Genomic DNA, 57671 nt, shown 5'->3' with positions numbered 1-57671 from the left:
TGTGATAGGGACAGTGGGAAGCGCTACGAAAAAAGAACTGGCCCTAAAGCGTGGCTTTGAGCATGTAGTCGATTTGCAGTCACAAGATTTTGCTGAAGTAGTAAACGAAGTAACGCAAGGCAAAGGCTTGGATGCAGTATATGACGGCACTGGCGAGGCGACTTTTCAAAAATCTATTGAATTGATCAAAGCCGGTGGTAGTGCGATATTATACGGTTGGCTTTCGGGTATGCCGATTATAAACGCAGAAGAAATGGAGCAAAGGAAGATTCAATATGTTAACCCCGCCCTTTACAAATACCTGGAAAACCGCGAAAAAATAGCCTTAGCCGTTACCGGGATATTCAATTTAGTGAGAGAAGGCATATTGGATGTCCAAAAACCAACGGTTTATGCATTAGCGGATGCTGCAAAAGCTCATGCAGATCTGGAGTCCCGCAAAACGACCGGTAGCATTATTCTTAAACCATAATTTTAGAACATCATGAGAACTCAAAAAACAACCTATTGGACATGCAAGGAATAAAAACACAAAAACCGCGTTTTTTGGCCCCCTAAAGGCCTTTTTTGAGTCGTCCTAAAATAGGTTGTATTGAAGTTCTAAAAAGAGTACAAATATTAGTAGTCATACACATGTTCAATAATAACTTTATCATCCAATAGTGTTTTGATAGTTGCACTTAGATTTTCCACCGTTGTCACTAAAGCAACCCTACTTAAGCCCTGCTTGGTAAAGACCGGCTGACTAAATAATACTTTATAATTGCCGGTGATATTTAAAGACTTGTAGGTTAAAATAGTAAGCATAATTGCACCTTTATTCCCGGCAATCTCAGTAAAGCCAACACCCATTGCCGCCAATTTGGTTGATAAGCGCATCACCCTAATGGGCAGCGACGTAGACGAAGCACCGATGGCTTATAAAGATATTCATGCCGTTATGGCCGCACAGAATGATTTGGTAGAAGTACTGGCGAAGTTTGAGCCGAGGATTGTGAGGATGGCGGATGCGAGGGAGAAGCCGGAGGATTAAGGTAGAATTTTCACATTTGATCTAGTCCTCTGTGAACTTAAACACTTTTGGAAAAAGGCAATGATTTTATGTAGTTTTCAATCAACCCCCAGTCGGGGCTTCCATTTGTATCTATCGGTAATTTAATAGTCGTATCCCTCATCCTTTCCATTTCCCACTTTCTTCCAAAATTAAATCTATATCTTTCTTTTCGAATTAGTGTTATAATGAACAAAGCACTGAATTTATTCATTTTGAATTTCGGATATAATACATTAACATCATCACTTGCCCAAAAAGGGTGTGGTTGATAAAATGCTTCTCCTACTGAGCCATTATAATTTACTGTAATAGTATTTGCTTTATGAATAGCGGGTTGCCCGATGTATTCTCTATAACCATTGTTTGAATCTATTGCACCAATAAAAGGAGTATCTCCGCTGATAAAATTTTCTTTTGTAAGTCTTTTACCTTTTTTAATTTCAAATAAGTTTTCGTATTTAAAATCTCCCCAGTCTGATTGGAAAATATTGATTTCTTCCTTTAAAAAACTATTTTTTGATATCTTGTTATATTCTTCAATATCAATCTTTAAGAAATTTTCTGGAACAGACAATGGCAATAAAAGTGTATCCAAAGTAGTATTTGCTTCTCGTCCATGAGATGTATATTTAAATCTATTAGCTTCTATCGCTTTACAATAAAACAGTTTCGCACTAAATGACATTTCATTTAGCGGTGTTAATACTTTTACATTTTGTGCGGTATAAAATGGGCTTGGTTGAACAAACGAACTTAATAAATAAGTTCCTCCAAGAGTCACTGTAATTAGCCCAGCTGCAAATGGTCTAACTTCTTTGAACTTTGAAACTTTAGCCACTACACCCAGATTTTGACTGCTTCTCGAAACAAAATTAATATTACTTGCCCCGTCAAACTGTAACTTATATAAGTCAAATTGATTTCCATATTGGATACTAAATAATTTATTTAATTCTATAAGTTCCATCAATTCAAAATATTAAAGGCTACGTATTTTTTGATTTCTTTTATAAAGTCATCTTCAGAAATTTTGGAAAAATCAGTATCCATATACGCTTCTGCGCACCATTCGTCATTAGCGGAAACTACTTTATTGGCACTTAGCCCAGCCTCTGATTTTCTATTTAAATAGGTTGCTAACCAATGTTTTTTGACTGAATCCCACCTACCGTAAGCATCTATTCTTCCGAGTGATTTTCTTTTTACAAATCCATCATCTTTGTAATAGCCAAAATATGTTTCTTTATATTCTGAATGGGGTTTATGGGCGGTAAAAATCATTATACATGAAACTACAGCTACATTAGAATTCGAAAACAATTCATTCGGCATAGATAGAACGGCTTCTAATGTATGCTTTTCTAAAAGCTTCTTTTTTAATTCATAAACCTTCCCAGATTGAGATAATGCACTTTGCATTGGAACAATAGCGATGCATGTTCCACCAGTTATTAAACATTCTAAATTGTTTAATATAAACTCTAATTCATCAGTGTCTGTTTTTTTATCTGCTTTATATGGCGGATTTAAAAAGCCAACTGTAGGTGAACGATCTTTAACTTGTTCAATAATTTCATCATCGAAACAGCTACCGTTAATGATATTGGTTTTGCCATCTTGATGAATATACATATTCGATACAGCAAGTGCAAAAATATGTGCTTGATATTCAATCCCGATCAGTTGAGTAGATTTAATTTGTTTAATCTTCTGCTCATCCCCTTTGGCATCTTCTATCATTTTTTTCATTGCTGAAATTAGAAAACCGCCTGTTCCAGTGCAATTATCAAATGCAATTGAATTTTTATTAACTTGGGCTAATTCAGCAAAAAAATCAGTAATGTGTGGCGGAGTTAATACTATTCCTAGCCCCTTATCACTATTAGCATAACGTAAAAATTCAATGTACAACTGCCCAAGAACATCAAAATATTCATGTGTTTTAATAAATTGATTAATATTTGCATCAATCTCATCTATTAGCTCTTTTAGAACATTAGCTTTAGTTGAAAGTGATGTATCTGTTTTTATGAATCCAAATTGAATATTTAAATTTTCTAATTTTTTCCCTAATATATTGGCGCTTTCTAATTCATTTGAAACGGTGTTAACTAAAAGATTTGCTAAGTTTTTAGGGATTTTGTGTGATTGGTAAGATCTTTTAAACCCTTCATTTTCTAAAGAAATTAAAATACAACTAATTAGCAAACTGCGCTGGCTTTCAAGAATTTTATACGTGTGAAGTTTTTCGTTTAGCTTCTTGGTGAATTCTAAAAGAGCATTATAATCTTGTCGAAACTTATCTGGACTTTTTAAATATCCATTTAAGTAATCTTCGGGTGTCAATAAGATATTCCCGAATATCTCTACTGCTTTTTTTTCATTTTTTAAATGCAAATAATGAGATATTTTTAAATTTTTATGAGAATCTCCACTAACTGCAATTGCTATAACATCAAAATCTTTTGATAAATAGGTTGCGTATAACAATGCTCCATCAACAGCATACTTGTCATATTTATCGTGATGAAGGCTTTCATGTTTAGAAATATCGTGCTTACACTCAATTACAATAATTAAATCCGAAGTTTCTTTATAAGAAATAATAAATTCTGGAAACCCTTTCCCTGTAGCTTTTTTAGAAGCTGTTTTTAATAGCTTATTTATTTTAAAATTATCTGAAATTTGTTCTTCAACTTCGATAGACAATTTATATTTATCAAAATGTGAACGAACAATCGCTTCGGTTTTTCTTTCGTTAGCCATAATTTATAGGTTCAAATTACCTTGTTTAACTTTTGTTGACTTATAATACTTGGCCTTCTCCTGTGCTAATTGAAAAACACTTTCCGGACATTGATATTTAAAACAATCCTCCGCAAATTTCTGACTTAAATATTCTATTGTCAATTCAGTTATATCAACTTCAAGAGCCTTGGCTAACGATTTTAGCTTATTCTCTTTTAATATCTTTCGTCCATTTTCCACTTTGCTTAATCCTCCACTATCTAAACCAACTTTTGCAGCTAATTCTGTTTGATTAAGACCGTGAATAATTCTTAAACGTTTAATATAACCACCAAAACTTTCCATTTTATACCTTGTTAAATTTAACTTGGTTTTTTTGACAAAAATACTTTTTCTAAGGGAGTATCAATTATTATTTTTTAAAAAAATGATTCTCACCTACGCAAATACACTGCGCAGCACCTCTATTTCTTTGTATCAACATTAAAGAAATAAAGGAGGTTCACAATGAAATTTAACCTGTTAAGCAAATTAAAAACCAGACCATTAACCATGCGGGCGCCAAAGCGTTTACGCTGTCGCCGGAAATGGAACTGTATACCGCCGTGGTTACCTGGAGCTTAAACGATTCCTTTTACGAAAAAGACGAGTCGCGTTTAGTGCGCCTGCAAAAACTGATTACCGCGTGCGACCCTGTGTTTGTGGGTAAGCTGGCTGTATATGCACGCACCAAAATGTATATGCGTTCGGTACCGCTGGTGCTGGTTACCGAATTGGCTAAGAACCAGCGCCCTCTCATTAACAGCGAGATTTAGAGTTGTGAATACCTAATAAATATTTTTTGTAGACTAATAAAATATTCAATGTTGGTTGAATTAGTGACACATTAAATAGTTAGTTAGACAGTTGCTTATTGAACCGGAGCATTCAATATAAATGTGCAAAGTAATTCATTACCTTTGTATCGAATGAAATACATCGCTTTCATATTCAGTATTTATTTTACCCTGCTGGCATTATTACCTTGCCAGGACAGGGAAGATATGATCGCGAGTGTGATTCATGTAACCTTACAAAAAAGTCATTCCACAAATGATGAAAGAGGACAGGAAACTTGCCCCCCGTTTTGTACCTGTCAATGCTGCTCTACAGCAAGACAATTAACGGCAACAATCACTACCGCCATTCATACACAACAAGTAGTACGTGAATATCCTGATTACGGCATTCCTGCCATACAAAAGCAGCCAATCAAAATCTGGCAACCCCCTCAAATAGGTTAATACGATTTTTTAAATGTTTCCGCCTGCAATAAACTTTGCATGGCTTTTTAGTATTCGTATTAATTTTTTATAATTTATGTTTGATAAGATTATCGCGTTCTCTATCCGGAACAAGGTAGCTATCGGGATCATGACACTGGTGTTAGTACTGGTGGGTATTTATTCAGCATACAACCTGCCGGTTGATGCGCAACCCGATATCACCAATAACCAGGTACAGATCATTACGCAAGCGCCCAGCCTGGGCGCACAGGAAGTAGAACAGTTCATTACCGCTCCTATAGAATTATCAATGGCTAATATCGCCGGTATCATTGAAAAACGTTCTATATCCCGTTCAGGCATATCCGTTATTACCATTGTTTTCAAAGACAACGTTGATATTTATTGGGCAAGGCAACAAGTGAATGCCCAATTAAAAGAGGCTGAAAACAGCATCCCCTCGGGCTTAGGCGAACCGACATTGGCACCCATTACCACCGGGCTTGGTGAAATTTACCAGTATGTAATCCACACCAAAAAGGGGTATGAAAATAAATACTCACCTACTGATCTGCGTACTATCCAAGACTGGATCGTAAGAACTCAATTAGCCGGAACTGTAGGCCTTGCAGAAGTAAGCGGCTGGGGCGGTTATGTAAAACAATATGAAATCGCTTTAGACAATGATAAGCTCAACTCGTTAGGGATTACGATACCGCAGGTGTATGAGGCCCTGCAAAAGAACAATGAAAATACCGGTGGTTCTTATATTGAACAACAACGCAATGCATACTTTATTCGCGGGCTGGGTCAGGTGCAGAACCTCGACGATATTCGCCGGATCGTAGTTGCCAATACCAAAGGCTCACCCATATTGGTCCGTGACATTGCCACTGTACAATTTGGGAGCGCAACCCGCTACGGTGCAGTAACCCGAAATGGTGAAGGCGAGGTAGTTGCGGGGGTTGCTCTGATGCTGAAGGGCGAAAACTTTGGCGAGGTTATTAAAAACGTCAAGGAGCGAATGGTGCAGATCCAAAAATCTTTACCGGAAGGCGTAGTCATCGAACCGTTCATTGACCGTACTGAACTGGTTAGCCGTGCTATCGGCACAGTACAACGCAACCTATTAGAAGGTGCATTGATCGTCGTATTTGTGTTAGTGTTGCTTTTAGGCAATCTAAGGGTAGGATTAGTGGTGGCATCTGTAATCCCATTGGCTATGCTGTTTGCTTTCTCCATGATGCGCTTATTCAGTGTATCAGGAAACCTGATGAGTTTAGGTGCTATAGATTTTGGACTGATCGTTGATGGTGCAGTTATTATCGTTGAAAGCGTAGTGCATCACATTACAACAGGCAGCTACAGGCAAAAAGGGGTTGAAAAACTAACGACCGAACAAATGGATGTTGAGGTTCGGGATAGTGCCGGTAAGCTGATGAAATCAGCGGCATTCGGACAGATCATCATTCTGATCGTGTACTTGCCTTTATTATCACTTGTAGGTATTGAAGGTAAAATGTTCCGCCCAATGGCGGAAACAGTAGCCTTCGCCATATTGGGCGCGTTCATCCTTTCACTCACCTACGTACCAATGGCAAGCGCCTTGTTTTTGAGTAAAAAAACTGTCCACAAGCGGAATATATCAGACCGTATCATTGAGTTTTTACAGCAAATCTACCAACGCGCTTTAATTACAGTACTAAAGGTTAAGTTAATTACCGTAACTGTTGTCTTCATCGTATTTGGTATTGCGATATGGGCATTTGGCCGGATGGGTGGCGAATTTATACCCACTTTGGAAGAAGGCGATCTTACCGTGGAAATATCGATGATGCAGGGTACTTCATTGACTGAAGTGGTTAAAACTTTCGGTAAAGCGGAGAAGCTTTTAAAAGACAAATTCCCGGAGATCAAACAAGTAGTTACCAGAATCGGCAGTTCGGAGATACCAACCGATCCCATGCCTATGGAAAAGGGCGATATGATGCTGGCCATGAAACCTAAAGGCGAATGGAAGTCAGCGTCTGGCAAAGAAAAAATGATCGAAAAGATGGAAGAAACGCTATCCGCTATTCCGGGTATCAACGTGGAAATCTCTCAGCCGATGCAAATGCGTTTTAATGAACTCATGACGGGCATTCGGCAGGATGTAGCGATTAAGATATATGGTGACGACCTTGATATACTGGCTGTCCAGGCAGAAAAGCTTGCGAAACTGCTTACACCTGTGAAAGGTGTAAGCGAACCTTATATCGAAAAAGTGAGCGGGCTGCCACAGATACAAGTCGCTTACAATCGTGATAAAATGGCGCAGTACGGCTTAAATATCAGTGATGTGAATATGATCCTTAAAACAGCCTTCGCCGGAAGTGTCACAGGAGTTGTGTTCGAGGGTGAAAAGCGTTTTGATATGGTCGTTCGTTTGAACCGTGACTTGCGGGAAAATATTTCGGGCGTTGAGAACCTGTTAGTGCCGCTACCATCAGGTAACAAAGTACCGTTAAGCCAGGTGGCCGATATATCTTTTAAAGATGCCCCTGCACAAGTTTCTCGTGAAAACGGCAAAAGACGTATCTATGTAGGTTTCAATGTACAGGGCCGCGATGTGGAAACAACTGTTAAAGAAATACAGGGGAAATTGTCCACCGCTTTAAAGCTTCCGGCGGGTTATTACCTGACCTACGGGGGGCAGTTTCAGAACCTGCAAGCTGCTAAAGCCAGGTTACTAAATGCAGTTCCCGCCGCTTTGCTTTTCATTCTGGTGCTGCTTTACGTTACGTTCCGCTCGGTTAAGGAAAGCTTACTCATATTTACTGCGGTTCCGCTGGCTTCAATGGGTGGTGTGGCTGCTTTGTTGCTACGGGGAATGCCATTCAGTATTTCCGCAGGTGTGGGCTTTATCGCCTTGTTCGGCGTTGCCGTACTAAATGGCATTGTGTTGATCGGATATTTCAACCAGTTAAAGGAAGAAGGGATGAGTAATATTTACGACCGCGTTTTAGAAGGTACGAAAACGAGGCTGCGCCCGGTATTGATGACGGCTTCCGTTGCCTCTTTAGGTTTCCTGCCAATGGCTTTATCATCCAGTGCAGGTGCAGAAGTTCAACGGCCTCTCGCAACAGTTGTAATTGGCGGTTTAATTACCGCTACATTCTTAACGCTATTTGTACTTCCATGCCTTTACCTCTTATTCAATCGCAAGGAAACTGAAAAGATCAAAGTGCCCAAAGCACTGGTTACGATACTGCTGATCATTGGATTTGGCCTCTGCCAGCAAGGAAACGCCAATGCACAAAGCCGAATACCGCTGACCTTAGACAGCGCGATAAGCAAAGCCTTGCAAAACAACCTGCAAATTCGGTCTGCGGGCTTATCCGTTGAACAGGCCAGGGCTTTGCAAAAATCAGGTGCGGACATTCCAAAAACCGAACTGATGGTCACACAAGACCCTACCAGCGGTGGCAATATGGATAATGCCATTGGCATTACGCAAACCATTGCCTGGCCTGGTTTATATAAAAACCAACGCAAACTGTTCAATCAGCAATCGTTGCTGGCAGAACGTTCCCGACACTTAACACGTACAGAGATCACACGACAGGTACGGAGCGCGTGGTATGCTTATGTGTTGAACAGGGAAACACTGCGCATCCTGGACTATCAGGATAGCGTTTACAGAGGATTTGTAAGAAAAGCGGAGATCAGGTTTAAAACTGGCGAAACCTCTAACCTTGAACTGATTAGCGCACGGAATAAGTACCAGGAAATTGTAGCCTTGAAGATAGCCGCACAAGCCGATCTGCAAAGTAATGAACTGGTTTTACAGCAATTATTGAATACTTCCGAACCCATAGTAATCGCTAAAAGCAAATTATCTATGTTGTTGCCAGTTACGCCGGATACGATAAACGTGGCTAATAACCCGCAGGTAAATATCGATCTGCAAAACATTGAAGTGGCTAACGCAAGAGTCGCTGTTGAAAAATCGAAGGGTTTACCGGATTTCACTTTAGGATATAATCAACAGCTGGTAATTTCCGGCTTTAACCCCGCTAATATCAACCGTGACTATTCGCCCGGTACACATATCGCAGGGATACAGGTCGGTGTTGCGCTTCCGCTATTCAATGGCGCGAACCGTGCAAGGGTAAAATCAGAACGACTGTCTGCCCAGGTTGCGCAAACCAATTTTCAAAACACCCAATCACAGGTACGTTTGCAATACGAACAAGAATTGCAGCAATACCTTAAATTCAAGCAATCAGTTGACTATTATTTGGCAAGCGGGTTAAAACAGGCTGATGAACAATTGCGGATCGCTCAGGTATCTTTCAATCTGGGCGAAATTGGCTACATCGAGTATATTCAGAATATGTCCGCAGCGGTACAGGTCAAATTAGCCTATATCGAAGCGGTTAGCCGTTTGAACCAATCAGCCATTCAGATAAAATTTATTAAAGGAGAATAATTATGAACATTAGAACATATAAACATTTTACGGCTGCCCTTTTAATAATGGTCGCCTTTGCATCCTGCTCGGGTGATTCCGGGAAAAAAGAAACGGACAAGAAAGAAAATGAAGGCAGCACGGAAGCCAAAAGGCCTGATGGTCTGGAATTGACAGCGGAACAAATGCAGACTGTTGGCATTGTAACCGGACCAATTGCGCAAAAGAACCTGGATTCGGTGATCAAGGCCAATGGCCAATTGGCCGTACCGCCTCAAAACAAAGCGGACGTAAGTATCCTTTCGGGTGGTATCATCAATCACATCAGCGTTATTGAAGGACAACAGGTTAAGCGCGGGCAGTTATTGGCTACTATTAAGAACCAGGACCTGATTAAAATACAGCAAGACTACCTGGCAGCCAAAAACAATTTCACCTATGTACAGGCAGAATACAACCGACAAAAGCAGCTACAGGAGGCTGGTGCAGGTACAGGCAAATCTTTCCAGTCGTCCGAAGCTACTTATAATGCCGAGCGTTCCCGTATCACCGCTTATGAAAGCCAGCTAAGTCAGTTAGGGATTTCGCCGGGCAGGATTGACAACGGAAATATCGTTTCGCAGTTCCCTGTATTGTCACCTATCGGCGGTACGGTCGGCCAAATCACCGCTAATACCGGTGCTTTTGTTCAGCCAGGTACTTCCATAATGGAGGTGGTAGATAATTCTAAAATACACTGCGACCTTACAGTATTTGAAAAAGACCTGATGCATGTCAAAGTAGGACAGAAAGTAAGTTTCCAGTTAACAAACCAGGAAAACCAACTCATTACCGGAACAATCAACGGCATCAATAAATCTTTTGAAAATGAAAGCAAAGGTGTTACTGTACATGCCGTCATCAATAATAAGGAGCAAAAGAACCTAATCCCAGGCATGTATGTTACAGCCTTGATCAGTACGGGCAGCCGCCTGACGGCGGCGGTACCTGTTGATGCGGTGGTGCGGTCGGAAGGTAAGCAATTCATATTCGTAGTTGTTTCAGAAGCAGATAAAGGCAATTTGTTGAAATTTAAAAAAGCCGAAGTAACAACCGGTGTAACTGAGTTGGGTTATGTACAGATTAAAAACCTTGAAGACCTGCCTGCATCCACAAAGGTTGCCCTGAAAGGCGCATTCTATTTACAGTCAAAAGCATCGGGTGGTGCAGAGGAGGAATAATTGATGAAAGAACTGGAAAATAGCTTACTGGAAAAGCTAATGCGGTAAGTCTTACTGATATGGAGTTAAGCCTCGAAAAAACAGATTGGGTTACACTATACCGCATTATAAAGACTTTTGAAGAACATGGGTTGGTGCATCGTATAGATGATGGTATCAGCATTACGAAGTTTACGATCTGCCAGCCATCGTGCACCACTGAAGGACACCATGACCTGCATGTGCATTTCTATTGTACCAATTGCGGTGAAACCCATTGTTTGCCAAAAACGCAGATAGCGGAAGTGAAGCTACCAAGTGGGTATGAACGGCAGGAAGCAAGCTTGTTAGTAAAAGGCTTATACTCCGATGCAAGAAATAAATGCACTACGATTGCAATGCTTACCTGCTTAATTTGAACCTGGAGCAAGTGGTGTCGCGAATCTATGGGAAGCCGTTATTGCTGATGTAGGTGTAGCCTTGCTGGCGATACTTAATTTTTATTTTCCTACTAAACAGTTCACTTTAAAGCTTCACTACATAACTATATGTGTTTTACAAATGTGATACAGCTAATTGTACCTCGTCAATAATTGCCCGGTCTTTCGCTAAATAAATATCAGCTGTTTTCGAGCCTGGTCAATGTGATTAAGTGCTAATGCCACATCGGTTTTCCTTTTTCTGCAGGTGTTGCGCGCAAGGTTGCCAAAAGTATGCCTGGCCCAATGGCGGTTATATTTTGAATATGTTTTACAACGTAGATTTGCCGCATATTGGACTCCTCGGACAAGTCTATTTGAGCTTTTCAGTCAACCATTCTCTTTTCATTTAAGATAATTTTACTCCTACAAAATAAAGAGAAATGAAAACAATAGATAAAATTTTTGTCGACGGAAACTTCCGGACTCCCATGGGCCAGAAAGTTATGAAACTTTACAATCCGGAAAATGGCGAACAAGCTTCCGTAGTAACCCTCGCAAATTCAGCAGATGTAGAAATTGCCGTTGCTGCCGCAAAAAAAGCTTTTAAAACATTCTCCAAAACAACCATTAAGGAACGGGGTGAAATACTCGACCTAATTTATCAGGCTATCTTGGAGCGAAGGGACGAACTAAACCAAGTCGCTATAAACGAATACGGCTCCCCAATTAGTGCAACTAATGCACGAACAGTATATGCTGCGCAGATTTTTGTAGATACGAAGGCTGCCATGGAAGAATTTCAATTTTCACAAACATTAGATCATGCCCAAATCATCCAACAACCCTTGGGGGTAATAGCTGCAATTACGCCATGGAATGCAGACTACACACACATCTGTGGTAAACTTGCACCTGCCATTGCCGCTGGCTGTACAATTGTTGTTAAGCCCAGCGAGCTGAGCGCTGCTCAAACCCAAATCCTGACTGAATGTTTTGCCTCGGCGAATGTGCCAGAGGGTGTTATAAATATTTTAAACGGGACGGGTGCTGAAGTAGGATCTGCCCTGAGCGAACATGCCGACGTAGACGTTGTTACATTTACCGGCTCTACCGCAGTTGGTAAAATCATTTACCGTGCAGCGGCAGGCACGATGAAAAGAGTAATATTAGAGCTTGGAGGCAAGTCACCAAATGTCATCCTGGATGATGCTCATCTGGAAACGGCAATTCCTATGGCGTTGAACATTGCATTTAGCAATAGTGGGCAAGCCTGTCATGCGGGAACCAGACTAATAATCCCGAAATTGAAAGCTGCTGAAATTAAGAATTTATTGATCCAAGCAGCCTCAAAGCTAAAGATCGGTAATCTACAAGATGCCGATAGTTTCATTGGGCCAATGGTAAGTGAAAAACAGTATCAAACAGTACAAGATTACATCAAGTCAGGGATAGCTGAGGGTGCAAAAATTTTGGTAGGTGGCCTTGGCAACCCAAAAGGCTTGGACGGTTATTATGTAAGGCCAACAATATTTACTGGTGTAAAGCCAGGAATGAAAATTGAGCGTGAGGAAATATTCGGCCCTGTGCTTTCGGTGATTGAATATGACAATGAAGCGGAAGCAATTGAAATTGCGAACGATACCATTTATGGTCTTTCTGCCTACTTAAGCGGACAGGATAAAAGCAGGCTCGATCGTGTTTCCTCTCAAATTCTTGCTGGCAGGGTGCTCATTAATACCGTTGTAAATAAGGAATCAAAATCGCCGTTTGGTGGGTTTAAGCAATCAGGCATAGGCAGAACATCATGGAAATATGGAATAGAGGCGTATGTAGAACCAAAAGTGATTACATTGTATTAATTTAGCAGCCACCTTCGATGAGGTCTTTAAAGGAGGCTCTTTTTATGCGCCAGGTTATCGCAATGCAGGAATCTAAACAAATAAATACGGCCGTTTACTACACAAATAGTTTTTCAGGAGAACAGTATACCGGAGAGATCCTTTTCAGTTACCAGATTTCAGGCAGTCTCCAAATCCAACAGAATAATAAAGTTTCCCACTATCCGGCAGGCAGTTTTCGGCTTGTGCGCCAGAATAGGGTGATCAAGTATATCAAACAGGCCAATAAATCTATACCTTACCGCTCGTTAAGCGTTGTGCTAAGAAAAGAAATGCTGCGTTCATTCGCGGATGCCCATGGCTATTCACCCAGAAGCCAGCCTACGGGGCCCAGCGTTATCCTGCTTAAAAAAGCTGTGCTTTACCAATCGCTTATTTCCTCATTAATATCATATAGTGAAATTAACGAGGGAGAAAACAGGCAGCTCATAGATATGAAGGTGCAGGAAATTTTATTCATCCTGTTAAAAGAGCAGCCAGAACTTCAAAATGTACTTTTTGATTTCTCAGTGCCGGTAAAAAGTGATCTTGCAGGGTTTATGGAAAAGAACTTTCGATATAACCTTCCCCTTTCCCGCTTTGCATATTTGAGCGGACGAAGTCTGGCAAGTTATAAGCGTGATTTTATCAATACATTTTTCACTTCCCCGGGAAAATGGTTGCTCAATCGCAGACTTGAAGAAGCGAAAATTTTGTTATCAAGGATTGAAAATTCGCCTTCCAAAATTTATCTCAATATTGGTTTTGAAGATCTGTCCCATTTTTCCAGAGCTTTTACGTTTAAATTTGGCATAACCCCGTCTAAATTTTGCGAAGATGCCAAGCGGAAGCTTGATCTAAGCCCTCTCTAAATACCAGTTAAAACACATAATATTTATTCGCAATCCAGTTAAGTTACAATAATTAAGATTTTTAAATGATAAATTTCCTGAACATCTACTATTTGAAGACCGGCTCAGAGAAACAAAAACGAGCTTTTAGGGTACTCTCAAACCATGAAATTTTAGAAAAGCTTGCTGCGTTCGAACCGATCTTAGTAGGCACGATACCAATTGAGGTTGATATTGAAACCAGTGACTTGGATATTATATGTTACATGAGAGATGAGCAAGAATTCAGCAATACCCTTTTTTCGCTATTTGGAAAGAGCAAGGGATTTGAACTTTCCCGGAATCAGAAATTCGGTTCGGTAAAGGCTATTTTTTTTATCGATGATTTCGAAATAGAAATTTTTGGTCAAAATATTCCAACCCAAAAACAGCATGCTTACTTACATATGCTAATCGAGTATAGGTTACTCTTAAAAAACGGTCTGGATTTTAGGTTAAAAGTTATAGCACTTAAACTGGAAGGTTATAAAACCGAGCCTGCATTTGCTGAAATCTTAGGCCTGAAGGGCAATCCGTATCAGGAACTTTTAAAAGTTCGGATGGATTAAGCCAAACTATTAGTTTTACTAAAAGAGGCGTGGAATGCCGCGGCTCTTACGGGCTATTTTTACAAGGCTGGCCAGTATGCACTTTAGAAACTGAACGTGAGGCTGATCGCTGCCTCGCCTTAGTTTGTAAATAACAAACGTTAAAGTCCTTTTATCTATCTTTAAAAACAATATATAGACCCGTTGGTATCCTAAATAAATTATCAGAACATCAACCTATGATTAATTTAGCACAACTTAAAGACAAGCTGTTACCAAGCAAACTGATATCCATGCTTTCCGGCCACAATAAGGAACAAATTCACCCGTCGGAAGTTGCGCACATGCTCAATGGTCTGCCAATAAAATCTGCCGTAGAAACTTTTTTGGAACTTCCCGAGCATTCGCAATTGGTACTTTTTAATTTCTTGGGTGCTTACCTGCAACAAAATGTAGTCAGGACAATGCCAAAAGAAAAAGCAGTTTTTTTACTGAACCGCTTAAACTCCACCGACCGTTATACTTTTTACAGTGCGCTCAACGGTTTGCAACGGTCAACTTTTCTGGAACTACTGGACGAGAAGAACCGTAAAGCTACACAGGATATGCTCGGCTATCCTAAGCAAAGTGTCGCACGCTTGGTTAACACTTCATTTTGCACCTTGAACCAGGAAATGACGATTGCACAAGCAATAGATCACCTGCGCATTAACCATGAAGATTCTGACGCAGCAGACGTGATCTACATAACTGATAAAGACGGAAAGCTGATCGATGATATGCCGATCAGAAGATTAGTCTTGAACGAGAGTTCAAAAACGATCCATGATATTATGGACTGGTCATTTGTGAAACTTGAAATCGAAGATTCTACAGACATAGCCATTTCCCGTTTCAAACAGTATGATCGAACAGTTTTGCCAGTGACCAATGCAGAAAATGTTCTACTTGGCGTCTTGACCATTGATGACCTGATCGATGTTGCAGAACAGAATACCACAAAGGAAATACAGCGATTTGGGGGTGTTGAGTCTTTGGAATACCCTTATGTAAAAACGTCTGTTGGATCGCTGATTAAAAAACGTGCCGGGTGGCTGATCATTCTGTTTGTCGGTGAAATGTTTACTGCTACTGCGATGGGCTTTTTTGAGAAAGAAATAGCCAAAGCTGTCGTACTGGCACTTTTCGTTCCGCTGGTAATTTCCAGCGGTGGTAACAGTGGTTCACAGGCGGCTACATTGATCATCAGGGCACTATCTGTGGGTGAACTTACTGTTAAGAGTTGGTTTTATGTATTACGACGGGAACTATTATCCGGTATTTCCCTAGGCATTATTTTGGGTGCGATTGGTTTCCTCCGAATCACAGCTTGGCAAAAGTTAGGCTGGTATGACTATGGGACACACTGGTTATTGATGGCAGTCACCATTTTCTTTTCACTAATCGGCATAGTGATGTGGGGTACATTAAGCGGTTCCATGATACCGATCGTTTTAAAAAAACTAAAGCAAGATCCAGCGACTTCCTCGGCCCCATTTGTGGCAACATTGGTCGATGTTACCGGACTGGTGATCTATTTTAGCATTGCGGCCGTTGTGTTACATGGTACGATCTTAAAATAAAGCAGATGAAAATACTGATCGTAGAAGATGAAGAGCGCATCGCCAGCCTGGTTAAACAAGGCTTGGAAGAACAGGGACATGTTGTTATGATCGCTTACGACGGTTTAAATGGAAAAAAACTGGCTTTGCAGCATGATTATGACCTACTGATCTCCGATATTATTTTGCCTCAACTGACAGGTCTTGAACTGTGCCGTGAGGTACGTTCTGCCAAACCGGACATGCCCATAATTTTGCTGACTGCATTGGGAACGACTGACGATAAAGTGGAAGGTTTCGATGCAGGCGCAGACGACTATTTGGTTAAGCCTTTTGATTTCAGGGAGCTACTGGTTCGAATACGGGCGGTAATGAACCGCAAGGTAGGCAGCCCTGTTTTTCTGCCTGATATTTTACGTTATGCCGATCTGGAATTGAATAATCAAACCAAAACCGTTAACCGTTCGGGTAAGCCAATAAGACTTACACCAAAAGAATTAAAATTACTGCAATATATGATGCAAAACAGCGAGCGGGTATTATCCCGAACAGAGATCGCTGAAAAAGTCTGGGATACCCATTTTGATACCGGGACTAATTTTATCGACGTTTATATCAATTACCTGAGAAAGAAGATCGACAGGGAATTTACCGATAAACTGATCCATACCAAACAAGGACTTGGTTTTATTTTCGCAATAGAAAAATGACGATACGCAGCAGGCTTACCTTTCTTTTTACAGGCATTATAGCAGCGCTGTTGCTGGCTTTTGCGTTAGTTGTCTATTTTTCTTTCTCAGAAAATAGAGAGGATGAATATTATAGTTCATTAAGTCATACTGCCATTACCAAGGCCAATCTGTTGCTGAACGCCAAAGTTCAGCCGCAGGTTCTTCAATTGATCTACAAGCACTCACCCAATGCACAGTTTCAGGAAGAGGTGGCCATATACGACACTTCTTTTCACCTGTTATACCATGATGCCGTTGAAATCGATAAGGTAAAAGAAACCCGTCACATGATCGATGAGATCGTGTCCAAAAAACAGATCCGGTTTTACCAGGGCGATATGCAGGTCGTCGGAATATTTTATCAGCTTAACTCGAAAGATTACGTAATTACGTCGGCGGCAAATGACCAAAACGGCTATGCCAAACTGCGTAACTTGAAATATACCTTAATCATTGCATTTTTTGTGTCCATCATTTTTATTTATATCGCTGGTCATATTTTTTCGAGCAAGGCCCTCAAGCCGGTGTCAGACATGGTAGATGAGGTAGAAGAAATTACGGCTACTAACCTCGACCTGCGCATCAAAGAGGGTAATGGAAAGGATGAGATCGCAGAACTGGCAGTGACATTTAACGCGATGCTGAACAGGTTAGAGAAATCATTTGATGCGCAAAAGGATTTTGTTTCCAATATCTCACATGAGTTGAGAACTCCGCTTACCGCGATGCTGACTGAGCTTCAGGTTACAGCAGATAAGGAAAGAAGTAATGAATTTTACAGGGACGCTATACATCATGCGATTAGTGATGCGCAAAAACTAGTCAGGTTATCCAATAGCCTGCTCGACCTGGCAAAAGCCAACTATGACCATACAGAAATTGGTTTTAAAGAACTACGGCTGGACGAACTTATTCTGGATGCCCGCAATGATGCTTTGCATGATCAGCCCGGCTGCAGGATCAATATTATTTTCGAAAAAGAAATTGAAGATGATGATTTTATTTCGGTGATGGGGAACGAGTATTTGTTGAAAGTCGCTTTTATTAATCTCATCGAAAACGGATGTAAATTTTCGGCTGATAAAGAAGTGGCAGTTGCCATCAACTATTTTAAAGAAAAAACCATATTGCGGTTTCAGGATCATGGCATCGGGATGGACGCCGAAGAGATTCCCCATATATTCACAGCTTTTTACAGGGGTTCTAATCAGCAATTTTCGGGCGGTAACGGCATCGGGTTATCTCTAACCAAAAAGATCATAGAACTCCACAAAGGCACGATCACCGTTTCTTCCCAACGAAACGAAGGCACTACTTTTACGGTAGAGCTTCCCCACATTTAACATTCTAATAGTTTTCTAATACTTTTATAAGACTTCTCTAACGGCCAATCTATTGGCGGTGATTTAACTTTGCATTGCATTTCACAAAGAAATTATCAAACAAAACAAACATGGATACTGGTCCGAGTACAAATTATCAATTATTTATCTCCCGCTAAACTCAGGGCCGCTTAATTACGCAGTCCTGCAAACCGGGACAAAACTATCGTCATGCGTAAAAAAGAAAAAAAACACGCCATTTTAATTATTACCAATACCCCTTATTCTTCATTTTCCAGGCACAAGCAGAAACCGGCAAAGGTATTTGACAGCGCGGTATCAGCGGTATTGAGCTTCAGCGTTTCTGCTGTTTTACCAACGGATTGCTGATGAAAAAGAATCAAGCTAATTACCAGGGTAATGATTTGTAACATCGCTATAATTTTTATTGCTGCCGGGGTCGCGGCAGATAACCTGGTGATCGCGTTCGTAAGCGGCAACGAAATAGCCATTTTCGGGGCGTCCCGGTTGGAAGCACCGAAACCAGCGGCGCGCCCTCCACGCTGGCTGGTGCTGTTCTTTTTACTTTTTATCATCCAGAACATGGTCTTTTTCTATGGCAAGTGGTTCGGTTTGTATACCAAACCTATGCTATCCGGGCAGGAACAACTGATAGCAATCGGCCTATTGTTTTCAATAAGCATGAAGATGGCACAGGAACTGAAAAGTAAAAACGGAACAGTTAAGCAGGTTTTATTAGATACCCAGTACTTTCTGGAGATCGGTTTAGGTACTGCGGTTTATGTATTTGCTTTTGGCTGCGCTTTGAATTGGCTCCATCTTGACCGTCTGGTATTCATCCTTTCGCTGCTCGTTTTTACTGCTATTTTTTTGCTTGTAGGCGCATTACTGGGGAAATATCATTTTGAAAAAACATTTAAATACCTAAACACGGTGTCCGTGTTTCTGCTGATGACCGGAAACGTACTCCTGATTATTGAACTATTTAAGCATAACATCCAATGACTTTAACAGAAACCACAAGAAAATTGAAAATTCCCGGAAGCAGTGCGGTATCAGGATTTGACGAAGCCGCGGTTACCCTGCTTCGCCAGGTGTCGAAAGAAGATCCCACCTCCTTTTATACCACGCTGCAAAGTAGTGAACAGGGACTAAGTAAGGTTGAAGTGACCAATAAGAAAGGAAAATTCGGTCTGAATGAAATTCAGCACGAAAAGGCCCCCGCCTGGTATGTGCAGTTATTTAAGGCTTTTCTAAACCCTTTTATCGCAGTTTTGATCATCCTGGCTGGTGTGTCTTTTGTGATGGATGTGCTGATGGCGGCACCTGGTGAAAGAGATTTTAAAACGGTAATCGTGGTGAGCGTCATGGTCATGCTCAGTTCGCTGCTCCGGTTCTGGCAGGAATACACCAGTAACCGAGCTGCGGAAGAATTAAAGAGCATGGTCAAAACCACGGCGACCGTTTTACGCCAAGGCAAGGGGAAATTCGAGATCAATATTATAGACCTCGTTCCCGGTGATATCGTCTTTTTAAGCGCCGGAGATATGATCCCTGCGGACTGCCGGATCATTCAATCAAAAGACCTCTTTATTAGCCAGGCAATGCTGACCGGGGAATCCCTGCCTGTAGAAAAGCGTGAGTTAGCTATTCCCGATGCCGATATAAAGTCGCCGCTCGAACTGGAAAATACCTGCTTTATGGGTACCAACGTGGTGAGCGGTACGGCACATGCTATCGTGGTAACTACCGGTAACCTTACCTATTTCGGCACAATAGGGAAAGCCATCACCGGCAAACGCAACGAAACCAGTTTTGATAAAGGAGTGAATAAAGTAAGCTGGCTGCTCATCCGCTTTATGCTGGTGATGGTGCCGCTGGTTTTCCTGATCAACGGACTGACCAAACACAACTGGTTTGAAGCATTAATGTTCGCCATTTCTGTAGCAGTTGGCCTTACGCCTGAAATGCTGCCGATGATTGTTACGGCCAATTTAGCGAAAGGCGCTAAAAGCATGAGCAAGCGTAAGGTGATCGTTAAACGGTTAAATGCCATTCAGAATATCGGGGCGATGGATATTCTGTGTACAGACAAAACCGGCACGCTGACAATGGATAAGATCGTACTGGAAAGACACCTCAATGTTTTTGGAGACGAGGATGATGAAGTGATGAAATGGGCCTACCTGAACAGTTTCCACCAAACCGGGCTAAAGAACTTGTTGGATGTCGCCGTGCTGGAACATGCGGAGATCCATAGCTGCGTCAAGGCGGATGAATCGTTTACCAAGATTGACGAAATACCCTTTGATTTCCAAAGACGGAGAATGAGCGTGATCCTGGAAGAAAAGAACGGGAAACACTTATTGATCTGTAAGGGAGCTGTTGAGGAAATGCTTGACCTCTGTTCCCGTGCCTTTGATCCGGGAGAAGATAAACAACTGCATATCGAGAACGACAAGATCGTGCCGATGGACGATGCCATGCGCAAACTGATCTTAAATACTTCGCACAAACTCAATGAGGAAGGTCTCCGTGTGTTATTGGTCGCCATTAAAGAATACGATGAAAGACCGCTGACTTACACTGTTGCCGACGAAACAGATATGGTATTGACAGGATTCGTCGGCTTTCTTGACCCGGCCAAACCGTCTGCCAAACCAGCCATCGAGGGTCTTCAGAAATTAGGCGTAAGCATTAAAGTATTGACAGGCGATAACGAGGTGGTTACCAAAAAGATCTGTCGCGATGTAGGCATTCCGCTACAGCACGTACTAACCGGTAAGGAACTGGAACAGATGAGCGATCAGGAACTGACTTTGAAACTGGATGAAACCAGTATCCTGGCCAAATTGAGTCCCATCCAAAAAGCCCGGATCATTAAACTTTTACAAGCTAAAGGGCATACCGTAGGGTTTATGGGTGATGGTATTAATGACGCGGCTGCGCTGCGTGATGCGGATGTGGGAATTTCTGTGGATACCGCCGTGGACATCGCCAAAGAAAGCGCGGATATTATTTTACTGGAAAAAGACCTGATGGTTTTGCGTAAAGGGGTGATCTATGGCCGGAGGACTTTTGGCAATATCATTAAATATATCAAGATGACAGCCAGCAGCAACTTCGGCAATATGTTCAGTATGTTAGGCGCGAGTGCTTTATTGCCATTTTTGCCCATGCTGCCGATACAGATTTTAGTCAATAACTTATTGTATGATATATCCCAAACCTCCATTCCATGGGACAGCATGGATACCGATTTCATTAACCAGCCTCAAAAATGGGATGCCAGGGGCATCAGTAAGTTTATGCTGTTCATCGGCCCGATCAGTTCCATTTTCGATTATGCCACTTTTGCAGTGATGTGGTTTGTCTTTAAAGCTAACAGCCCGGCGCACCAAAGTTTGTTTCAAACCGGTTGGTTCGTGGAAAGTCTGTTATCGCAAACACTGATCGTGCACATGATCCGTACCCGCAAGATTCCTTTCATCCAAAGCTGGGCGACAGCACCGGTGGTGGCGTTAACATCAGCCATTATGGCCATCGCGATATTTATTCCGTTCTCGCCATTTGCAACAGCTTTTAAAATGCAAGCACTGCCTTTGTCCTTTTTTCCATGGCTGATCGGCATGTTATTTACTTACTGCCTGTTAACCCAACTGGTTAAAACATGGTTCATTAAAAAATTCAGTCAATGGCTTTAAGCAAGAAAAACAAACAATGGGTATGGGCTATCATCGGTATGGCCCTGCTCGTTTTCCTGGTCGATTACCTGATGAATTATTTTCATCATCGGTAACTCAATTATTAAATATACAGGTCAAATTACACATTATGAAGAAATACATACTCATCACCATTTTACTGCTGAGCACGATTAAACTTACCTTTGCGCAAGATACTGTAAAACAGCAACACTTTAATTTGCACTTTCAGCAAACGATTATTACCCAATACAAACCTACGTTCAGTGCAGCTTATAGCGGCGCGAATAGTTTACTTACCGGTTCTGAAACACAGAGTTCGATCACCACTACCTTGTTCGGCGGGGCGAAGTTATGGAAGGGGGCCGAAGTGTATTTTAATCCTGAATTATCCGGCGGTGCAGGATTAAGCAGGACTTTGGGCGTTGCAGGTTTTCCAAACGGGGAAACCTTCCGTGTCGGGAGCGCATCCCCGGCGATCTACATTGCCCGGCTTTACCTCAAGCAGCGGTTCGAATGGGGTACTGAAAAAGACACTTTATCAGATGACGTAAATCAATTAGCCGGTATAAAAAGTAAACGCTACTTCTCAATAGCCGTGGGCAAATATGGAATGGCCGATTTTTTCGACGGTAACGAATTTAGTCATGATCCCCGTGCGCAATTCATGAATTGGGCGCTGATGGATAATGCGGCCTGGGATTATCCTGCCAACACACGCGGTTATGTTATCGGCGCAACAGCGGAATTTGGGCAACCGAACTGGACTTTAAGATTTGCCTTCACCATGTCAACCACGGAGGCAAACGGTGCGATATGGGATGCCAAACTTGGCAAAGCCAACACACAAACCCTGGAATACGAAAAAAGATATAGCATAAACGGACAAAAGGGAACTGTGAGAATTTTGGGCTTTAGGAATAACGGAAAAATGGGTAATTACCAGCAGGCGCTTAATCTAAATCCTGTTGCCCCAAACGTAGATACAACGCAAGCCTATGGACGTCATAAATATGGCTTCGGTGTCAGCGCCGACCAGTATTTGAGTAAAGATTTTGGGTTATTCGCTAAAGCAAGCTGGAATGATGGCCATACCGAAACCTGGTATTTTACAGAAATAGACCACTCTATTACTTTTGGCGGCGTATTGAAAGGTACTTCCTGGAAGCGTATTGATGATGAATTAGGCCTTGCTTTTATAGGTAATGGATTGTCGAAACCCCACCGTGATTATTTAGCCGCAGGTGGGTACGGATTCTTGATTGGTGATGGAAAGTTAAATTACGCACCGGAGATGATCGCTGAACTTTATTATAAGATGAATACCTATCAGCATAAATTATGGTTGTCGCCGGATTGCCAGTTTATCATCAATCCAGCTTATAATAAAGACCGGGGTCCGGTAAATGTTCTGGGGATGAGGGCTCATGTTGAGTTTTAAGGCTATGATAGTTTCTTAAAGGTTGCTGACCAAAATTGCCAACCAATTATCGTTCCTACAACTTAATTAATAGATTGAATTTAGATTAATCATTGCAGGTTGCTAAACCGGGGAATTGGCTCAGCGGAACTCTGTTGTTAGATATTGGCAAATATTTAACTTTTTTTTCTAATCCATAAAAGATTTAATTATCAATTGTTTATAATTTAAACTCATCCTCACCCTGGCTACCTTGGTGCCCAGGACACTTATTATGTGGGTAACATTAAAGGGCTCAGAAGAAGCTGAGTCGATGCTTTGCGTTTCACCATGGTGTTGGTGAAGACGCAAAGCTTTCAGTCTCTCAATCCGTTCTTTTGAGAGTTCCTGATATCAGCGGTCTCTTGTTATCATTCGTGCTTTTGGGACAAGAAACCTTGAAACATATGTGGCCACACAACTTTCGGGATCAATACTTAATTGTTTGCTCCGTCCAGGTCGGCCCGTCAATGGCAAATAATCCGTTTCTGAAGTATAGCGGCTCAATACCTAACTGCGGTTTAGGTTCCTCCATTTCGTTTAACCCAGGAAATTTTTGTCCTTTATAAAAGATATAATGGCATGAACTCCACAACTTTCCGTCCGGGCCTTCAAAAATAGCGTTGTGGCCAGTTTCCGCATAAGGGTCTTTCGAGTCTTCAAAACCACCTGCAACACGCGCTACTTCACCCCGGTATGCTTTCTTACGTGTGCCAAATATTGGCTCGTTTGATGCTAAATCCCACGGCCCCATAGGCGATTTGGATTTCAGCAGCCCTACCTCATAGCCTCTTGTCCAGGTAGAAAAAAACATATAGTAAATACCTTCTCTTTTCAATACAAATGGGCCTTCAATCCCACCCCACATCCAACGTGGGTTTATACTTTCGCGGGCAGTTCTAAATTTTTGAAGCTCTCCAATAATTTCCCCCTTCTCCAAATCAATCTTCGCCTGGAACAAACCGTTTCCGCTGCAATACAAGTAGACCTGGCCGTCAGAATCCTCAAATAAGGTTGCATCGTTATTGTATTGCGGCGTTAGCGGACCGTTAACTAATTTATAAGGACCGGTCACATTATCGGCGCTAAAAAGCCAGATGTTATGATTGGCCATCCCTTTCGGGTCTTGTGTCGTAACCTTACCGCTATTTACAGTAAGCCAAAATTTCCCCTTGATTAAATGGATCTCTGGTGCCCAGAACCGTCCATTATATGGGCACTCCGGGGAAAGTTTGGATGCATCGATCAGCCACGACTGCTGTTTCCAATGAACAAGGTCGTCAGAAACCAACAAGCGCACTCCGGGATTAGGGCCTGTCCATACAGGCAGCGAACTGCCCGTACAATACCACTTGTTACCAACCCGGATAATAAAATGGTCGCGCATGGCAATGGTTGTATCCTGTATGATCGGATTCCTAAAGCTGAACGCATGGATATTTCCGTTCTTTACGCTTTTATTAGGCGAATCGGCAAATGCCGGGCGTTCATCATCAGTTACAACCTGCGCTTTCAGTGTGGTATTAAAAATTAAAAAGAGTAAGACAAAAAATGCACTTTTATATAAAAAGCCCTTTACTGGCATGAAAGAAAACCTACTCATTAGATTGAAATGCTTCATAAAGTCAATAGGGATGATAATTATTGAAGTAACCACTTTCATTAGTTTCTTGACACGCTTTCGTTTGGTCCTAAATAGGAAGATTTAAGCCCCCCGGTATTGATGATGACCTTCTCCACAATCACACCAGGATCGATCATCCAGACTTTAAGCGTATGGCGACCCGGCTTCTTGAATCTAAGTTTTACAGACGATTGCCTTGCCTGATTGACAACGGTTTGTGCCCATGCCGGATTAGACCAATGAACTTTGAACTTATCGGGTACGTTAGTCACATACACAGGCTGTTCTTCATCTACCGACACAGCGATTTTTATATCACGCCCCGGCATGATGTTTAAAAGCGGTGAAGTAACCAGAGTAATCTGGGCCGTATCTTTAGAAAATAAATATATAGGGTACTCCAAACAAGGAGCTGTTTGGAGCGGTGTGGCAGCTGGCTCGTTGGCCGGGGCCGAAGCGCGCATACCTGATAAGGTTAAACCATAATCTTCTACTTTGATCCATTGACGTTCGTTATTTGAAATGTTTTTTGAAAAATGCTCAGCCTCAATCGCAATAACCCCACCGCTTTCTATAAAACCTTTCGGTACCTCCCTGCCAGGCAAAGGACGGAAACCTGTTACTTTTATATCAACTTTAGTTCCAGCGCCTGAAATTCTGATCACTCCTTGGCTGTTGCCGATAGGTAATTTAGACGGATTTACCCTAAACCAAACCTTTTTATCATCCGTTCCTATATCACTCGAGGGCTCGCTAACGGTTACCCACGGTACCCCGGTAGTAATGTGATATTTAAATGCTTGTTTTCCTCTATTAAAAACTTCGATATAGTGAGCCTTGTTGCTGTAATTATCGAAAGCCGGAAGAGATAGCTGGGTACCGGTAGCGGGCCAACTAAGTTCGGTTCCTTCCATGCTAACGCCCATTCCGGCAGCATCCGGCACTGTTAACTCGGTTAGTTTTATAGCGTTCAGATTATTTACTTTTGGTGGTGCCCAAGTGGTGTAACCTATATGGGTTTCATCCATAAAATGATTCCATTTTCCACCGGCAAACGTATGATTATAATAATCCATAAGCGTAGAATCCTTACGGAACAAGTCACGCGTCTGAAACGCCATAACATTTGTGCTAGCCCGATGCTGACTTGCATAAAGCTTATTTTTAGCCGCAGCCAGGTACATCCTGTTAACCTGGTAACAAGCTGTAACTGGGAACAAAACGATCTGGTAAAAAGCGTCGCGCATTTCTACAGGCAAATTTTTGTAAATAACGTTCGCTCTTGCTTCAATTGCTGCATAATCTGCAACAACATTTTCTGCTTCGTTGTAGTTAACAAGGCTATAAGTCGAAGCGGTCAGCGACTCAGGCTTGCGCCTTCCGTTATATTTAGTGTATTTCGCAAGAATATCAGCAATATCATTCGCATACGTAGCGCCAAATTCCCTTGCAGCCCATAGCCGGGTGTACTCGTTAATATTGTTATTAGTCCATTTTTTTGTATTCCAGGCCAAATTCATAAAGTATTCGAGGGGAAGTTCATACCCTCTGAAGTGACCGACATTAACGATCCAGATCCGGTCAGCGCCATACTGTTTGGCCAGGGACATTTGATCCCATATTTTAGCAAGAGGATTGGTATTGATCCACTCATAGCTTCGCGGATCCCCATGATAATCAAAATGATAATAAACGCCTGCACCACCGGGCCTCTGCCGCTCGGCGGCATCAGGAAGCCTGCGTATATTTCCCCAATTATCATCAGCCCACAATAGGGTAATATTATCCGGTACCCGCATCCCGTTGTTGTAATATTCCATGATCTCTTTATACAGGCACCATACCTGCGGTTCTGTGGTAGCCTGAGCGCCAAGTTCCTCATTTATGATCTGCTGTTGAGATTTTACAATCTTCTCAACCATGGCGATATTTTCCTGCAATGTGCCCTCTATCTCACTATCATTAGCGCCTCGCAGGCCCATAGTGATTATACTTTCAAAATTTTTGTTCCGGCGGATGCCTCCACGCCAAAATTCTGCCAGGGTATCCGGATGCTTTTTGTAATTCCAATTTCCGAGTGTGCGTATGTAGCGCCTGTCCCATTCCTGTTGCGAACGTAGCATTGGCTCCTGATGAGATGTACCCATAACAATACCGTATTCGTCGGCCAAACGGGGATTTTCAGGATCATCTTCGTTAAAAGCATTTGACCACATCGCCGGCCAAAGATAATTGGCCTTTAAGCGCAACAGCAATTCAAAAACCTTTGCATAAAACTCGTGGTTATAATTAGGTACCCCTTCTCTAATAGGTGGATTTTGACTTTTTTTGACGGTGCCAAATTTTGATTTAACCCAACTCGTTAGGTCGGGGGCCTCATCGTTAATAAAGATGCCCCGGTATTTAACACTTGGGCCTTCAGCGTATTTTCCGTCCTTAACGTATAAAGAGTTTTTGTGCATAATGGGTACGTCAGCCCAGTAATACCAAGGGGATACTCCAATTTTTTCCGACACATCGTATATTCCGTAAATAGTGCCCCGTTTATCACTTCCAGCGATCACGAAAGCACGCGCTACACCAGGCAAAGGATTATTGACCACTTGCAGGATAAAATGTTCCCATTTATTCCTGATCGAACTGATGTCTATTTTACCCGATTGGGCCAGCTGATCTATTATAGCGCTTTTTCCTATTGTTCCAACAATGATGATATCCCCCTCGCGTGGCACCTTGTCAAAAATCAAATCCGGCTCATGATTGGTTACTTTGCCTATATCGCTTTTCAAGTCTTTTAAAGCACGTATCACTCCCGGAAAATCATCAGAATTTACATACAGAGGCGCAGACTTACCTTTTGTAGAAAGAGCGAATGCTCCTTTACCAGGTATTGTCGATATATAAGTTTCTTTACCGATCGCGAATGTTTTGAAGGGGATCACTACTATTAACAATGAGAGAATCCAGATTCTTGGTTGCATATTGATTTTGCAGATATTAAGTGTGGTTTTTGCCGACAATCTACAATAATGAGTTCTGACTGGTTATTTATTTCTTACCAGTAGTGCCAACTTTCAAAATTAAATTCTTTAACCTGATGGAAATAGCTTAAATATCCAAATTTGTACAACAAATGTATTGTGGAGCTTACAATTGGGGGGCTATAACCTTGTCCTCTTTAACATAAATAACTAAAAAGACGCTATTGGATTTTCTAAATAGGAATGACGTTCACTTCTTAATTTATCTTGTAATCCATTAATTGCTTTCTTTTTGTTCTGCTTGATTTGATCAAGCAATGATTTGGGGCCGCCGTCCGGATTGTAGCTGGAACCCCAGGTAAGAAGCTCTACCATGATAGGCACCAATTCGATTCCCTTTTCAGTTAGCAGGTACAGGAATTTCGAAGCGTTTTTAGGGGAGGTTACTTTGGAAACAATACCTTCTTTCAAAAGAGTATTTAGCTTCTCGGTAAGTACTGCTGAAGATATTTTCTCGACTGATGCCCGAAACTCTAAGAAAGAATTTTTACCCTCAAACATTATATCCCGTAAGAGTAACAACATCCATTTGTCACCGAAAATTTCCACAGAATAATTGATTGGGCATGGTGATCTTCTTTCGACTGTTTTCATAATGTCATAATTAAAAGCAGTTTATTTTACAAACTACTTTTTGATAGATTTGTAGTTCATAAAACAGACTACAAAAATAACCAAATTTAATTATGGATTTTAAAAGTAAAAACGTCGTTATCATAGGCGGAACAACAGGAATCGGATTGGCAACCGCCAAAGCATTTATCGGTGCAGGGGCGAATGTTTGGATCACAGGGAGAAATGCCGAAAATTTACAAAATGCAAGCACAGAAATAAACAACCCGAAATTGAATACCGTGGTATCAGACACTTCAAAACTTGCAGACATAGCCATCCTTGAAAAAGCAATTGCTGATACAGGAAACAAAGTAGACGTTCTTTTCCTGAATGCGGGAATTGGAACATTTGGGCCAATAGAACAAGTTACCGAAGAAAATTTTGACACACAATTCAATACCAATGTCAAGGGGAACTTTTTTACATTGCAAAAATTAATTCCGCACCTGGCCGATGGCGCAGCAGTAGTATTTACTTCTTCATCCGTAGCATCAGCTGCAAATTTGGGATCCAGTGTATATGCTGCAACCAAGGCTGCACTGAATAAAATTGCTCAGATTGCAGCTAACGAACTGGCAGGAAGAAAAATCCGCGTAAACATCGTTAGTCCAGGGCCTATTAGGACACAGGGTTTACTTAATGCAATTCCTCCAGGAGCAGAAGCTTATTTGGCTGGCGCTACCGCCTTGCAAAGGCTTGGCGATCCCAATGAAATAGCAAAAACAGTGTTGTTCCTGGCTTCTGATGCAGCGGGCTATATTTCAGGAACAGAAATCACAGCTGATGGCGGTTACCATACTTATGCATTAAAATAATCTATAATATAATTATTCAACACTTACGTGTTGAATAATTATATTGGTCAAAAATCCTTCGCTTTTTGAGATTCGATAGGTTGGCGGTCATCATTATCGCTCCATTCCTGAAACTAATTTTTCATAGTAAATGTTGTGGATAGAAGCATTAATTGCGCATACTATCTTTCAGCAAATTGCTAAATAAGAACTAACATTTCGGCACTTGATTTTCGACAATCTTTTATAGAATTGGGATTGTTTTAATGTTTGCTAAAGCATCATCGGGAAGACGGGCATAATGCAGTTAAATACTATTTTCATAAGTCATAAATTATCGGCTTACCAAATATAACCATTAATAAGAAGATTAATATCTTACGACACATTTGCTGCCATTTTGTTCTTTCGGCACTTTCCTGCTTATGTACAGAAGAATGTCCGTTTTATCGGCAATTCATTTTTTTTGCCCCGCAATTTACTCTGCCGACACTGTTTTGTTAGTGTTGCTGCCAAAAGGAAAAATTAATTTAAAGCTGATATTTCTGCCCATATTGTAAATCCCCTGGTTTTGTTGGGTCACGGTAGCGGGTGTGCCGTTGTAAGCCAGGAAATATTGTGCTAAATTGAGGTGGTCGGTGTAGGCCACATTGGTTAGGTTAGTGCAATTTACATATATTGCGCATATCGTTTTCCCGGTTTTAGTATTAACGACATTGGTGCCAATACCCGCATTAAATATGGTATACTGTGCAGACGGCAGTTCAGTATAAAACGCACTGTAAACATTATTTTGCGCCCAGTCATGCTGTAAACCGAACTTAATATAAGACTCTTTAAAAACCGAATTATGTCCGTCATTGAACCTAAACTTAACTTCAGAGTTTAAATGCGGTGCCGGTATATAAGGTAAATGCTTTGTTGAATCCGTTTCATTGGGTATACGTGAATAAATATAAGTAAAACCATTATCGATTTCCAGCCATTTAGCTGCAGCCGGATGAATGTTCAGAAAGCCTGAAACGCCTTGAATGATCGCGGTGTTGGTAGAAAGATACTGGTAGATCGGAAATCCGTCGGATAGCGAATCCGTGCGGTTCGCAAATATGAAATTGCTGATATGGTTATAAAAACCATCAGCCTCCACACTTATATTCTTACTATCATAGCCGTAGGCTAAATCTACCTGGTAGCCCTGCTCTGCTTTTAAATGGATATTGCCGAGGTTAACCAAGTTTGAACCAATATTGAGTCCGTTGCTGGTCAATTCATTGATTGCCGGAGCACGGTAGCTTTTTGAAACATTCAGTTTTACATAGTTGTTATCAGGTAGATGGTAAGACGCTCCGATACTGCCGGACAAACCGCTATATTTATTATTGAAACTAGTGAATTGCACCGCAGATCCCGGCGTTCCAGGTAAAACGATATGACCGTCACCGTTTAACGACATAGGGTCGCCAACAAAATCCGTTCGGTCAAAACGTAACCCACCGCTCAAAGTCAGATCTTTAAAGTTCTTTTCTACGATAGCATAACCCCCTATTTCAAAATCGGTATAATTTGGTATGGCATAATCAGGTACGTATGGTGCCGGCGGAGCATCACCGTTGCGATGAAATTCATACAGTCCATTAATACCTGTGGTTAGTTTTAAACCTGATCTCTCACCTGCGACTTGGTATTTCAGGTTGAAAGGGATATCGCCCAACAGTAAGTTACTGGCACCGACTGTTCCGCTATCAATATCATGATGTACACTGCGCGCAAAACCGATATCAAATCCAATTTTTCCCTTGCCTACGTTAACACTATTTTGCCACCATGCCTGGTATTCACCTAAAATTTTATCACTGGCGATGTTGGCGTTATAGGATAAAAAGTCAGACCGTGTAGGATATATTTTTCCGTTCTGAGGAAAGTCGAACATAAAGCGTCCGGTACTATCGCGATTACCGTCCGGTAATTCTATCCTGCGGTGCAGAGCGCTTAAAGTAAGACGAGAATAACCCCATCCTTTGTTGATGCCCAGTACCAACCTGCCATTTACCTGGTTCCAGGCGGTGCCCCAGACATAGCCGTCTTTGGGGTTAGAATAACTGTGCGCTGCTTCGCCGCTTGCCTGAAACGCCCATACAAATCCGTTATGGTTGCCTGCTATATTTAAGGAGGTGCCAAGATAACCGTTATTAGTATGGTATTCCGTAAGTACGCTACCCACTACTGTTCCGTTTTGTGGTAATGGTGCTGATTTGAAACTTATGACTCCGGCTTCTGCACTGGCACCATATTGTAATGAAGCGGGGCCTCTGATCACCTCGGCGCTATGTATCGCGTATGGATCGATCAATATACCATGATCATCGCCCCATTGAAAATCCTGCTGTGGCAAACCATCCATTAGGGTCAACACACGGTCAAATCCTAAACCATTGATTTGTGGCTTAGTTGTACCCGCCCCTTCTGTTGTCGCGTTGACACCTGGCTGCGAGGCCACCAAGTCAATAGCCGTATTGGCCACACCTTCACGGATCATTTTATTAGTCACTACGATAATAGGTATCGTTGCACGCTTCCGGGTAGTGGTATTGCCTAACGCGGTTACCACTACATCCGATAGTTCATAATTGGAAGCCGAAAGTTTAAAATCTACAGCATAAGTATTACCCAGGTCAACCACTTTAGTTTCGCTGGCATAACCAACCATGCTTACCTGGATCAGGTACTGGCCATTAGGTAATCCTTTTAATAAATATTGCCCATTTTCATCCGTGCTTGTTGATACCTTTAAATCGGGAACAGTAATGGTTACACCAGGTATAGGCCGGGTGGTGCTCTTATCAGTGATCTTACCGGTTATTTTACCATTGCCATTTATGGTCTTCTTTTGAGTAATTTGGTTTGATGATTTTAAAAGAAAACTCCCGCTATTACGGGTATTGGTCAATACACGGATATATTTGTTGGTGCAAGTAATTTTTGCAACCGCTAAGTTGGCAGTTGCGCCAGCCAATAGCAATAGCAAGATTAGGTTCCTGTATAAATGAAAGAACATAAGAATTGATATAAGTACATGGAAAATACTGCTATACGCACTTGGCCTGGAATTTAACTTCCTTTGGATGCGTTGTTAGCAGCATGAATTAAATGTGAGGAATTGTGTGCCCGTAAAGGCCATACAAAACGGAAAGGATACTTATACGGTAAATTTTGGTGGTCTGAAGATTGTTTCAATATAGCGGCTGCTGTATTGGTAGGTGTAAGCAGGAAGGGAGTTTTTTACCATTTCTAAAATTGTTGGCTCAATAAATGACAATTGGAAAGGTTCCTGGAAAAAAGGAACTTCCAGACGGTTCAAATTGTCTTTTGCTTCCTGCTTCTTCTCATTTTCCCCAGCCTGATGTACCTTTTTCATGAAATAGCACTTTCCATTACAATGCATCCAGGGACGAGATTTGTTAATACATAGCGTTTCTGCAATATATTTATGGTTCATTTCAAAGCCTGCATACACCATGAACAACGAAAAGTTGGAACTAATCAGCGTTACAAGAAGCAATATGGCGGTAAACCTTTTGAACATTGGCGCAAAGGTATGAATTTGTGAGACTTCGACAATTACATTAAACACACCATCCCATTTCATCGCTTAGGCACCAAAAGCGCTAGCCGGATGAAATGTCAAGTGCTCTTCTGCTGAATTGAAATCGTTAGGCAGTTTATAAATTACCAATGCTTTCAGATTAGAGATTAGCAAATTTAAACAATTAGATTAATGCTTATTTATGACACATGTTTATTAAGATAATTTCGCTTATTTATTGGCTCTTACCTTTATAAATTTCTATAATTCCTTGAAATTTCCTGTAGGTGTTCTAATGGAGTCCCTTGATCCCCGACTAAAGCGATACCACCCGAGTCAAAAGCCCCTAAATTATGTGATTTAAGGGCTTTCCTTTCTATTTCAACCTAGGTTATTCAAGCAAAATCAAAAAAATCAGACCCTAATATTAGCCCGTTCATTCCAAGCTGAAATAACGGATGCCCAGAATTCTCTGGGCTGACGCCGGAAAATGCGTGCCGTCAGAAATTGATAAAAGGCCGGGCGACGTTACAAAAATAGCAATCCGGTATGCTATAAGGCAGTTTCCAGATTATTGAATGCATTTGTAAATAAGATAAACTAAATAAATTTAAAGAAGGGACGTCTCAGAAAAGGCTAGTTCATATCGGTCATGTTCAAATCAATAACATTTGACTGTGGCTGGAGCCTGAAAACCGCTCCGGTAGCCGGGGCAGAAACTGCTCCTTTAATCAACTTTAACTGGTAATCATGGCCCTCAAAACGGTAGGATACCTGACCTTTATCCGCTTTAACGAAAGGCGTTTTCGCACCCTGTGCCACTTCCAGATCGAAAAACCAGTTCAGCGGTTTTGAAGAGACCAACTCTATAGCAGCCGTTTTCTCCTTTAGCCTTAATTTTAGCATTCCTCCGCCCGCTAAGGGCCAGTTAATATCAACTGTTTCTTTATCCACATTCGTAAATACAGGATCACCACCTTTTAAAAGCGATTCCTTACCCCCGGATACGGCTTTAAGTTTTAAGCCGGCAAGGTCGCCGCGTTTGCTCCATAAATAACCGTCCACTACCGGAAGGGTAAAAAACTGGCATTCATTAGAAGTTGCCGTCTGCGTGGTGTATTTATCAGCGATGTTTTCATTAAAGAAATGGATATCCCGGATCCTCAATGTGGAATCCTCCCACATGATATTTATCCTGTAAAAGCGGCTGTTATACCAAATCGTTTTTTGGTTACTGCCTTTAACGTCTTTGGTTACGGTAAAAGATGTAGGCGGAGTCACAGGATAAATCTTGCGAAACCACAAACCGGACTGCTCCATCGTCTCTACGCGTACTTTGCCCTCATTTCTAAGTTTTTCTATCAATGGGAACTGAATTTCCAGCCCTTTTTGCATGGCGGGCCAGGTAAAGGAATTTTCCTGACCGGCCTGGGTATAATTAAACCCTAATGCCGGTGCTCGGGTAAAGGCATCAAAGAACCAGTCGATCCAATCGGCGTTACCGCCTGCTTTGGGGTAAACAGGTTCCAAAGTAATTACACCCTGCCTGGCTGAATTTATGCCGGTATCATACTGCCTTACCGGATCGCTACCCAGCATTCGGAAAACAGGTACCGGAATCTGATTTGCAGCATTTTGAGCAGGCATATAAGAATTGATCCTGCTTGGGTAATACGCCTGGTTCCAGTAGCCTCCCCATAAGGTATACCCATCGGTACCATACTGGTCCTTACAGTTAGCAGATGCTACAATCTTATACTTGTCATACATGTATTGTAAGGAATGGGCATCGATGAACCAGGAAGCCACCGAGCGCGGGTAATAACCAAAGATCTTTTTGAAATCTGCCATATAAACATCGATGATCTTTTCCCGTTCGGATGGGGTATAACCGGTTGCAAAACCTACGTCGGCATGCCAGTCCCAGGGATAGCGGCCGCGCCATTTTAAACCTGCTTTTTCAATCAGCGGCTGCGGTAACTCCCACCATGCGCCGATCTCGAAACTTTCTTTTGGCAGTGTTTTGAGCAATTGTTGGTAACGAGAGTCCATTAAGGCATCGTATTGTAAAAGAAAGGTTCCGCCCAGGTGATGTTTTTTCATCAGTTCCACCTGTTTAACGACCGTCTGATAGAGCACATCCTGTGTAATGGCTGGGTCCCTCGGTTCCAGTAATCTGATAAAATTAACTATATTAACGATCCTGGGTTCAGGCGTTTTGCGCTCTTTTATAATTGATTTAACGTTAATAAAGGAATTTAGTGCTATGAACACTAAGCCCGCCATTACGGCGCGTTTAAAGTTGCTGGTAATTTTCATATCGTTTTTATTATTTTCCGCCTTTCTTAAAGGATGGTTACCGGTAGCCTGTGATCTGCGGATAGTGTTTATTGATTAGCTTGCGCGCGTTATCCGAAAGCGAGTCAACGGGTATCGGCCGGTCTTGAGGGCGGGTTTGCTTTTGATTAATCTCTCCTAATAAACTCCATCTACGTGTCATTTCAGCAGGTTCATGTGCTTTGATCGTGTAATTTGTAAAATCGATCACTTTTACCGGTGCAGCTTTTTCCAGTCCGTTCAGCAAAGCAAACCGGAAATCTTTGTTCATGAACCACCGGATTTCCTTATCCGCATCAGAGCCTCCAATACCGGAGCCGCGCTCTTCAAAGCGGTAAGCAAAACTGTTGCTCTTGTAATGCCGGCGCCAGGCCATTCCAAATTCTCCCTGTGTGATGAACCGGGTCTCCGCCCAGCGTTTACGGATGGCACGCTGAAAAAAGCAATGCTCGGTTTGAAAGTCGGGTATCGGCCAATTGACTTTGCTATAGATTCATTTTCAATCACTATTTCCGACTCCCCGTTGTTTTCCGATTCTGTCGGTTCTTCAATCTTTCTCTTGGTTTCTAACGTTTTTTGAAATTCTTCAAATGAAATATGTTCTTTGATCGAGTTTTCGGCATCATAGATCAATTCCATTAAAAACTTTTCACGTAGTTTAACAGAGTCGCCCAAATCTTCAACAAATTTGGATGTCACTTCTATGTCAGCACTATCAGACTGCAGATTATTCACGATAAATAAGTACTGTAACCTGACTGAAAAAATAAAAGATCCGTCATAAACCAGCTTCATTTCCGAGTAGTATTGGTTGTAATTACCCCAAAACTCTTTAAATCTGCTGCGGACTTTGGATAATTCCACAAGTTGAAGTTTAATGCGCTCTTTATCTAACGCAACCAGGTCAATAAAAGCCATATCCTTTCACACCCTTAGTTCGCTCCTATAAGCAAAGGAATCATAATATTGGGTTTGGTAAGTTAAATCGTAAGCTTTAACATGCTTCTTTTCATTCGTTCCCGATTCCGTTTGAATATTATCTTCGACAATACGTAAATCAAAGGTTTGGATGCGGGTTAGGAATTCTTTTAGATGCTGCATAGCCTGTCATTTTTCTATGTATAAAATTAATTACATAGTCTTTGTTTTCCAAGCCGTATTATTTCGAGTAATTATTATAGGTATGCAAAGTTAATTATACGTAGTGCTTGAATGGCAAAATGGATGTCACAACATTTTTTCCAGCTGTTAATACTTCGCCGATTGAATCAGCAAAACGCAAAGTGACAGGCTGTCCATCAGCAAAAATACAGGCGTTGTAATTTAATTTCGTTAATGCCAAAACATCTTTACAAACTTGCTCAATATCTGCTGAACCACGAGTTACCTCGACAACTATTGGATTGGGGGTTTCTAATCCAATTTGAGTTTGTAAACGAGGAATAAAACCTTTAGTCCACAAATAGGCCTTTTCTGTTGCAGTCTTCATCATCATGCCACGGGGAACACAAAAGGAGTAGTCTCTATATAATTTGAATTGGCTTGTACTTTGAATGCGAACACCTATAATTTTAGATTTTCCAACTGCCATCTCTGTGAAGCCCGTCCATTCGTCATCATCAAAAAGGGTTTTTGCATGAATAAACACCTCGCGTGGGTATTGGCCCTTACCCAGTTTTTGTTTAAATGCTTCGAGTGATTGGTTTATCATCTCAGCAGCATCATCTTTTTTAATGTGAAACTCTTTCGTTTCCGGGTTATACCAATCACCTATATTTCCTCTAAAAACCATGCCGTCCCCTGAGTCAATAAACATTTGTGCAGCGCAGCAGGCACTTCTATTTTGTGGATCCTCGTTTAATTTTTTATAAACCAGACCCAAATAACAAACATCTTCTCTTATATCCCCAAGACGCCAAGGTAAACCTCCATTTTTATAATACAATGTCGTTGCTATATTCCAAGCTTTGGCACTATCAAATAAACGTTGTTGTTCAATCTTCTTTTGATCTTCCCATAAATGTTCGTAAGCTATTGTACTTTCCTTCAAAATTTGCGTTACAATCTTATCATTCAATAGTTTAGCTTTTATTTGATTATGAAAATTAATTTCGTAATCATAAGCCTCCTGCATTTGGTTAAAGACATCAAATAAAAAAGGTTGAGCAGAACTTCGCTCTTTCTTTTTTAATCCAAGCCTCACATTTTCCGGCGATTTTGGAATTTTAGATTTTGGCCGCCCGAATTTAAAAATGTCATCTTGGATAATCACAAACCATACCGTAACCGGGCGTTCTTCTTCTCGGTGATATTTAATAAGTTCATCGGCAAATAGATTGGATAAATTATGGACACGTTGGTGCCCATCTGCATATTGTAGATACTTCTTAACCTCGCTTTCGCTGATGTCGATTTCAACAACGTTGTCGAAATTAAGGTGAATGCCAAATGCTGCTTCCAAGCCAGGAAAAAAAGGCCTTGCCACATCCGCATTGGCTGAAGCCACAGGCTGGTGAATTCTTTTCAGGTAAATCTTCAGATATTCACGCTGACTGTGGCAACCAATTATACCAATATTCACTTGACCTTTCACCTTGTCGCGATCATGAGGGCCGAATAGCATTAATCCATCTCTAGGATCGGCGGTTCTTTGATTATAACCAAAAGATAATTCAGGTTCTTTTATAAAAAGCATTTCTGGTTCTATTTCCATATGGTCATTATTCGGCGTCCTCAATAAATTCCTCGCGTTCATTTTCGACAAATAATTCTTGTCTTTCTAAATCTTTTGGATCAAGATACCCAAAATCTGACCAATACATTTCTAGATTAGGCTTCATAACGATATCCTTTTCTATGTTAGTTGAAAGTATAACATTTCCGTTCTCATCTCCAATACTCTTGATAAAAGCTAGCAATAAATCCCTCCACTCTTCATTAAACATTCTCTTTCCCTTCTTTCGCCTGTGTAAATGTTGAAGTTCTTTATCGTCGATTGCCTGATAGCCTTTCTTACTAAATACTAAATGACTTTTAATATTAAAGCCGACAAAAGGTAAAAGAGAGGGCTTTGCGGATATTGCGAAATGCCATTTGCCAATGTCCAGATGTTTGCCGAGCAAGTTTTTTGTTTTGCTTCGTGCATTCTGCCTGTAAGGATAATCAAAGTTTACTTTAGATGTTGGAAGGCTAGAATAAGTATGGTAGTAGGCCATATTTTTGCTAGCCATATCATACCAATATAATTGCTTGGTTTTAAGATAATTATGTAAAGCTCTTTTTAATAATTTCTTAAAATGATTTTCAGCATCGCGAAAAGAAGGAAACGATTCTTTTGTGTATCCTTGAAGCAGATGACTAATGTCAATTTCAAAGATGTCTGCCGGCTTAATTTGACTTGTTCCGAAATTATCAGTTACTTCAGCTACTAAATCTTTCTTAAAAGTGGTTAGACAATTAGCATCTTTTACAATTAAAACTTGTTCATTTAGGCTGGCCACAGTGTTTGCCTGAGTTTCGTTTTTATACTTTATTATATAATAGGATCTTGGTAAATCTTCAACGCTCCACCAATTGGTGTAATACAATTCCTTTCTTTCAATAATTGGGTTTTTTACTAAATAATTATTAAGATACCAAGTAGCAGCCTCATCAAATTCATGTGGCTTCGATTTAACTATTTCATCTCTATTAAGCTTTTTTTGAAGCGTGGTTAAGCCTTCTGCCCAGTTGTCGCTAAATGGAATTTGGTTCAGATCTTTTGCACCGGGAAACAGGTCATACCCAGAATCGTCCATATGTAAAATAACAAAGAAATCTTTTAGATCGGCATTGTCAGCCATCACTTGTTTAGCGAAATCTATCTCTTTTTGGATCCCATTTTTGACCACACCACTACCATCTGCATAACATATATTCTTTGAATAAACCAACAAAAATTTCGCAGCATCATTCTTTATTGCTAATTCAATTGTTTCCCAGAATGTTTCTCCACCCAGCAATTCTTTCTTGTCTATCCAAACCTTATAACCAAGTAATTCCAGCCTTGAGGCCAGCCAAACTGTAAATTCGTTATCTTCAGGAGTAGCATGACTAATAAATATTGTATCCCTCATTATTGGTTTAGATTATGGAATATAAATATAGTGCTAAATGTATTAGTAAAATCCAATGTGGATAAATAGCAAATTGAAACGCAATTTATATCTGTGGCAATCCAAATATCCGCTAATATTCGCAAACGAAGGTTTTAGCTTAATTTAAAAAACTTCAAAAATGTGTGAGAAATGTGTGAGAACAAAAAAACCCAACTCGCCAGAGTTGGGTTAAATCATTGATTTTCAGGCTCCTGAGGCTGGGCTCGAACCAGCGACCCTCTGATTAACAGCAGGATTCTCCCATCTGTAACCGATTGAAAACAAAGAAATTACGAACTATATTTTAAAACTGTGGCACATTTGTGGCACAATAACCAACATCGCGTCAATTACATAAGGACATCTTATGCTATACAATTATACAAATTTTCCTGCCGAATTGGAAACAAATCTGGGTTTCAAATGGAGGTATTACTGCTGCTGTTGATCTTTATAATATTGCTGCTTTTGATTATCCTAATGAACACACTGTTAACGGATTCATGGGTAGAGAGACAGCGACGCATGTAACGATGCGAACGCCTGATGAATGATTCGGGTGTTATTCGGACCAAGTTTAAGGTTACCACAGCGATCGAAAATGCGGGAACAATCCTTCGTCTGCAGGAAGAATTTGGCAGCCAGCACAAATAATAAAAAGCAAACCAAGCGCAGACTGACTACCGCTGTCGGCGATATTTAAGGATGCAGGATTATGCCAGTTGGGTTGTGAATCAAAGCAAGGGCAGAAAGAATGCTGGAAAGCATAATGTTCAGTTGTTGTTTATCGATGGAGAACTGTGGGTTCGATAATTCAAGAATATCGAATCGTTTTGTATATCTGAATTAATTCGCCTGTTAAAAATTATGTAATTTCTTCGCAACCAAGAACGGTGTAAGTTCTTACGTCTTTGTATCAAATACAAAGACAATAAAGTCAAAATAAGGAAATAGGAATATCTTCAATCGCCATATTTGACATTGGGGCAATTAACAATTATATTTCAACTATAATAATGATCTGTTAATTCTGGGCATTAGCATGTTTATATTACTTATCATCATTTTTATCTGGATTAATCTTTTTAAAATCACACAAATTAAATTACGATAAGTGCATTATTTTTCTGAGCTCACAGTGAGGCATTGATCTCCACAATCCTTTGCTTTTCCCAGTCGGCAAAATTATCTGGGTTTTCAAAAAGCTCTGCCCAGGCATCATTTAGTATTTTGGATATCGGCTGACCATATTTGAAGAGTTGATCCGCGTAAACCCTCAGGTCTATTTTTTTGCACCCTTCGTAGACATTATCAGCAAGTTCTTCTAGTAATTCTTTCGGAAATATATCGCCATAATTAGCTGGAACGGGATTATTGGTGGCTTTCAGAAATTTATCCCAGGCCGCGTCGATTTCAGAAACTTCTGCCGAATGTCCCATTTTGGACAGCAGGTAACAAATCACCCTCATCCGTGCTTCGTCCGAAGGATGCTTGGCCGAATCGTTGTATATGTTGGAGTGTCCGCTGCTCAATGTACATATCTTAAGATTAGTCCAGGCATATGCTGGGCCGACAAGGTAGGTAGCAATCAAGTCACAAGAAAACTCCATGACCCACGCGTTGGCCCACCTGACAAGTTTTTCTCTGTAAAAACCTTTTAGAGTCTGCACGCGTTGCTCGCTGTCTACCCGAATGATTTCTCTGTTGTAAAATACCTCAATGGATTTATTGATCTTTCCAATCAGGAATTTTTCATATTGGCTGAAAAATAGGTGCCCCATTTCGTGATATAGATCGGGCAAATTCAACAAGTTCCGTTGTTCTCCATTGGGTACGGCAATGATATCATAGCCGGGAAACGCCCAAAAATAGTCGTCGGAATTACTGATTGTCGTAATGATCGGCGGATTTTGAAAAAAGCAATTAATCTCCTCGTAAATTTTAGTAATCTTTTTTTTGAAATAAATCTCTGCATCGTCATAATTGATTATTACTAAAAACCGGAATAGCTCGATATTTAGAATCTTCTCGTGAATCGTATTATAGCGGATGATATTATTGGACGCTAAAGATTCGATATCCAAGTCGCCAGAACCGATCAACAATTGAGTTTCCTGATAAAGTTCATGCAGGAGGTCCTTCGTTTTTTGCAAAAAGGCGCTGTCAATCTCCGGCGAAATTGTTGAGGCATTCAATTCATCCATCATTTTGGAGATTTTGGATGCCTGATCAAAGAATAACCCTTTCAGAAAAAAAATCATCCGCGCCCTTTTCTTAGCTTCCTGAACAATGTGCTCCGCTCGCTGTCAAGTACCGTCAATAGATCGTCAAGTACCAGCAGTTCTTTATTTTCAATAGGCTGATCATTCGCCACCCGATCAATCAAAGTTTTTAAACCATTCTCCAGGTCATGGTGCTGGGACAATCGGTCTTTATAATCAAGAATGATCAGCGATGGTATGAAATCCGACTTTAACTCATTGTCATCCATGATCTTTTTAATATTATCCAAAAAAGCTGTGAGGGTCTTTTTAGCTTCCGCATGTTCTTCTGCGGACACAGCTAACTTCGGATATTTATCCTTGTTGCTCTTATCGGTCAAGAGGTATTCTTTTTTAAAAGTAATAACCGAGTTATTTACTTTATCCGAGGTCGCAACCAATTGATTGTACTGGTTGGACAATATGCTTACATCACTCATGATATTTAAATTTAATTGATGTCCATCATTTCTTCTTCATCCTCTTCATCCTCATCCGCAGTTTCTCGGGTAGCGGTCAACGGCTCGAGCAGGGTATCGATGAGTTTAATGATAACCGGGAGGAAGTTACTTTTGTCAGGCGCCGAAAAAGCCAGCATGATTTGACAGAAAACGTCCTCCATGACCTTCATAAAATCGAGATCGCCTTCTTTCATGGATAGGTTTAGGGGCCTTGAAGTTCCTTTAATATCGAACGGATAACCGGTACTAAAAATAAATCCTTCCTTCGGTGATACCAGTTTATAAGACCCTGCTACCGGGTTTTCCAGTTTGTCGTAGCTGTTTGTTTTTGCCGCGATCCTAATCGGAACGGAACTCTGTTTATGTAGATCCACAACGCCATATTTTACTGTATCTTTATTGACAATTCCCTCAGCGGCAAGGGTGTTAATGGCGCCCTGCAACGCTTTATATTCTACTCCAAAGCTTCTGCCGTCCCGTACAATTACGATCCCGTTAGGATTAGGCGCGTAAAGCGGGATATACAATTTCAGCTTTTCGTAGATCACCTTATTCAACGTCTTTGCCCGGACTTTCTCCACGCGCTGGGAGTTTGTTTTCTGCGGTACTTCTTCCGGATGAAATATAATTTGCTCACCGTTTTTAAAGAAAAATGTAAAACCGGCATGGCGGTCATGCACATCGATCCCGATATAGATATCGTAAAACAAGTTTTTGGCCAAAGCATACGGCCATTTTCTATTTACGATCAGGTGTTCAAGCACCAGATAAAAAAGGTAAGAACTGAAACGCCCCTTTAAGGCTTCTACTACACGGTATTCAACTATGCCATTGTTACCAGCAGTAGAAAACGGTTTGAAGAATGAGCTGATGTTATGCGCCGATGCACATTGCACTTTTAGGTCAGGATAGAACTTGCTTTTAAGCAGTTCGTGAAACGTTTTTAGAAAGGCCGGTGAGAAAGCATCCAGGTCTGGCAGTACCACCAGCGCAAAACCATGTAATGCATTCCTGCGGTGAAGCACCTTTTCGATCTCCTGAATCTGCACAGATGCAGAGGTACAGCTTTTGACAGGGTAACGGATAATTATGAATTTATCAAAAGCCGGTGCTAATTTCTTGATCAGGAACTCAGCATTATTTTTGAACCCCTCCACAAGATTGGCGTCCATATACTGTTCATCCGGAACAAGAAGATACTGCACATCAAAAGAAGTGCGGTTAAGAACCCCGTTATTCTTGATAAGTTGTTTCCGTTGGTAAGCAAAATCCCGCATCCCGGAATTAAAACCGGTGATTTTCAAGCGCCGATTGTTATTGAACAACAGTTCAGGTATCCAGAAATTTTTAATCTTTTCCACTAGTGGCTCATTGCTGATAAGTAACTTACCGGCATTAAATTTCAGGTTCTTGAAATAGGAACTGATATAATTATTGATTGCTTCAAATCGCTTCGATGGGCCTTTGATCGACAGGTAATGTAGCGACTTCACCCTTTCATCCTTGGTATTGTAAAGCATTCTAGCCAGGGAAGTGGCACCGCTATGTGGATCCATGGTTCTCCCGGGATAAGTGTAGGACATGGAAAGGTCATTCGGCTTGACATACCTCTTCAGATCGGTACGGCTATGTTCTATCTTTTCAGTAATATAATTCAATACATTATAAGTCGTACCTTCTCTGATAAAATCCTGTTCTTTGACGGATTTTCCAAATCCCAGTAGTTCAATGGTATACCAATTATCGCCGTTCAAATAGAGGAAACGCCTGCCTTTGTAGTTATTTTCAAAAGTCCGCACATTTCCTTCATTGATATAATGAGAAAGACAATATTTATCAATATACTTAGTAGAAAGATCCAATGTGACATAGAAATGCCCATCAGCTAACCGTGCCAACTTGTAAGTAAAGCCCTCAAAAACGTTTATCGATCCCTGGATGCCCTTCATCGGATCCCGGAGAAAAAACTGATGGGTATTCAATTTCCAAAGATCACGATGCTGCCCCAACTGCCGCCTGATTTCATAATCAAGGAATTTATAGACTACGTCAAGCTGATGGCCTTGTATATCTTTTGAATCGATCCGGTATACCTCCGGGAGAAGTTTGATTGGGATGCTGAAAGGTATGCCATCTATGCTTCGGTCCTCCATCTGCTTATCAGCCGGAACAGCTACAAAAAACCGTTGGTTCCTTTTCAAAACAGCAGTTGGACCCTTAGTAACTGAAGAAACCTCTTCCGCAATTTTTTGCAGTTGCTTATTGAGCAATTCCTCCTTGCCTGCAATAAACGACAGGTCGAAATCAATCAGTTTATAAGAGAAGTCCAGTTCAGACAAGTTGTCTATCCGGTACAGATTTAAGATATGATCCTTCATCGTATATATTGTTATTTTTTATTAAATACCCGCATAGCAATCTGAAATTGCAGTTTTTGCAGGAAACCTGGTTGTTTGTAAGCTCAAAATCTTCAATATCAATATCCTCGCCCGTCATAAGCGCGATATCACGGCTTGTCAGGGAGATATAATCAATCGTATTGTTATATATCTCCTGATTAAAGTCGTGATGTTTGGCAATGCCCTTTAACAGATTAACCTCTAAAAGCCCGATATCTTCAAATAGATAAGGCGGCTTACCCGGTGTATCCAGTCTTTTTTTATAAATGGTCAGACCGCTTATCTGTAGCTGGCGAGCGTAGTCGGAAACCATGCTGTCGGACAATTTCCAATCTATGATGACCGGCTTCCAGTTATCGGAGACCAGTAAGTCCATTTGGGGTTTGACTATCGCGTTACCCACGTAAACTAATCTGTCCTCCACATTTGGCTTCAGCCAGTTTGCCTCTTTCAGCAAATTCATCAAATGGCGACCGTCCGGTAAAACGACTAACGGAATATTTAATATGGCTTTCCGTATGTCATCATAACATACTAACAGATCTTGCTCTGTGTAGGGTTGACCGGTTTCATGGATATCAAGAATACAATATTCACTTTCAATATCCCCTTTTTTCAGTTCTGGATTATCGTAAAGCTTGTTTTCGGAAAAACGGAATTGTTTCCGGGCGAATGCGACAGCTTGCTCGGAAAGGCACTGAAAATCCAATTCCTTTTGCGCTGTAATCATTGGTATGATCACCACTTCTAAAAACTTATCGACCACACTTCCCTTCCACATTGTTAAATTCTGCATGGCGCGAAGTTCATAGGCTTTCCGTCTGACCAAATTTTTGCGGTTATGGTTAGCTAAAACAGAAGCGAAGTAATATTTGCGATTACATTCCCTCCAGGTATTAACAGTCGTATAGGCCCATTTCACATTCATGACTTATTCGCTTAAAAGTTCATTTAAACGGGTAAGGTATTTTTCCATCGCCAGCTTGTTTTCAAACAATTCTTTGCCATCTGTCTTCGGAACGATATCAGAGATCATATCCTTGGAAATATAAACACTTTTACGAAATGAAGGGTTAAAAGCTGAAAAATTGCTTTTCCCCAGATTCTGATGCTGTAATATCTCGAAGGTCTTATGAATGGCACGTTCTGCTTTTTCAAACGAGATCTTCAAGCCCTTTAACAGGTCTTTCAGAATCACAACTGGAATGTTGTTCGCATATATTTTATCCTCAACTATTTCTCGGATCATTTCTACAGGTAAAGAAGAGGATTCCGCAAGCAAGTCTTCAGAAATTGAAGACTGCACCATCCGCTCCTGGATCAATTGGCCCAGCGACATATTGAGCAGGACATCCCGCAATTTTTTCATAAGTTGAGTTTCGCGTCCCTGATCAATCTCGTCGTCAGGCGATAACGTAAGTACGTAGCTGATCTCTCGTTCAGCAATATGATCATCAGCCTCCTTTGCACTCTCCAGATAGTATATCCTCAAGGCTTCATCCGTAATATCAATGCGGTTGTTCATGGCTTATAGTTGTTTTTCAATTAATTTATCAATCAGTTTCTTCTTAGCACGGTGATGAGTCACTTTAAGTTGCTTATTCTCAACCCCAAGGAAAGCGGATATTTCGTCGTAACTGTAATTTTGCGCACGTAAAAGCAAAATATCCTTGTCCAGCGGGTCTAATGTTTCCAATGCCTCATTCAAATGGAGCAATTCCGGGCTGTCAATAAACTCTGATTTATAATAATCAGTAAATGAAAGCTGATTAATATGCTTGTTAATTTCACTGGAATCTGCTTCCTCACCCATCAAATCGACATACGCTAATTCATGCTCACTGTTGCAGCGGTTTTTCCTGAAATATTGCCGAAGAAAATTAGTCAGAACCTTATATAGAAAGTTGTCAAAATGCTGCTTAGATTCAAACTCATAATGAGCCAGTTTAAGGATCAGTGTTTCCAACGTCTTATAAATAACTTCCCAGGACTCATCTTCAGATAAATGCCAATTATGGACACAATAGGTATAGAATTTTTTACCGTATGTATCATACAATTCCTCAAGTCCTTTGGGGTCTTGATTGATGATCAATTGCATTATGTCTTTGTAGTCTATCATAGCTCTTACTTATATATATGCAATCAGGTTACCGAAAAGGTAGCTGATCAAATAAAGATACAATTTCAACCCGTTAAATGGTTTCTTTAGGTTGTTTTGAGCAGTAAAACACGAATAAGCCCTATCTTTAAACCTTGTTATGGATGAAGCAAAAAATAAAGAATTAGTCCTGGCCGGAAAATATATCAACCAAACCGGCCGAAATATTTTTTTAACAGGGAAAGCCGGAACGGGAAAAACTACTTTTTTACGCAATCTTCAAACGATTACGAAGAAAAAGTTCCTTATTACAGCGTATACCGGTATAGCCGCACTCAACGCGGGCGGGGTTACTCTTAATTCTCTTTTCAATCTGCCTAACGCCCTTTTTTTACCGGGAGAGGATATTCACGCGTTACAGGCGAATGTTGCCTTACAAACACATATCCTAAAAAACACAAATTACAACACCTCCAAACTCGAGTTGCTGAAGAACTTAGAACTATTGGTTATCGATGAGGTTTCTGTCGTAAGGGCGGATCTTCTGGACATGATCGATCTATTACTTAAACAGATCCGAAATGTCCCGGAACGTGCATTCGGAGGCGTTCAAGTGTTATTTATCGGTGATTTGTTTCAGCTTTCCCCGGTGTTGACCGGCAACGAAGAGGCGGCTTTCTCAGCCTGTTATTTCTCTCGCTATTTTTTTGATGCACATGTCATTCGACAGTCTAAGGTGATTTATATCGAACTGTCAACCATCTATCGTCAAAAAGACCCTTATTTTATCGGGCTGCTTAATAAAATAAGACATAATGAAATCGAACAACAAAATCTCGATGAACTGAATAGAAAAGTTATTGACCCTAACAGCATCCGGCAAAATCAATTGATTACGCTGACTTCCCACGTTCGCAAAGTGGAGGAAATTAATGCAAGAAACTTGGCGGAATTACCGGGCGAGATGTTTACTTACCCTGCGCAGGTCATCGGTAAATTTGACAGCAAAAACTTTCCGGGCGAGGCCGAACTAAAAATAAAGGTCGGTGCGCGGGTGATGGTAACCAAAAACGATACAGACGGTAGGCAAAGGTTCTACAATGGAAAGATTGGCAATGTTTATCAGATTTCAGATAACGCTATAGCAGTAGTTTTCAATGAATTTGACGAGCCGGTTTTGATCCAGAAAGAGTCTTGGAAAAACTTATCATATGGTTATGTTGATGAAAAAACAATTGTCAGCACTCTGGGCGAATTGAAACAGTTTCCGCTCCGGCTGGCCTGGGCGGTAACTATTCATAAAAGCCAGGGCTTATCATTTGATGAGGCCGTCATCGATGCCGCCGAATCGTTTTCAGAGGGACAGGTTTATGTCGCCTTAAGCCGCTTGACAAATTTCGAAGGATTGTTTTTATCCTCGCCCATTTCAGCGGAAACCCTTAAACCAAGCGAAATTGTCCTCAACTTTGTGATGCAATGCCAGTCAGAAGCTAGTCCGGAATCATCGTTGGACCAGGAAAGCCGGAACTACGTATTCAATCTACTGATTAGTGCTTTCAGCTGGAATTCCCTTTCCGCTTATCTTCATAATACAGCCAAGCAAATTGATTCCTGGCGAATAACGGCAAAATTCGACAAGCTTTTAAAGATAGAAGAGTTATGCGGGATAGTTGAACAACAACAGCAAACTTCTTTAAAACTTGTCCGCCTTTTAACAGAGCAGGTTTCAAAATCAACGGTTGATTTTAAATATATTACGGAAAGAGTAATGGCTGCCCGTGTGTATTTCGACGGTATCATTGAAAAAGATCTGACACCTTTGGCACATGCCATTTTTTCAACAGCTGTTGAAGATAAAGACCAAAAAGAGTTCCAGGAAGCCAATATAAAAATAATGGACCTGCTTAAACATAAGCAAATGGACCTGGAAATAACTCAAAGTCTTGCCTCTGGCATGATGAATGGATTGAGCCCGGAGGATCTGTTTTTTAATTATAATCAGTTAAAAAAACCGTTGAACAGCATGCCAACAGCCACCGTTTCAAATACCCGGAACAGGCCAAACAACAAACAAGCGACACAGCAAAAAACCTATGAATATTTCCGCACAGGCGCGTCGCTTCAAGAAATTGCCGAAAAACGGCAGTTGGCACTACATGTTGTTGAAAACCACATTACCGAACTGATCAAAACAGGAATGATAAAATTGGAGGAGATTTTACCACCAGAAAAGATCATTAACCTGCTAACACTGATACCACATGGAAACGTTGACATTAACGAACTGAAAATTAAGGCTGGGAACAAGTATAGTTTTTTTGAATTGAGGGCCGCTATAAATCATGTCCATAGAGTAACTGATCAATCTGCGTAATATGAGCTCTGCCAAGGACAAATCGAATCTTTTAAAACTTTACCTAAAGCTTCCGGTAAAACCATTAGCACATTGATTTCGTGAATATCAGCATACCAAATCGACATTCCCATGTTTTGCTGCATATTTTTACCACTCTTCTTACTTAAAATTGATTAAAATATCAACACCATTAATCTTTGCTGTTATGGTGAATCACTTTTAATTAATAGCAAAAAATCAGTATTTTGCCACAAATCGTTAATCCTATGCCTTATTTTCATTACACCATCCAAAAAAACAGTATATCTTCCATAAACGGCGTTATCCCGAAATTACCAGATGGATTTCATCTGTATGAAACAAGTTTTGGTGCTGGCGACATTTACTATAAAAGCAACGGCGCTGAGATTAGCGAGGTTGTTTGCAATAATGATCTCGGTCAATCAAAAAGCAATCAAGAGGTCTCTTCATTTCTTTCTAGTTTGAATTTTTCCTGATTTAAATACTTATCATGAAACTTTTTAAATTAGCTCTAAGACATTCTTTAAACGTCCCCAAATTTGAGCAGGCTGTACATACAGATCAATTGAATAATCGAAAAGGATATGATCCAGGTTTTCTAAGTGCCCGGCTGCCATTGCCATTGATAGCCTCAACTGACATGGATAAAGTTGCAAGCGTGTTAAAAAATGCCGGCCCGAATGGTGACAAAGTGTTGGATTATACCCATTTCAGTGTATCATTTAATAAGGATGCACGCCTGCCGTTTTTCAGCGCCGTCAATATGTATGGCAAAACCAACCTTTTAGGCATGGTGCACGATGAACGCGGTAGCGATTCTTGGTATGCCGACGAACGCATCATCACCGGTGAAAACACGTTGCAGTATGGAAATGCAGATTACCTGCATTCAGGCTTGGCTAAAGGACATTTGGTACGTTATTACGATCCGGCCTGGGGGACTGCCGAAGAGCAGAAAATTGCCATAGGAGATACTTTCCACTATACGAATTGCTGTCCGCAAATCCCGTATTTCAATGGTATAGTTTGGAATTATTTAGAGGACTATTGTGCCGCGAGAAATATTTTTCAGGATAATAAGATTACCCTGTTTTCCGGCCCTATATTCAATAAAGCACAATACATCAATGGCTTGTTGGTGCCGATGAATTTTTGGAAAATCCTCGTTTTCGAAAATGCAGGAAATCTGAAAGCACTTGGTTTCCTTATGAGTCAGGAGCCATATCTGGATAATCTTAAAACTCAAAAAGGGCCTTTACTGGAAATACTTAAAACGGTAAAACCAACACTTACAAGAGCAGCTATTGAGCGGCTATTTCAAAAAAAAGAGCTTTTGGCGGCGCAGATCAAAATAAGTCTGATCGAGGAAAAAACGGGGCTTCGTTTTGGATTGAACGATGCTGATGATTATAAGGGGAAAAGCCAATATGCCGCACGCACAATCAACAAGCCGTTGAATCGAGTCTTGAAGTTTGAAGAATTTCGTCAACAGATGGATACCTTCGAATGGGGCACATTTCTTCGAGGACTTTGATCATGCAAATCGACCCTATATGTAAACTTTAATTTAAAGGACAACCATGAAAATAAATCACATAATACTTTATACCGACAAATCAACAACAGTCGGCTTTCGCGGTCGCACTTCCGGACCGAGCCTGTCAAAACTCAGCAAAAAAATGGACAAGTTCGTTGTCGCCCCTGAGATAAAAGTCGCAGTAGAACAATTGGAAGGCGACCAGGTCAGACGAATTCAGGATAGGAATAGGGAAGTACTGGCCATAGCTCCTGCGATGCCACTTAAATTGATAAAACCATTTCGTGGGACTGAAAGTACAAGGCCCGAAAGTCAGCCGCTATGGAATATCAAAGCTATTGGCGCAGATACTAGCCCATATCAAGGCGCAGGCGTAAGGATATGTATCTTAGATACCGGAATTGACAGAAGTCATCCTGCTTTTGCGGGTATTCGTATAACGGAAAAAGATTTTACAGGAGAAGGTAACGGCGATACGGAAGGCCATGGAACGCATTGTGCAGGGGTAGCTTTTGGACGAGATGTTTCCGGGTATCGTATAGGAGTAGCAAGGGAAGCGGATAATGTATTGATCGGAAAAGTACTCGGCAAAAACGCGGGCGGAAGTGACATGCTGGTCAATGCCGTCCAATGGGCGGTAAAAGAAGGTGCCAATATTATTTCTATGTCCTTAGGTATGGACTTCCCAGGTTTTGTCGAAGAGCTTGAGCTCGCAGGTATGCATAAAGAGGCGGCGATTTCCTTTGCATTGGAAGGCTACCGCAAAAACGTACTACTGTTTGAAAGCCTGGCTAATCTTGTAACCACACAGGCGCATGCAGAGGCATCACAGCCGGTTACGATTATCGCCGCGGCTGGCAATGAGAGCGCACGCCCCGACTATAAAATTGCTGTTAGCCCACCGGCTGTTTCCCGACAGATTATTTCCGTGGGGGCGCTCGGATGGAATGGCAAAGGTTTATATGTTGCACCATTTTCAAATACGGGGGTGATGTTATCTGGTCCGGGAATGGATATTCTTTCAGCGGAAGCTAACTCAACCGGACTCATCTCTCTAAACGGTACCAGCATGGCTACCCCACACGTCGCCGGGATAGCTGCAATGTGGGCAGAAAAATTAATGAAGAAGAACCAATTCCATACTAATATGCTTCATTCAAATTTAATGGTATCCTGTGACGACGAGCTTTTAAGCGGAGAAATGTCTGAAGATTACGGAAGCGGGATGATTAAAGCGCCTGTAAATTAATTTGACAGCTACCTGCCCGTAAATATAAATGGCGCCCAGTTGAATGGTTCGTATTCGGGGTTTTTAATCAGGGCTTTCATGGCATACTGCATTGAACGAATTTTAGACAACTTCCTGTTGCGAAACGATTCGTAAAAATATTTAAAAAATTGTCTTGTCGATTTATCTTCCACTTTCCATAATGTCGTAATTACCGCAGACGCCCCGGCTGTCAGCGCGGCTGCGGGAAATCCGATTATTTCGTCTGTGGTTACCTCAATTGCAGTTATTCCTGTTTGACAACCACTTAACACGAGTAGTTCTAAATCGTTCCTGATCAGCATTAGCTCGCTGGCCGAAATACTTTCCAATCCCGCTAAGAGAAGGTGCTGATCTAGGCCCTTAACAGGCTTAGCTTCTGCATGACCGGCGAAATGTACGACAGATGAGTTAGCCAATTCCTTGATGAATGTGTCTTTATCCACTCCGTTACGGAGATAACAGTCACTATCAAGTAAAGTACTCACATAGATTGCCTCATCTTCAGAAAACTGCAGGTCCTCCCGCGAATTTCCAAAGACCGCGAATTTTACTGCTACCTTTCCTTCTTTCGCCTTCGATTTATTTTGAAGATGATATAAGATAGATAAGGCCGGTAAATAAGCTACGGGGTTACGTTGGATCAGGTATTCGCCCTGACCAACATCGATCATATGGAATGGTAATTGATGCAAAAAACCATGCGGAATTATATATAGCAGATCGTCACGGTCGCTATGATTGAGGATATGTTGAATTAATGGTAAAGCGATGGTCATATTTTCGTTGGCTATCGGATCATTTATCAAAGCGGTTACGGCCCGGCCGATTTCATCGGATTGAACAGCTAATGTAAAATATTTGGGACCGCTCCACTCTGGCCTTATCAGAAAAAGAATAATGGTCTGATCAAGAATAAAGAATTCACAAAACATCATCTTTTCGGTAGAGAAATCTAACTGATATGCCACCAGCATCTTTCTCAATTCTTCAAATCCCGGTACATAAGCCATATCCACAGGCGCGAATATGTCACTCGTTCTCCAAAGTTCTGTTTGCAGCCGTCTGCTTTTATTTCGCTCCACCCATTCAAGAGCAAGATCTGCGCGCTTTCTGCCGTAATAAGCAGCCTTAAAAGCCCCTGTAAAAACTTTATTGAAATCTGCGGGGAGGCCAGAAAATCCATCAACATGTGTAAACTGTTCATCGTATTTTGACAGGACGATCTGCTGAAGCCCTTTTAGATAATCGACAACATTAGCGGCACGTAAAAAACAAGTCTGTGCTCTTTCATAATTAAGCTCTGCTAGTTCCCCCACAGTATACAAAGATGCATATTCTGCGATAGACTGCGCCTCCAAGAGTGTACTTTTCCACGAAAAGCGATGCCCATTTATCTGAATGAAGTCCTGCGCGGATTTTGCAAAATCGGTAGCGGCCTCCAATAGTAAGGACGGAATACGGTTAGTCCTCGCCACTTCAAATTTGAGAAGTCCGATATGCGATAACACGAATGCAGAATTGATCCTGAGGTTATTGGAATGATAAAATTCACGCGCCTGATCCAGGCAGTTTAGGGCTTTATCAAATTGCCTTTCATTAAAATAATAGTTGCCCAGTTGCTGTATCGCATTGAACTTTTCAATGCGCGCTTTTAGCGTTTGCACGTGAGCAAATGAATCATGGGCTTTCCGGAAAGTATCTTCGATCTCATTAGCCCCAACTAAAAGGGGGGCTATTTTTTTTTGCTGGGAAAGGTGCAGCGCCAGCTCACGAAAATATTTCCCTAATGAAATATAGTCTTTTAATTCAAATGCAATGTCGATCGCTTTCAAAGCCGCATTCTTTGCAGCGACAGGGTCAACTGAGAAAAGCGCGTTGCTGTAGTTGAATAAGGCGTCGCTCAAAAAACTACTTGGTGATGAACCCTGATAATAGTCAACAATGGCTTCAAAGTGCTCAAGTGCCTCCGTCTTTCCCGCGCCCTGGCTAAGCGCATTCGCCAGCAGAGCCCTGAGTTGCGGAGCAATGCGGCTATCTTTGTATTTATTTAAATAAAATCTGCCGAGTCGCACAGCTTCCCGTTCCGGCTTAGCCATGAATGCATGGTGAATCTCCATGATAGCCTGTATCGCTCCGGTCATTTCCAGTTCGATATGGGTATCCACTTTGGCACTTTCCCGATACGCATTGTCGGCTTCTTCTGCCTGGCCCCTCCGCTCATACCAGTCTGCCATTTTTTTCCAAGCCGACTGGCGGTTACTGAACTCCCCATATTTATCATATAATTCGATCGAATTGAACAAAAATGGCATGCCTTTTTCGTAACCGTATTCCAATAATAGCACTCCCCACTCAAATTTGACATCAGCTTCCCCCAACGGATGACCCGCTATTAGGAATTGACGGATAAGTTCATTAATGCGTTGGTCATTTTTGTTCTGATCTACGAAACAACCTGTATCAAAAGCAGCTTGGTTTTCAAGGATTAAAAGTGATAGTTGAACCGTTGTCGTAAAGTATAAATTGTCAGGATGGGCGCTGATCGGTAACAACTGTTGCAAACACAGGATTGCCTTCGGGATATCGGCGATATTATTGCTACTGTAAAGAAGCGCTATGGATTTTATTGCTGAACCGTATTCTATTAGATCGTCACTTCTTAAATAGGTATCTGCTGCAACTTGCATGAGTGTTATAGCATGATTTATCGCGTTTTGTGGCCAACTGCCAACTGCCATTGCAAATGATATGACGCGACTTTGCAAATAGCATGTTAAGGCTTTCAAAGTCTGATCTTCTGTGCATTCATTTTCGCCGAGGCTTTCAAATACTTCTTTGAAATTATTCCTTTCTGTAACAAAAAGTTCAAGAAAAATATTCCATGCCTGAAATATAGGATAGAGACCATGATCCGAAGGCATTACAGGGATTAACTTCTTACAATGCCTGCTGGCACTAACAAATTTCCCTGATTCCGCTAATGCCCGGAAATGATAGAGCTGAGAATGAAAATATTGATGATCGTTTATTGCTAGGCCCGAAGTGATCTTTAGGATAAGTTTGTACTGCTTTCGTTTAAGTAAAATGGCAAGGTCAGGCAGCTTGACGTTCACTGGATGCATTGTATTCGTTTAAATCAAATTTACTGATAAATTCCTGCGAATATTCTAAATTGCTACTATAAACCTATCAATTCGCATGTTATCACTTAGACCCAACCAAATCACGCAAATTCATTACTTGCTCATCACCGAAAAAGATAATTTATTTATCCCTTTCATTCCTCCAATGGAGCTCGAAGGGCCGGCACTCGACTTTATACGATGCTTGCCAAAGGATATCCTGCAAATAGACAACCCGGTAAATTTCTTCGAAAATGCTTATCGTCTGAGAAATGACAACCCTTACCGGTTAAATGTACTCTATCACTCAAGCCTCATTCCGTACCTGGAAAATAGTCGCAGGAACATTATCCGGCTTTACATGATCAACACAAATATTCTTGAACTTGATAGCGTTTTAAATACCCTTATGGATGCTCATCAGCCCTTAAGCTATTACTTTTTTTTTAATAAAAAAGATGACCAGCCGCTCGGTCTTGACCATGAAGTAAGTGACCCAGGAGAATTTTTGCGGATGCTTTATGCAGAACATCAGCATATCCTCGAACTAATTGGGGCTCCTGATATTATTTTTCACCCACACGTGGACGTCTACTCCCGGGATTTTTATGATTTCCCCATATTTGTGCCTGCACAAAATAATTATCATTTGCTTAATTCGATTATTGGAAACTTTAAATACGGGCCCGGGACTATTGAGAAAAGTAAAGAAGAAATTAAAGCGGAACATGAGCGCGAGTTCATCGAAGCGCAAAAAGCCCCTTACTCATTTGGGCGCCTTAAAACGTTGATCCGATCAACGAGGAAGATTGATAAATTCTTTGAGTTGATGCGTGAGCATAACATTATCAAACCAGTTCATGAGATAGAAACCATGTATTCACCCCTCGTGATCATCGCTCCTTACCAAAATCCCGATCTCGTGAAATTGGACCGAAGTCCGGCTTCGGCTGAATTTGATCCGGAGCTAATTAATCTCCTCACGTCTATGGATTTTGAGCAGACGCAGAATTATATTAACTCTCTTCCACCGATGACCGAAACATCAATGCGTATGGTGATGCAGGTTACTCTTCAAAAAATTAAATATCTTGATTCATTGGGCGCTCTTCATGCCTCATTTGCCTATTCTCCCGTCATCCGCCTGCCGTTTCAAGGCAAAACACTGAACCAAACCTTATCGGCTTTCGACGCCTCCCAAATCGACCAGTATGCTGATCATGAAACGCGTAAAATACTCAAAGAGACCATTTCTAAATTTGGAAGTCAGCTAGCTGAACGCACATTATCTCCGGGATTAAAGGCTAAATTACTTGTGGAAAATCGTCAGATTGTGGCCATTACCGACCTCCCGATAGAATGGTTAGAAACAGACGGAGTGCCGCTGTCTTTCACCCATGATATCTGCAGACTTCCTGAAACCGCACTTCACGGTTTAATGAGTTCCTTTGCTGCCAACGAGCATTTCATTTACACTGTGCCCAAAGATATCCTGAAAAAGACACTTGTTATTTTTGGTAGTAATGAGATGGAGTTACTGCCATGGCGTTACCAAGTCAAAGAGTTAGCCAAAACGCATGAATTTGTTACTGAAGTATGTCTGTCCGTGGCCGCAGCGGTAAAAGCATTTAGAAAACATAAACCGGATCTGCTTATTTTCGATTGTCACGGAGGTTATAACTCTGAAAACAAAACATCATTTCTAATGCTGGGTGACGAGCAACTTACCGGCCCACTTGTAGTCCTTCACGACATCAGTGCTCCTTTGGTGTTCCTATGCGCCTGCAACACTGCACCTACCTATGGCACTATCAATACGATTGCCAATGCATTTTTCGAGAACCATTGCTTATCTGTCACTACAACTTACCTGCCAATTGCTATTGATTCCAGCAGTACTCTTTATCTTCGGTTATTAAATAATCTCAGACTTGCAGCGACGGACCCAATACATCCGAACTGGCTCAGCTTTTTATCACATATGATCAGGACGTCTTATATCTCTGACACATTCCGGCAATCACTCGACCTTAAACCTGATGGTGGCATTTACGGACGTAATATGCAAGCACAGGCCAATGCATATAACAGAAGTATGCTGTTTCATCAACGACGCAAAATTTATTCGGAAGAGGCTGACAAACATCCAAATGAACAACAAGTAATTCCAGAATATCTTTTTTACAGCAACCTCGGCCGCAGTGATCTGATCCATTTTGGTATATATATGGAGCGTTTTAACGAGTTAAATAATATAAAAGGTCATACCCATTAACGGGACCAGCCAATAATTTTCTAATTACTTGGTTTCGCCGTATTAGGACATTGCGATAAAGAAATAGTCACAAAAATTTGTCTGCTATCTAAATGTAGTGGGTTTGTTAAGATTCAACAGCAGATAACCATTTGTTATCCTGTTAACAGCAGGATTCTCCCATCTGTAACCGATTGAAAACAAAAAAATTACGTACTATATTTTAAAACTGTGGCACATTTGTGGCACAATAACCAACATCGCGTCAATTACATAAGGACATCCGATACGTCCAGGAAACAGATTATAGATCCGACTAACATGGCAACAGTTGTAAATCCGAATTTACTAGCATAGTAATCCACCTAAAAAAACTTCGGATAGCTTGAGCTTAAAACAGAGGGTATTTTTACTTTTGTATCCATGGCATCCCAACTTGTTTCGTTCCTACAACAACACCAGGCAATC

The 57671-nt window shown here is 41.1% G+C and carries 44 protein-coding genes (1 of these 44 running past the window's edge); 22 read left to right on the top strand and 22 right to left on the bottom strand.

Going from position 1 to position 57671, the window contains the following annotated elements:
* Positions 1 to 472, top strand: partial view of a quinone oxidoreductase family protein gene (locus tag RG47T_RS00285; protein WP_074487332.1) — the final stretch only. 512 nt of this gene lie to the left of the window's left edge; the window shows 472 of its 984 coding nt (coding positions 513–984); its start codon lies beyond the left edge, outside the window; the stop codon is at positions 470 to 472.
* A gap of 146 nt (positions 473 to 618) precedes the next feature.
* On the opposite strand, the gene RG47T_RS00280 is transcribed toward RG47T_RS00285, so the two are convergent.
* Positions 619 to 879 (bottom strand): hypothetical protein, encoded by a 261-nt coding sequence (locus RG47T_RS00280; RefSeq protein WP_074487331.1) that lies wholly within the window; start codon positions 877 to 879, stop codon positions 619 to 621.
* A gap of 7 nt (positions 880 to 886) precedes the next feature.
* Between RG47T_RS00280 and RG47T_RS00275 the strand changes: the two genes are divergently transcribed.
* Complete coding sequence (locus tag RG47T_RS00275; protein WP_290439108.1) at positions 887 to 1033, top strand: RtcB family protein; 147 nt, start codon at positions 887 to 889, stop codon at positions 1031 to 1033.
* 37 nt (positions 1034 to 1070) lie between these two features.
* Here the strand turns inward: RG47T_RS00275 and RG47T_RS00270 are convergent, their stop codons facing one another.
* From RG47T_RS00270 to RG47T_RS00260, 3 genes are read right to left on the bottom strand one after another with little or no spacing between them, the layout of a single operon-like run.
* Positions 1071 to 2021 (bottom strand): restriction endonuclease subunit S, encoded by a 951-nt coding sequence (locus RG47T_RS00270; protein WP_074487330.1) that lies wholly within the window; start codon positions 2019 to 2021, stop codon positions 1071 to 1073.
* Positions 2021 to 3820: an HsdM family class I SAM-dependent methyltransferase gene (locus RG47T_RS00265; protein ID WP_074487329.1), complete on the bottom strand. Its 1800-nt coding sequence runs from the start codon at positions 3818 to 3820 to the stop codon at positions 2021 to 2023. The genes RG47T_RS00270 and RG47T_RS00265 overlap by 1 nt, the downstream gene beginning before the upstream one ends.
* Positions 3821 to 3823: 3 nt before the next feature.
* Complete coding sequence (locus RG47T_RS00260) at positions 3824 to 4147, bottom strand: helix-turn-helix domain-containing protein (protein WP_074487328.1); 324 nt, start codon at positions 4145 to 4147, stop codon at positions 3824 to 3826.
* A gap of 242 nt (positions 4148 to 4389) precedes the next feature.
* Between RG47T_RS00260 and RG47T_RS00255 the strand changes: the two genes are divergently transcribed.
* The 11 genes from RG47T_RS00255 to RG47T_RS00205 all read left to right on the top strand — a co-directional run bounded on the left by RG47T_RS00255 (position 4390) and on the right by RG47T_RS00205 (position 18128).
* Positions 4390 to 4617, top strand: coding sequence for a hypothetical protein (locus RG47T_RS00255; protein ID WP_245770836.1), 228 nt, complete (start codon positions 4390 to 4392; stop codon positions 4615 to 4617).
* Between the two features lie 153 nt (positions 4618 to 4770).
* Positions 4771 to 5085, top strand: a complete 315-nt coding sequence (locus RG47T_RS00250) for a DUF6660 family protein (RefSeq protein WP_074487327.1) — start codon at positions 4771 to 4773, stop codon at positions 5083 to 5085.
* 76 nt (positions 5086 to 5161) lie between these two features.
* Positions 5162 to 9538: a CusA/CzcA family heavy metal efflux RND transporter gene (locus RG47T_RS00245; protein WP_074487326.1), complete on the top strand. Its 4377-nt coding sequence runs from the start codon at positions 5162 to 5164 to the stop codon at positions 9536 to 9538.
* 2 nt (positions 9539 to 9540) lie between these two features.
* Positions 9541 to 10737, top strand: coding sequence for an efflux RND transporter periplasmic adaptor subunit (locus RG47T_RS00240; RefSeq protein WP_074487325.1), 1197 nt, complete (start codon positions 9541 to 9543; stop codon positions 10735 to 10737).
* A 59-nt stretch (positions 10738 to 10796) separates the two neighbouring features.
* Entirely contained in the window at positions 10797 to 11135 is a 339-nt protein-coding gene (locus RG47T_RS00235; RefSeq protein ID WP_074487324.1) for a transcriptional repressor, read from the top strand.
* Between the two features lie 443 nt (positions 11136 to 11578).
* Positions 11579 to 12997, top strand: a complete 1419-nt coding sequence (locus RG47T_RS00230) for an aldehyde dehydrogenase family protein (protein WP_074487323.1) — start codon at positions 11579 to 11581, stop codon at positions 12995 to 12997.
* 17 nt (positions 12998 to 13014) lie between these two features.
* Positions 13015 to 13887 (top strand): helix-turn-helix transcriptional regulator, encoded by an 873-nt coding sequence (locus tag RG47T_RS00225; RefSeq protein WP_083627235.1) that lies wholly within the window; start codon positions 13015 to 13017, stop codon positions 13885 to 13887.
* Positions 13888 to 13952: 65 nt separating this feature from the next.
* Positions 13953 to 14474 (top strand): DUF4269 domain-containing protein, encoded by a 522-nt coding sequence (locus tag RG47T_RS00220; RefSeq protein ID WP_074487321.1) that lies wholly within the window; start codon positions 13953 to 13955, stop codon positions 14472 to 14474.
* A gap of 218 nt (positions 14475 to 14692) precedes the next feature.
* Positions 14693 to 16075 carry a magnesium transporter gene (mgtE, locus tag RG47T_RS00215; RefSeq protein WP_074487320.1) on the top strand — a complete coding sequence of 461 codons (1383 nt, stop codon included), beginning with the start codon at positions 14693 to 14695 and terminating at the stop codon, positions 16073 to 16075.
* A 5-nt stretch (positions 16076 to 16080) separates the two neighbouring features.
* The gene (locus RG47T_RS00210) at positions 16081 to 16764 is read left to right on the top strand and encodes a response regulator transcription factor (RefSeq protein ID WP_074487319.1); all 684 of its coding nucleotides are present in this window, start codon (positions 16081 to 16083) and stop codon (positions 16762 to 16764) included.
* Positions 16761 to 18128: a sensor histidine kinase gene (locus tag RG47T_RS00205; RefSeq protein ID WP_074487318.1), complete on the top strand. Its 1368-nt coding sequence runs from the start codon at positions 16761 to 16763 to the stop codon at positions 18126 to 18128. The genes RG47T_RS00210 and RG47T_RS00205 overlap by 4 nt, the downstream gene beginning before the upstream one ends.
* 260 nt (positions 18129 to 18388) lie before the next feature.
* Here RG47T_RS00205 and RG47T_RS25875 read toward each other — a convergent pair whose 3' ends face one another.
* Positions 18389 to 18712 carry a hypothetical protein gene (locus tag RG47T_RS25875; protein WP_074487317.1) on the bottom strand — a complete coding sequence of 108 codons (324 nt, stop codon included), beginning with the start codon at positions 18710 to 18712 and terminating at the stop codon, positions 18389 to 18391.
* Between RG47T_RS25875 and RG47T_RS00195 the strand changes: the two genes are divergently transcribed.
* The 3 genes from RG47T_RS00195 (at position 18711) to RG47T_RS00185 (ending at position 23273) form a co-directional block, all read left to right on the top strand.
* Positions 18711 to 19133: a manganese efflux pump gene (locus RG47T_RS00195; protein WP_074487316.1), complete on the top strand. Its 423-nt coding sequence runs from the start codon at positions 18711 to 18713 to the stop codon at positions 19131 to 19133. The two genes, RG47T_RS25875 and RG47T_RS00195, sit on opposite strands and share 2 nt — an antisense overlap.
* Positions 19130 to 21832 (top strand): magnesium-translocating P-type ATPase, encoded by a 2703-nt coding sequence (mgtA, locus tag RG47T_RS00190; RefSeq protein ID WP_074487315.1) that lies wholly within the window; start codon positions 19130 to 19132, stop codon positions 21830 to 21832. The genes RG47T_RS00195 and mgtA overlap by 4 nt, the downstream gene beginning before the upstream one ends.
* 130 nt (positions 21833 to 21962) lie before the next feature.
* Positions 21963 to 23273: a carbohydrate porin gene (locus tag RG47T_RS00185; protein ID WP_074487314.1), complete on the top strand. Its 1311-nt coding sequence runs from the start codon at positions 21963 to 21965 to the stop codon at positions 23271 to 23273.
* 448 nt (positions 23274 to 23721) lie between these two features.
* On the opposite strand, the gene RG47T_RS00180 is transcribed toward RG47T_RS00185, so the two are convergent.
* From RG47T_RS00180 to RG47T_RS00170, 3 genes are all read right to left on the bottom strand, one after another.
* Positions 23722 to 24894: a glycoside hydrolase family 43 protein gene (locus tag RG47T_RS00180; RefSeq protein WP_171972449.1), complete on the bottom strand. Its 1173-nt coding sequence runs from the start codon at positions 24892 to 24894 to the stop codon at positions 23722 to 23724.
* A gap of 59 nt (positions 24895 to 24953) precedes the next feature.
* On the bottom strand, positions 24954 to 27896 hold the full coding sequence (locus RG47T_RS00175; RefSeq protein ID WP_074492993.1) for a glycosyl hydrolase 115 family protein: 2943 nt from the start codon (positions 27894 to 27896) through the stop codon (positions 24954 to 24956).
* A 210-nt stretch (positions 27897 to 28106) separates the two neighbouring features.
* Positions 28107 to 28550, bottom strand: a complete 444-nt coding sequence (locus tag RG47T_RS00170; protein ID WP_074487312.1) for a winged helix-turn-helix transcriptional regulator — start codon at positions 28548 to 28550, stop codon at positions 28107 to 28109.
* Positions 28551 to 28642: 92 nt separating this feature from the next.
* On the opposite strand from RG47T_RS00170, the gene RG47T_RS00165 reads away from it, so the two are divergent.
* The gene (locus RG47T_RS00165) at positions 28643 to 29386 is read left to right on the top strand and encodes an SDR family oxidoreductase (protein WP_074487311.1); all 744 of its coding nucleotides are present in this window, start codon (positions 28643 to 28645) and stop codon (positions 29384 to 29386) included.
* Between the two features lie 457 nt (positions 29387 to 29843).
* On the opposite strand, the gene RG47T_RS00160 is transcribed toward RG47T_RS00165, so the two are convergent.
* From RG47T_RS00160 to RG47T_RS00135, 7 genes are all read right to left on the bottom strand, one after another.
* Entirely contained in the window at positions 29844 to 32420 is a 2577-nt protein-coding gene (locus RG47T_RS00160) for a TonB-dependent receptor (protein ID WP_083627230.1), read from the bottom strand.
* A gap of 141 nt (positions 32421 to 32561) precedes the next feature.
* Positions 32562 to 33011, bottom strand: coding sequence for a hypothetical protein (locus RG47T_RS00155; RefSeq protein WP_245770837.1), 450 nt, complete (start codon positions 33009 to 33011; stop codon positions 32562 to 32564).
* Positions 33012 to 33584: 573 nt separating this feature from the next.
* On the bottom strand, positions 33585 to 35267 hold the full coding sequence (locus RG47T_RS00150) for a DUF3863 domain-containing protein (RefSeq protein WP_216350980.1): 1683 nt from the start codon (positions 35265 to 35267) through the stop codon (positions 33585 to 33587).
* Positions 35268 to 35304: 37 nt separating this feature from the next.
* Entirely contained in the window at positions 35305 to 35661 is a 357-nt protein-coding gene (locus tag RG47T_RS00145) for a DUF3864 domain-containing protein (protein WP_074487309.1), read from the bottom strand.
* A complete protein-coding gene (locus tag RG47T_RS26540) occupies positions 35553 to 36203 on the bottom strand; it encodes a hypothetical protein (protein ID WP_245770838.1) in 651 nt (216 codons plus the stop codon). Before RG47T_RS26540 ends, RG47T_RS00145 begins: the two co-directional genes overlap by 109 nt.
* Before the next feature lie 277 nt (positions 36204 to 36480).
* On the bottom strand, positions 36481 to 37998 hold the full coding sequence (locus tag RG47T_RS00140; protein WP_074487308.1) for an argonaute/piwi family protein: 1518 nt from the start codon (positions 37996 to 37998) through the stop codon (positions 36481 to 36483).
* 7 nt (positions 37999 to 38005) lie between these two features.
* Positions 38006 to 39400 carry a toll/interleukin-1 receptor domain-containing protein gene (locus tag RG47T_RS00135; RefSeq protein WP_074487307.1) on the bottom strand — a complete coding sequence of 465 codons (1395 nt, stop codon included), beginning with the start codon at positions 39398 to 39400 and terminating at the stop codon, positions 38006 to 38008.
* Between the two features lie 567 nt (positions 39401 to 39967).
* Here RG47T_RS00135 and RG47T_RS26940 point away from each other — a divergent pair.
* Positions 39968 to 40075, top strand: a complete 108-nt coding sequence (locus RG47T_RS26940; RefSeq protein ID WP_139235704.1) for a DNA-3-methyladenine glycosylase I — start codon at positions 39968 to 39970, stop codon at positions 40073 to 40075.
* Between the two features lie 479 nt (positions 40076 to 40554).
* On the opposite strand, the gene RG47T_RS00130 is transcribed toward RG47T_RS26940, so the two are convergent.
* From RG47T_RS00130 to RG47T_RS00105, 6 genes are read right to left on the bottom strand one after another with little or no spacing between them, the layout of a single operon-like run.
* Positions 40555 to 41628, bottom strand: coding sequence for a hypothetical protein (locus tag RG47T_RS00130; protein ID WP_139235705.1), 1074 nt, complete (start codon positions 41626 to 41628; stop codon positions 40555 to 40557).
* A 50-nt stretch (positions 41629 to 41678) separates the two neighbouring features.
* The gene (locus RG47T_RS00125) at positions 41679 to 42122 is read right to left on the bottom strand and encodes a hypothetical protein (RefSeq protein WP_074487305.1); all 444 of its coding nucleotides are present in this window, start codon (positions 42120 to 42122) and stop codon (positions 41679 to 41681) included.
* An 11-nt stretch (positions 42123 to 42133) separates the two neighbouring features.
* A complete protein-coding gene (locus RG47T_RS00120; RefSeq protein WP_074487304.1) occupies positions 42134 to 44521 on the bottom strand; it encodes an argonaute/piwi family protein in 2388 nt (795 codons plus the stop codon).
* Positions 44475 to 45470, bottom strand: coding sequence for a hypothetical protein (locus RG47T_RS00115; RefSeq protein ID WP_083627226.1), 996 nt, complete (start codon positions 45468 to 45470; stop codon positions 44475 to 44477). The genes RG47T_RS00120 and RG47T_RS00115 overlap by 47 nt, the downstream gene beginning before the upstream one ends.
* A gap of 3 nt (positions 45471 to 45473) precedes the next feature.
* Positions 45474 to 46067 carry a hypothetical protein gene (locus RG47T_RS00110; protein ID WP_008504755.1) on the bottom strand — a complete coding sequence of 198 codons (594 nt, stop codon included), beginning with the start codon at positions 46065 to 46067 and terminating at the stop codon, positions 45474 to 45476.
* A gap of 3 nt (positions 46068 to 46070) precedes the next feature.
* The gene (locus RG47T_RS00105; protein WP_074487303.1) at positions 46071 to 46664 is read right to left on the bottom strand and encodes an RNA polymerase sigma factor; all 594 of its coding nucleotides are present in this window, start codon (positions 46662 to 46664) and stop codon (positions 46071 to 46073) included.
* Between the two features lie 139 nt (positions 46665 to 46803).
* Between RG47T_RS00105 and RG47T_RS00100 the strand changes: the two genes are divergently transcribed.
* The 3 genes from RG47T_RS00100 to RG47T_RS00085 all read left to right on the top strand — a co-directional run bounded on the left by RG47T_RS00100 (position 46804) and on the right by RG47T_RS00085 (position 51806).
* Positions 46804 to 49017 carry a helix-turn-helix domain-containing protein gene (locus RG47T_RS00100; RefSeq protein ID WP_074487302.1) on the top strand — a complete coding sequence of 738 codons (2214 nt, stop codon included), beginning with the start codon at positions 46804 to 46806 and terminating at the stop codon, positions 49015 to 49017.
* A 493-nt stretch (positions 49018 to 49510) separates the two neighbouring features.
* On the top strand, positions 49511 to 50554 hold the full coding sequence (locus tag RG47T_RS00090; protein ID WP_074487300.1) for a DNA/RNA non-specific endonuclease: 1044 nt from the start codon (positions 49511 to 49513) through the stop codon (positions 50552 to 50554).
* Between the two features lie 46 nt (positions 50555 to 50600).
* Positions 50601 to 51806: a S8 family peptidase gene (locus RG47T_RS00085; protein ID WP_074487299.1), complete on the top strand. Its 1206-nt coding sequence runs from the start codon at positions 50601 to 50603 to the stop codon at positions 51804 to 51806.
* Positions 51807 to 51814: 8 nt separating this feature from the next.
* Here the strand turns inward: RG47T_RS00085 and RG47T_RS00080 are convergent, their stop codons facing one another.
* Positions 51815 to 54949 (bottom strand): CHAT domain-containing protein, encoded by a 3135-nt coding sequence (locus RG47T_RS00080; RefSeq protein ID WP_074487298.1) that lies wholly within the window; start codon positions 54947 to 54949, stop codon positions 51815 to 51817.
* A 76-nt stretch (positions 54950 to 55025) separates the two neighbouring features.
* Between RG47T_RS00080 and RG47T_RS00075 the strand changes: the two genes are divergently transcribed.
* Entirely contained in the window at positions 55026 to 57224 is a 2199-nt protein-coding gene (locus RG47T_RS00075; RefSeq protein ID WP_074487297.1) for a hypothetical protein, read from the top strand.
* Positions 57225 to 57671: the final 447 nt, after the last annotated feature.

The sequence above is a fragment of the Mucilaginibacter polytrichastri genome, assembly GCF_001911425.1.
GTDB lineage: Bacteria > Bacteroidota > Bacteroidia > Sphingobacteriales > Sphingobacteriaceae > Mucilaginibacter > Mucilaginibacter polytrichastri.
Note: the sequence above shows the minus strand (reverse complement) of the source record. Positions and strands in the feature narration are given on the sequence as shown.

What these genes read in the sequence shown, in the direction of transcription:
- RG47T_RS00280 (WP_074487331.1), bottom strand. Translation starts at nt 879, where the DNA reads ATGCGCTTATCAACCAAATTGGCGGCAATGGGTGTTGGCTTTACTGAG.
- RG47T_RS00275 (WP_290439108.1), top strand. Translation starts at nt 887, where the DNA reads ATGGGCAGCGACGTAGACGAAGCACCGATGGCTTATAAAGATATTCAT.
- RG47T_RS00270 (WP_074487330.1), bottom strand. Translation starts at nt 2,021, where the DNA reads ATGGAACTTATAGAATTAAATAAATTATTTAGTATCCAATATGGAAAT.
- RG47T_RS00265 (WP_074487329.1), bottom strand. Translation starts at nt 3,820, where the DNA reads ATGGCTAACGAAAGAAAAACCGAAGCGATTGTTCGTTCACATTTTGAT.
- RG47T_RS00260 (WP_074487328.1), bottom strand. Translation starts at nt 4,147, where the DNA reads ATGGAAAGTTTTGGTGGTTATATTAAACGTTTAAGAATTATTCACGGT.
- RG47T_RS00255 (WP_245770836.1), top strand. Translation starts at nt 4,390, where the DNA reads ATGGAACTGTATACCGCCGTGGTTACCTGGAGCTTAAACGATTCCTTT.
- RG47T_RS00250 (WP_074487327.1), top strand. Translation starts at nt 4,771, where the DNA reads ATGAAATACATCGCTTTCATATTCAGTATTTATTTTACCCTGCTGGCA.
- RG47T_RS00245 (WP_074487326.1), top strand. Translation starts at nt 5,162, where the DNA reads ATGTTTGATAAGATTATCGCGTTCTCTATCCGGAACAAGGTAGCTATC.
- RG47T_RS00240 (WP_074487325.1), top strand. Translation starts at nt 9,541, where the DNA reads ATGAACATTAGAACATATAAACATTTTACGGCTGCCCTTTTAATAATG.
- RG47T_RS00235 (WP_074487324.1), top strand. Translation starts at nt 10,797, where the DNA reads ATGGAGTTAAGCCTCGAAAAAACAGATTGGGTTACACTATACCGCATT.
- RG47T_RS00230 (WP_074487323.1), top strand. Translation starts at nt 11,579, where the DNA reads ATGAAAACAATAGATAAAATTTTTGTCGACGGAAACTTCCGGACTCCC.
- RG47T_RS00225 (WP_083627235.1), top strand. Translation starts at nt 13,015, where the DNA reads ATGAGGTCTTTAAAGGAGGCTCTTTTTATGCGCCAGGTTATCGCAATG.
- RG47T_RS00220 (WP_074487321.1), top strand. Translation starts at nt 13,953, where the DNA reads ATGATAAATTTCCTGAACATCTACTATTTGAAGACCGGCTCAGAGAAA.
- mgtE (WP_074487320.1), top strand. Translation starts at nt 14,693, where the DNA reads ATGATTAATTTAGCACAACTTAAAGACAAGCTGTTACCAAGCAAACTG.
- RG47T_RS00210 (WP_074487319.1), top strand. Translation starts at nt 16,081, where the DNA reads ATGAAAATACTGATCGTAGAAGATGAAGAGCGCATCGCCAGCCTGGTT.
- RG47T_RS00205 (WP_074487318.1), top strand. Translation starts at nt 16,761, where the DNA reads ATGACGATACGCAGCAGGCTTACCTTTCTTTTTACAGGCATTATAGCA.
- RG47T_RS00195 (WP_074487316.1), top strand. Translation starts at nt 18,711, where the DNA reads ATGGTCTTTTTCTATGGCAAGTGGTTCGGTTTGTATACCAAACCTATG.
- RG47T_RS25875 (WP_074487317.1), bottom strand. Translation starts at nt 18,712, where the DNA reads ATGTTCTGGATGATAAAAAGTAAAAAGAACAGCACCAGCCAGCGTGGA.
- mgtA (WP_074487315.1), top strand. Translation starts at nt 19,130, where the DNA reads ATGACTTTAACAGAAACCACAAGAAAATTGAAAATTCCCGGAAGCAGT.
- RG47T_RS00185 (WP_074487314.1), top strand. Translation starts at nt 21,963, where the DNA reads ATGAAGAAATACATACTCATCACCATTTTACTGCTGAGCACGATTAAA.
- RG47T_RS00180 (WP_171972449.1), bottom strand. Translation starts at nt 24,894, where the DNA reads ATGAGTAGGTTTTCTTTCATGCCAGTAAAGGGCTTTTTATATAAAAGT.
- RG47T_RS00175 (WP_074492993.1), bottom strand. Translation starts at nt 27,896, where the DNA reads ATGCAACCAAGAATCTGGATTCTCTCATTGTTAATAGTAGTGATCCCC.
- RG47T_RS00170 (WP_074487312.1), bottom strand. Translation starts at nt 28,550, where the DNA reads ATGAAAACAGTCGAAAGAAGATCACCATGCCCAATCAATTATTCTGTG.
- RG47T_RS00165 (WP_074487311.1), top strand. Translation starts at nt 28,643, where the DNA reads ATGGATTTTAAAAGTAAAAACGTCGTTATCATAGGCGGAACAACAGGA.
- RG47T_RS00160 (WP_083627230.1), bottom strand. Translation starts at nt 32,420, where the DNA reads ATGTTCTTTCATTTATACAGGAACCTAATCTTGCTATTGCTATTGGCT.
- RG47T_RS00155 (WP_245770837.1), bottom strand. Translation starts at nt 33,011, where the DNA reads ATGAAATGGGATGGTGTGTTTAATGTAATTGTCGAAGTCTCACAAATT.
- RG47T_RS00150 (WP_216350980.1), bottom strand. Translation starts at nt 35,267, where the DNA reads ATGAAAATTACCAGCAACTTTAAACGCGCCGTAATGGCGGGCTTAGTG.
- RG47T_RS00145 (WP_074487309.1), bottom strand. Translation starts at nt 35,661, where the DNA reads ATGGCCTGGCGCCGGCATTACAAGAGCAACAGTTTTGCTTACCGCTTT.
- RG47T_RS26540 (WP_245770838.1), bottom strand. Translation starts at nt 36,203, where the DNA reads ATGGCTTTTATTGACCTGGTTGCGTTAGATAAAGAGCGCATTAAACTT.
- RG47T_RS00140 (WP_074487308.1), bottom strand. Translation starts at nt 37,998, where the DNA reads ATGGAAATAGAACCAGAAATGCTTTTTATAAAAGAACCTGAATTATCT.
- RG47T_RS00135 (WP_074487307.1), bottom strand. Translation starts at nt 39,400, where the DNA reads ATGAGGGATACAATATTTATTAGTCATGCTACTCCTGAAGATAACGAA.
- RG47T_RS26940 (WP_139235704.1), top strand. Translation starts at nt 39,968, where the DNA reads ATGAATGATTCGGGTGTTATTCGGACCAAGTTTAAGGTTACCACAGCG.
- RG47T_RS00130 (WP_139235705.1), bottom strand. Translation starts at nt 41,628, where the DNA reads ATGATGGATGAATTGAATGCCTCAACAATTTCGCCGGAGATTGACAGC.
- RG47T_RS00125 (WP_074487305.1), bottom strand. Translation starts at nt 42,122, where the DNA reads ATGAGTGATGTAAGCATATTGTCCAACCAGTACAATCAATTGGTTGCG.
- RG47T_RS00120 (WP_074487304.1), bottom strand. Translation starts at nt 44,521, where the DNA reads ATGAAGGATCATATCTTAAATCTGTACCGGATAGACAACTTGTCTGAA.
- RG47T_RS00115 (WP_083627226.1), bottom strand. Translation starts at nt 45,470, where the DNA reads ATGAATGTGAAATGGGCCTATACGACTGTTAATACCTGGAGGGAATGT.
- RG47T_RS00110 (WP_008504755.1), bottom strand. Translation starts at nt 46,067, where the DNA reads ATGAACAACCGCATTGATATTACGGATGAAGCCTTGAGGATATACTAT.
- RG47T_RS00105 (WP_074487303.1), bottom strand. Translation starts at nt 46,664, where the DNA reads ATGATAGACTACAAAGACATAATGCAATTGATCATCAATCAAGACCCC.
- RG47T_RS00100 (WP_074487302.1), top strand. Translation starts at nt 46,804, where the DNA reads ATGGATGAAGCAAAAAATAAAGAATTAGTCCTGGCCGGAAAATATATC.
- RG47T_RS00090 (WP_074487300.1), top strand. Translation starts at nt 49,511, where the DNA reads ATGAAACTTTTTAAATTAGCTCTAAGACATTCTTTAAACGTCCCCAAA.
- RG47T_RS00085 (WP_074487299.1), top strand. Translation starts at nt 50,601, where the DNA reads ATGAAAATAAATCACATAATACTTTATACCGACAAATCAACAACAGTC.
- RG47T_RS00080 (WP_074487298.1), bottom strand. Translation starts at nt 54,949, where the DNA reads ATGCATCCAGTGAACGTCAAGCTGCCTGACCTTGCCATTTTACTTAAA.
- RG47T_RS00075 (WP_074487297.1), top strand. Translation starts at nt 55,026, where the DNA reads ATGTTATCACTTAGACCCAACCAAATCACGCAAATTCATTACTTGCTC.